At 65.4% G+C, this 56,979-nt stretch carries 54 protein-coding genes (1 of these 54 only partly in view); 17 read left to right on the top strand and 37 right to left on the bottom strand.

The genetic code is table 11. The features are described from left to right. Positions 1–461 precede the first annotated feature (461 nt). On the top strand, positions 462–1,298 hold the full coding sequence (locus C442_RS16150) for an endonuclease III domain-containing protein (RefSeq protein WP_008312323.1): 837 nt from the start codon (positions 462–464) through the stop codon (positions 1,296–1,298). A gap of 119 nt (positions 1,299–1,417) precedes the next feature. After that, entirely contained in the window at positions 1,418–2,731 is a 1,314-nt protein-coding gene (locus C442_RS16155) for an MFS transporter (RefSeq protein WP_049943058.1), read from the top strand. 112 nt (positions 2,732–2,843) lie between these two features. On the opposite strand, the gene C442_RS16160 is transcribed toward C442_RS16155, so the two are convergent. Further along, the gene (locus tag C442_RS16160) at positions 2,844–3,875 is read right to left on the bottom strand and encodes an aldo/keto reductase (protein WP_008312327.1); all 1,032 of its coding nucleotides are present in this window, start codon (positions 3,873–3,875) and stop codon (positions 2,844–2,846) included. A gap of 62 nt (positions 3,876–3,937) precedes the next feature. Continuing rightward, positions 3,938–4,357: a disulfide bond formation protein B gene (locus C442_RS16165; protein WP_008312328.1), complete on the bottom strand. Its 420-nt coding sequence runs from the start codon at positions 4,355–4,357 to the stop codon at positions 3,938–3,940. 117 nt (positions 4,358–4,474) lie between these two features. Between C442_RS16165 and C442_RS16170 the strand changes: the two genes are divergently transcribed. Next, positions 4,475–4,777: a hypothetical protein gene (locus tag C442_RS16170; protein ID WP_008312330.1), complete on the top strand. Its 303-nt coding sequence runs from the start codon at positions 4,475–4,477 to the stop codon at positions 4,775–4,777. Between the two features lie 99 nt (positions 4,778–4,876). Here C442_RS16170 and hpt read toward each other — a convergent pair whose 3' ends face one another. Both hpt and C442_RS16180 read right to left on the bottom strand, forming a co-directional pair. Beyond that, entirely contained in the window at positions 4,877–5,425 is a 549-nt protein-coding gene (gene hpt, locus C442_RS16175) for a hypoxanthine/guanine phosphoribosyltransferase (RefSeq protein ID WP_008312331.1), read from the bottom strand. A gap of 107 nt (positions 5,426–5,532) precedes the next feature. Further along, positions 5,533–7,056 carry a phytoene desaturase family protein gene (locus C442_RS16180; protein WP_008312332.1) on the bottom strand — a complete coding sequence of 508 codons (1,524 nt, stop codon included), beginning with the start codon at positions 7,054–7,056 and terminating at the stop codon, positions 5,533–5,535. A gap of 148 nt (positions 7,057–7,204) precedes the next feature. Here C442_RS16180 and C442_RS16185 point away from each other — a divergent pair, with 148 nt between their 5' ends. The 3 genes from C442_RS16185 (at position 7,205) to C442_RS16195 (ending at position 10,369) form a co-directional block, all read left to right on the top strand. After that, on the top strand, positions 7,205–8,269 hold the full coding sequence (locus tag C442_RS16185) for a Brp/Blh family beta-carotene 15,15'-dioxygenase (RefSeq protein WP_008312333.1): 1,065 nt from the start codon (positions 7,205–7,207) through the stop codon (positions 8,267–8,269). A 79-nt stretch (positions 8,270–8,348) separates the two neighbouring features. Beyond that, on the top strand, positions 8,349–9,545 hold the full coding sequence (locus C442_RS16190; protein WP_049943059.1) for a GNAT family N-acetyltransferase: 1,197 nt from the start codon (positions 8,349–8,351) through the stop codon (positions 9,543–9,545). 104 nt (positions 9,546–9,649) lie between these two features. Then, positions 9,650–10,369, top strand: coding sequence for an aspartate/glutamate racemase family protein (locus tag C442_RS16195; protein WP_049943060.1), 720 nt, complete (start codon positions 9,650–9,652; stop codon positions 10,367–10,369). 65 nt (positions 10,370–10,434) lie between these two features. Here C442_RS16195 and C442_RS16200 read toward each other — a convergent pair whose 3' ends face one another. The 5 genes from C442_RS16200 to C442_RS16220 all read right to left on the bottom strand — a co-directional run bounded on the left by C442_RS16200 (position 10,435) and on the right by C442_RS16220 (position 17,947). Beyond that, a complete protein-coding gene (locus C442_RS16200) occupies positions 10,435–11,811 on the bottom strand; it encodes a hemolysin family protein (protein WP_008312338.1) in 1,377 nt (458 codons plus the stop codon). A gap of 56 nt (positions 11,812–11,867) precedes the next feature. Next, positions 11,868–13,457, bottom strand: coding sequence for an oleate hydratase (locus tag C442_RS16205; protein ID WP_008312341.1), 1,590 nt, complete (start codon positions 13,455–13,457; stop codon positions 11,868–11,870). Positions 13,458–13,576: 119 nt separating this feature from the next. After that, positions 13,577–14,221: a helix-turn-helix domain-containing protein gene (locus tag C442_RS16210; protein ID WP_008312344.1), complete on the bottom strand. Its 645-nt coding sequence runs from the start codon at positions 14,219–14,221 to the stop codon at positions 13,577–13,579. Positions 14,222–14,488: 267 nt separating this feature from the next. Continuing rightward, positions 14,489–16,921, bottom strand: coding sequence for a methyl-accepting chemotaxis protein (locus tag C442_RS16215; protein ID WP_008312346.1), 2,433 nt, complete (start codon positions 16,919–16,921; stop codon positions 14,489–14,491). A gap of 6 nt (positions 16,922–16,927) precedes the next feature. Continuing rightward, complete coding sequence (locus C442_RS16220) at positions 16,928–17,947, bottom strand: glycine betaine ABC transporter substrate-binding protein (protein WP_239642325.1); 1,020 nt, start codon at positions 17,945–17,947, stop codon at positions 16,928–16,930. A gap of 408 nt (positions 17,948–18,355) precedes the next feature. Here C442_RS16220 and C442_RS16225 point away from each other — a divergent pair, with 408 nt between their 5' ends. The 3 genes from C442_RS16225 (at position 18,356) to C442_RS16235 (ending at position 20,253) form a co-directional block, all read left to right on the top strand. Then, a complete protein-coding gene (locus C442_RS16225) occupies positions 18,356–19,012 on the top strand; it encodes a DsbA family protein (protein ID WP_049943061.1) in 657 nt (218 codons plus the stop codon). Then, the gene (locus C442_RS16230; RefSeq protein ID WP_008312352.1) at positions 19,009–19,608 is read left to right on the top strand and encodes a hypothetical protein; all 600 of its coding nucleotides are present in this window, start codon (positions 19,009–19,011) and stop codon (positions 19,606–19,608) included. The genes C442_RS16225 and C442_RS16230 overlap by 4 nt, the downstream gene beginning before the upstream one ends. A gap of 105 nt (positions 19,609–19,713) precedes the next feature. After that, the gene (locus C442_RS16235; RefSeq protein WP_008312354.1) at positions 19,714–20,253 is read left to right on the top strand and encodes a hypothetical protein; all 540 of its coding nucleotides are present in this window, start codon (positions 19,714–19,716) and stop codon (positions 20,251–20,253) included. 55 nt (positions 20,254–20,308) lie between these two features. On the opposite strand, the gene C442_RS16240 is transcribed toward C442_RS16235, so the two are convergent. Beyond that, a complete protein-coding gene (locus tag C442_RS16240; protein ID WP_008312356.1) occupies positions 20,309–21,496 on the bottom strand; it encodes a redox-regulated ATPase YchF in 1,188 nt (395 codons plus the stop codon). A 100-nt stretch (positions 21,497–21,596) separates the two neighbouring features. Further along, a complete protein-coding gene (locus C442_RS16245) occupies positions 21,597–22,094 on the bottom strand; it encodes a GNAT family N-acetyltransferase (RefSeq protein ID WP_008312358.1) in 498 nt (165 codons plus the stop codon). 129 nt (positions 22,095–22,223) lie between these two features. Here C442_RS16245 and trpC point away from each other — a divergent pair, with 129 nt between their 5' ends. The 5 genes from trpC (at position 22,224) to C442_RS16270 (ending at position 27,404) form a co-directional block, all read left to right on the top strand. Then, complete coding sequence (trpC, locus tag C442_RS16250; RefSeq protein ID WP_008312360.1) at positions 22,224–23,036, top strand: indole-3-glycerol phosphate synthase; 813 nt, start codon at positions 22,224–22,226, stop codon at positions 23,034–23,036. Beyond that, positions 23,033–24,346: a tryptophan synthase subunit beta gene (trpB, locus tag C442_RS16255; RefSeq protein ID WP_008312362.1), complete on the top strand. Its 1,314-nt coding sequence runs from the start codon at positions 23,033–23,035 to the stop codon at positions 24,344–24,346. Before trpC ends, trpB begins: the two co-directional genes overlap by 4 nt. Further along, positions 24,346–25,221, top strand: coding sequence for a tryptophan synthase subunit alpha (gene trpA, locus C442_RS16260; RefSeq protein WP_008312365.1), 876 nt, complete (start codon positions 24,346–24,348; stop codon positions 25,219–25,221). Before trpB ends, trpA begins: the two co-directional genes overlap by 1 nt. Positions 25,222–25,247: 26 nt before the next feature. Then, on the top strand, positions 25,248–26,051 hold the full coding sequence (locus tag C442_RS16265; protein ID WP_008312367.1) for a 2-amino-3,7-dideoxy-D-threo-hept-6-ulosonate synthase: 804 nt from the start codon (positions 25,248–25,250) through the stop codon (positions 26,049–26,051). Between the two features lie 186 nt (positions 26,052–26,237). Continuing rightward, on the top strand, positions 26,238–27,404 hold the full coding sequence (locus C442_RS16270) for a 3-dehydroquinate synthase II (RefSeq protein WP_008312369.1): 1,167 nt from the start codon (positions 26,238–26,240) through the stop codon (positions 27,402–27,404). 36 nt (positions 27,405–27,440) lie between these two features. Here C442_RS16270 and C442_RS16275 read toward each other — a convergent pair whose 3' ends face one another. The 12 genes from C442_RS16275 to C442_RS16330 form a co-directional block, all read right to left on the bottom strand. Beyond that, complete coding sequence (locus tag C442_RS16275) at positions 27,441–27,857, bottom strand: zinc ribbon domain-containing protein (protein ID WP_049943062.1); 417 nt, start codon at positions 27,855–27,857, stop codon at positions 27,441–27,443. Positions 27,858–27,941: 84 nt separating this feature from the next. After that, entirely contained in the window at positions 27,942–28,631 is a 690-nt protein-coding gene (locus tag C442_RS16280; RefSeq protein ID WP_008312373.1) for a type I 3-dehydroquinate dehydratase, read from the bottom strand. 36 nt (positions 28,632–28,667) lie between these two features. Further along, positions 28,668–29,696: a DNA-methyltransferase gene (locus C442_RS16285; RefSeq protein ID WP_008312375.1), complete on the bottom strand. Its 1,029-nt coding sequence runs from the start codon at positions 29,694–29,696 to the stop codon at positions 28,668–28,670. Between the two features lie 417 nt (positions 29,697–30,113). Next, positions 30,114–31,079, bottom strand: a complete 966-nt coding sequence (locus C442_RS16290; protein WP_004517203.1) for a transcription initiation factor IIB — start codon at positions 31,077–31,079, stop codon at positions 30,114–30,116. Positions 31,080–31,335: 256 nt separating this feature from the next. After that, positions 31,336–32,178: a DUF726 domain-containing protein gene (locus C442_RS16295; RefSeq protein ID WP_008312379.1), complete on the bottom strand. Its 843-nt coding sequence runs from the start codon at positions 32,176–32,178 to the stop codon at positions 31,336–31,338. A 381-nt stretch (positions 32,179–32,559) separates the two neighbouring features. Continuing rightward, on the bottom strand, positions 32,560–34,377 hold the full coding sequence (locus tag C442_RS16300; RefSeq protein WP_008312382.1) for a flippase-like domain-containing protein: 1,818 nt from the start codon (positions 34,375–34,377) through the stop codon (positions 32,560–32,562). Between the two features lie 68 nt (positions 34,378–34,445). After that, on the bottom strand, positions 34,446–36,212 hold the full coding sequence (locus C442_RS16305; protein WP_008312383.1) for a radical SAM protein: 1,767 nt from the start codon (positions 36,210–36,212) through the stop codon (positions 34,446–34,448). Between the two features lie 243 nt (positions 36,213–36,455). Then, positions 36,456–37,760, bottom strand: a complete 1,305-nt coding sequence (locus tag C442_RS16310) for a hypothetical protein (RefSeq protein WP_049943063.1) — start codon at positions 37,758–37,760, stop codon at positions 36,456–36,458. 85 nt (positions 37,761–37,845) lie between these two features. After that, on the bottom strand, positions 37,846–38,184 hold the full coding sequence (locus tag C442_RS16315) for a DUF4112 domain-containing protein (RefSeq protein ID WP_008312385.1): 339 nt from the start codon (positions 38,182–38,184) through the stop codon (positions 37,846–37,848). A gap of 68 nt (positions 38,185–38,252) precedes the next feature. Beyond that, positions 38,253–39,707, bottom strand: coding sequence for an arginine/ornithine antiporter ArcD (gene arcD / locus C442_RS16320; protein WP_008312386.1), 1,455 nt, complete (start codon positions 39,705–39,707; stop codon positions 38,253–38,255). Between the two features lie 272 nt (positions 39,708–39,979). After that, positions 39,980–41,902: an ABC transporter ATP-binding protein gene (locus tag C442_RS16325; RefSeq protein ID WP_008312387.1), complete on the bottom strand. Its 1,923-nt coding sequence runs from the start codon at positions 41,900–41,902 to the stop codon at positions 39,980–39,982. A 69-nt stretch (positions 41,903–41,971) separates the two neighbouring features. After that, positions 41,972–42,769 (bottom strand): DUF429 domain-containing protein, encoded by a 798-nt coding sequence (locus C442_RS16330; protein WP_008312388.1) that lies wholly within the window; start codon positions 42,767–42,769, stop codon positions 41,972–41,974. 105 nt (positions 42,770–42,874) lie between these two features. On the opposite strand from C442_RS16330, the gene C442_RS22280 reads away from it, so the two are divergent. After that, positions 42,875–43,033: a DUF7559 family protein gene (locus C442_RS22280; RefSeq protein ID WP_004517194.1), complete on the top strand. Its 159-nt coding sequence runs from the start codon at positions 42,875–42,877 to the stop codon at positions 43,031–43,033. Further along, positions 43,030–43,554 (top strand): Hsp20/alpha crystallin family protein, encoded by a 525-nt coding sequence (locus tag C442_RS16335; RefSeq protein ID WP_008312389.1) that lies wholly within the window; start codon positions 43,030–43,032, stop codon positions 43,552–43,554. The genes C442_RS22280 and C442_RS16335 overlap by 4 nt, the downstream gene beginning before the upstream one ends. A gap of 30 nt (positions 43,555–43,584) precedes the next feature. Here the strand turns inward: C442_RS16335 and C442_RS16340 are convergent, their stop codons facing one another. From C442_RS16340 to C442_RS16360, 5 genes are all read right to left on the bottom strand, one after another. Then, a complete protein-coding gene (locus C442_RS16340; protein ID WP_008312391.1) occupies positions 43,585–44,688 on the bottom strand; it encodes an NAD(P)/FAD-dependent oxidoreductase in 1,104 nt (367 codons plus the stop codon). After that, complete coding sequence (locus C442_RS16345) at positions 44,689–45,474, bottom strand: DUF7388 family protein (protein WP_049943065.1); 786 nt, start codon at positions 45,472–45,474, stop codon at positions 44,689–44,691. Between the two features lie 70 nt (positions 45,475–45,544). Beyond that, the gene (locus C442_RS16350; RefSeq protein WP_008312395.1) at positions 45,545–46,165 is read right to left on the bottom strand and encodes an NUDIX hydrolase; all 621 of its coding nucleotides are present in this window, start codon (positions 46,163–46,165) and stop codon (positions 45,545–45,547) included. Positions 46,166–46,254: 89 nt separating this feature from the next. Then, positions 46,255–46,725 (bottom strand): DUF7109 family protein, encoded by a 471-nt coding sequence (locus C442_RS16355; RefSeq protein WP_008312398.1) that lies wholly within the window; start codon positions 46,723–46,725, stop codon positions 46,255–46,257. A gap of 32 nt (positions 46,726–46,757) precedes the next feature. Further along, the gene (locus C442_RS16360) at positions 46,758–47,894 is read right to left on the bottom strand and encodes an MFS transporter (RefSeq protein ID WP_008312400.1); all 1,137 of its coding nucleotides are present in this window, start codon (positions 47,892–47,894) and stop codon (positions 46,758–46,760) included. Between the two features lie 119 nt (positions 47,895–48,013). Here C442_RS16360 and C442_RS22285 point away from each other — a divergent pair, with 119 nt between their 5' ends. Beyond that, entirely contained in the window at positions 48,014–48,184 is a 171-nt protein-coding gene (locus C442_RS22285; protein ID WP_004517187.1) for an HVO_0758 family zinc finger protein, read from the top strand. Here C442_RS22285 and C442_RS16365 read toward each other — a convergent pair whose 3' ends face one another. From C442_RS16365 to C442_RS16405, 9 genes are all read right to left on the bottom strand, one after another. Then, a complete protein-coding gene (locus tag C442_RS16365; RefSeq protein ID WP_008312403.1) occupies positions 48,185–49,270 on the bottom strand; it encodes an aldo/keto reductase in 1,086 nt (361 codons plus the stop codon). A 72-nt stretch (positions 49,271–49,342) separates the two neighbouring features. Further along, a complete protein-coding gene (locus tag C442_RS16370; RefSeq protein ID WP_008312405.1) occupies positions 49,343–50,527 on the bottom strand; it encodes a DHH family phosphoesterase in 1,185 nt (394 codons plus the stop codon). Between the two features lie 49 nt (positions 50,528–50,576). After that, a complete protein-coding gene (locus C442_RS16375; RefSeq protein ID WP_008312407.1) occupies positions 50,577–51,467 on the bottom strand; it encodes an SDR family oxidoreductase in 891 nt (296 codons plus the stop codon). Beyond that, positions 51,464–51,892 carry a DUF5791 family protein gene (locus tag C442_RS16380; protein WP_008312409.1) on the bottom strand — a complete coding sequence of 143 codons (429 nt, stop codon included), beginning with the start codon at positions 51,890–51,892 and terminating at the stop codon, positions 51,464–51,466. The genes C442_RS16375 and C442_RS16380 overlap by 4 nt, the downstream gene beginning before the upstream one ends. A 50-nt stretch (positions 51,893–51,942) precedes the next feature. After that, a complete protein-coding gene (locus C442_RS16385) occupies positions 51,943–54,945 on the bottom strand; it encodes a DUF7286 family protein (RefSeq protein WP_008312411.1) in 3,003 nt (1,000 codons plus the stop codon). Next, entirely contained in the window at positions 54,933–55,805 is an 873-nt protein-coding gene (locus C442_RS16390) for a DUF7284 family protein (RefSeq protein WP_193363418.1), read from the bottom strand. The genes C442_RS16385 and C442_RS16390 overlap by 13 nt, the downstream gene beginning before the upstream one ends. Continuing rightward, entirely contained in the window at positions 55,802–56,197 is a 396-nt protein-coding gene (locus tag C442_RS16395) for a DUF7285 family protein (protein WP_008312415.1), read from the bottom strand. The genes C442_RS16390 and C442_RS16395 overlap by 4 nt, the downstream gene beginning before the upstream one ends. Continuing rightward, positions 56,178–56,639, bottom strand: coding sequence for a DUF7283 family protein (locus tag C442_RS16400; protein ID WP_008312417.1), 462 nt, complete (start codon positions 56,637–56,639; stop codon positions 56,178–56,180). The genes C442_RS16395 and C442_RS16400 overlap by 20 nt, the downstream gene beginning before the upstream one ends. A gap of 34 nt (positions 56,640–56,673) precedes the next feature. Beyond that, a protein-coding gene (locus tag C442_RS16405; protein ID WP_008312419.1) for a type II secretion system F family protein crosses the window boundary here: on the bottom strand, positions 56,674–56,979 show its 3' end. It continues 1,440 nt past the right edge of the window; only the last 306 of its 1,746 coding nucleotides appear in the window; its start codon lies beyond the right edge, outside the window — the gene reads right to left on this strand; it ends in the stop codon at positions 56,674–56,676.

Consider the following 56,979-nt stretch of genomic DNA (forward strand, 5'->3'; position numbering starts at 1 on the left):
GTCGTTCGAGGAGTTCATCAACATGCTGTGCCGAGCAGCGTGGACGGCCCTCGCTGTGCGTCGGGCCGTCCCCGCGAATAGGCCACCTGACGATCGGTTCCACCGATAATCACCGATCGAGCACGCCTCTTCGGGAGTGGCAACACTGTTGCGTCGGCGGCTGATCGCCGCCGACAGCGACAGCTCCATCCACCCTCAGCGAAGATCGACCGCTACAGACGGCTCATCGAGACAGAAGAAGTGACTCAGATCGGATTAGTGGGTGACGCTTTGTGAGGTACTGANCAGCGAAGATCGACCGCTACAGACGGCTCATCGAGACAGAAGAAGTGACTCAGATCGGATTAGTGGGTGACGCTTTGTGAGGTACTGATTCTTCCTAGCCACCGGCGTCCGACGAACCTGCACTGGTGCGGAATTTCGGGGCAGGCGTTTTGGGTTCGCCAGCCCTGACATCGACTATGAACGACGAGGAACCAGCGGAGAACATCAGCGGCGGGACCGCTGGCGGGGGCCAGTCAGCCACGTTCGACCCGGAAACGGCTGGGACGCGGGCCGAAGCTATCGTGGACCGCCTCGGCGAAATGTACTGGACGAAGACCTACGGCGGCCGGGACGCCTTCGAGTGTCTTGTTCGGACGATTCTCAGCCAGAACACCTCCGACAAGGCGAGCCAGCCGGCCCACGACGAACTGATGGCGCGGTACGGGAGCGACGGCGGGGACGCGGACGGCGAGGGAGACGCCGACACCGACCTCGCCCGCGCGCTGGCCGACGCCGACCAGCCCGAACTCGCCGAGACCATCTCCTCGGCCGGGCTCTACAACCAGAAATCTGAGCGCATCATCGCCCTCGCTCAGCGTATCTGCGAGGAGTACGGCGGCGAGGCCGGGTTCGACGAGTTCGTCCGCGACAGCGACCCCGAGGCGGTGCGGTCGACGCTGCTCGACATGAACGGCGTCGGCCCGAAGACCGCCGACTGCGTCCTGCTGTTCGCGGGCGGTCGCGGCGGCGTGTTCCCCGTCGACACGCACGTCCACCGCATCGCCCGCCGGATGGGACTGGCCCCGCCCGACGCCGACCACGAGACTGTCCGCGAATATCTGGAGCGCGACGTCCCTGCGGCGAAATGCGGCTTCGGCCATACGGCGATGATTCAGTTCGGCCGGGAATACTGTAGCGCCCGGAAGCCCGCCTGTCTGGACGACCCCGACGCCTGCCCGCTGGCGGGTCACTGCGACCAGGTCGGCGTGTATCCGGCCGCTGATGAGATCACCGACCCATCGGAAACGGTCTGACGATTCACAGTACCCTGCAGTACTATCGTTGGGTGCTGATATCTGCGCTCTCCTATCAAAAATTGTACTGAATCGCGTTTCAGGAAGTGCTTTAGTCCCCCGAAAGTGACAACGTCCGTATGTTCGGACCGGTATCCGACCGTGGGTTAGTGCGCCGGTACTACCTGTACCGTGCCACGATTTCGGTCGGATTCATAACTCCCATTTTCACCTTGTTTCTCCTGCGAACACTGACGTTCACACAGGTCGGCGTCCTCTCTGCGGTCTGTTCGGCGCTGTCAGTCGTCGGCGAGATACCAACAGGCTACGTCGGTGACAGGCTCGGGCGGCGTGCGAGCCTCCTCCTCAGCGTGCTGTTCACCGTTACCTCACTCGCAGGCTTCGTTCTCGCTTCGGGGTTCCTCTGGTACGGCTTCCTCTATGCACTGTGGGCGCTGGCGCTGACGTTACGCTCGGGGAGTATGGATGCGTGGCTGTACGATACACTCTCTGAACGACTCGACAGCGGGCAGTTCAGCCATATCCGCGGCCGGGGTGACGCGATGCAGAACTGGACTGCGGCAGTCTCAATGGTTGTCGGTGGCCTGCTATACGGGCTGGACCCGATCTATCCGTTCGTTGCTGCGGTCGGCTTCAACAGCCTCGGGTCCATTGCACTGCTTTCGTTGCCGAAGAACCGGCAGTACGCAGACCAGGGTGGTGACGCTGACTCCGGCGACCGTCTCGATCCGCTGGAAACCGTCGCCGTCATCCGCACGCATCTGGCTCGACCGCCGCTCCGGGCACTGATACTGTACATCGGACTGTTCTATGCCGTGTTGAGCGTTTCTCACACCTACATCCAGCCGATGGCGGTCGAGACGCTGGGGCCGTACGTCGCCGCTCTCGGCGTGCAGGTCCCCGCTGGTGGTCCGATCGCGGCGGCGCGAGCGGGCGAGGCCGGCGCGGCGCTCGCGCTCGGACTGGGTGTGCTGTACGCCGCCCTGACAGCAGTCTCGTCCGCTGGCGGCTACTACGCCGGCGCAATTGAGGCCCGTCTCGGCGTCCGCAAAGCCGTGATCGTCGTGCCAGCCCTGACGGCTGTCGCGCTCGTGGTACCGCTGTGGATTGCGCTCGTGGCACTACCGACGTTCGCGACGATACGAACCGCAAAGCCGCTGGTCCAGCCCATCGCCAACGGGTATATTAACGACCATGTCGAGGCGGTCGGGCGGGCGACGTTGCTCTCCGCGGTCTCGATGTCGTATATGGCTCTCCGGACGCCGCTGGCACTTGCTGCTGGGGTGGCGGCGGATGCAACTACGGCGACCACAGCAGTTGCGGCGCTTGGCGGCCTGTTTCTCGTCGCTGGCGGCGCAGTCTGGCTGTTCGGGACGATTGCACCTGAGGCAGTGACTGCGTCCGGTGACAGGGCCAGCAAATCGGCATCATAGAGCCGTCAGCAGTCGGTCAGGGTTCCGACCCGGCCACGATTAGATCGAACGCTCCTGCGAACGACAGCGGACCGTCCCGACTACAACGCGGTTCGATCAGTTTGTATCCCGATTACGCCCGGTGGCCCCAGCGCTCGCCGTCCTCGGCGTAGCGTGCGCTCACAATCCGGTTAAACTGGTCGTCGGACAGCGAGATGTCGGCCGCGCCGACGTTCTCGTCGAGCTGGTCGACGGTGCGCGCGCCGACGATAGGAACGCAGGTGACGTCCGGCTGTTCGATGAGCCAGCGGAGCGCGACCTGCGCGGGCGTGGCGTCGAGTTCGTCCGCGACGGCGCGGAGCTCGTCGAGGACGTGCCAGCCGCGCTCGGAGAGGTAGAAGTCCTCGAAGCGGTCGGACAGCGAGCCCCGCGAGCCTTCCGGCCCTTCGAAGGCCGTCGGGTCGTCGTCGTCCGTGCGCTCGTACTTACCCGTGAGGAAGCCGCCGGCCAGCGGCGAGTACGGACAGACGGCCATGTCCTGGTCGGCACAGACGTCGAGGTAGTCCTTCACGTCGTCGCGGTAGCCGGCGTGGAACAGCGGCTGTGTCACCTCGAAGCGCTCGTAGTCCTCGACGTCGCTCTTCCAGAGCGCCTTCGTCAGCTGCCAGGCGGCCATCGTCGACGCGCCGAGGTGGTGGACCTTGCCCGCGCGGACGAGGTCGTCGAGCGTCGACAGCGTCTCCTCGATGTCGCTGTGCTCGTCCCAGCGGTGGATATAGTAGAGGTCGAGGTAGTCCGTGTCGAGACGGTCGAGCGTGCCTTCGATTTGCGCGCGGATGTGCTTGCGGCCGAGACCAGAGTCGTTGGGGCCGGGCTCGCCGCGGCCGTCGAAGGGGAAGTACACCTTCGAGGCGATGACGAAGTCCTCGCGGTCGTAGTCGTCGAGCCAGTCGCCGATGTACGCCTCGCTGGTGCCGTTGGGGTTGCCGTAGACGTTGGCGGTGTCGATGAAGTTGATGCCCCGCTCCCACGCCGCGTCCAGCAGTTCGTGGGCTTCATCACGGTCAGTCTCGACGACGCCGCCGGTCTCCCGGCCGAAGCGCCAGGTGCCGAAACACAGCTGTGAAACCGTCGTTCCGGTCGAACCGAGTCTGGTGTATTCCATACCGGAGCCACGCGGGGCTACCCGAAAAAGGGGTTTGGTCCCGGCGAAGGCTGTCCGGTACTCTACGACCGCTTCACGGACGCCGCGACGACCAGCCCAGTCACCAGCACGAACGCCACCAGCGAGAGGTTCGGCACGGTCAGACCGAGCACCCGGTACTGGATCTGCGCGCAACTGACCGCCCCGATGCCGCAAGTCGTCTGGCTCACCTGCAGCCAGGAGTGGTAGGCCGCGATGGCGGCCCCCGGCACCGCCAGCGGCAGCGCCGTCCGGACGACACCGGGACGGTTTTCGACGGCGGCGATGCCGAGAACGACCACCAGCGGATACATGAGGATGCGCTGATACCAGCAGAGCCGACAGGGCGTGAGTCCGAGGCCCAGCGAGAGATAGAGGCTGCCGGCCGTCGCAACGCTGGCGACGACAGTCGCGGCGGCCAACAGGAGCCGAGGCCGGTCGGAGACGAAGCGGAAGTCGACCACAGGAAAACCGGAGTCTGCCGGCGGAAAAAGCGTTCCGAGAGCCAACCTCTTACCCGGCACCCGCCTGACCGGCTCGTCAGCGCTCGCTTTTTCAGTCTCCCCGCCGACAGCCAGCGTATGCCCGACGATTCGGACCCCGAGGCGAACCTCGAACAGTGGAAGTCCGCGATGCAGGAAGAGCACGCCGACGCCATCGCGAACCCGGACCCCGACGAGTCCCACCAGATCGAGGGCGTGGCACAGGTCACGTATCGGGTGACGTTCGACTACGACGCCGCGGACGACGCGCTCGAACGGGCCAGCGCCGAGGAGGTCGACGACCTGACTGACCCCGAACTGCTCTCCTGTGCGTGTGGCGTTCGCGGGATGACGCCCGAGGAAGCCCGAGAGCACATGGCCGCCGCTGTCGAACGAGAATAAGCCGGCCTGAACTGCCGGCTCATACTGTTGGCTGTAACTATTTTAAGATATTCGCCACCCCGGGTGGCGAAATTCTTTACAGACTTACAGCCGACAGTATCAGTCGTGGATAGTGACGCCGTTCTGGTCGACCGAGATGTCGAGCAGGCTGGTCACTTCGTAGTCGGTGTCGTCGAGCGCCGACTCGCCCTGTTTCCGGAAGACGACGACGATGTCCGAGATGTTCGCCCCGATGTCGTCGAGCGCCTCACAGATGGAGGCCATCGTCCCGCCGGTCGAGAGCAGGTCGTCGACGATGAGCAGGTCGTCGCCCGCCTCGATGTCGTTGATGAACATCTCCGATTCGGAGTAGCCGGTGGTCTTGTGCAGCGGGACCTCGTCGTCGAGGCCGTAGGAGCGCTTGCGGATGACGACGAGCGGGATATCCGTCTGCAGTGAGAGCGCGGTCGCGATGTGGATGCCCATCGCCTCCGGCGCGACGATCTTGTCCACGTCGAGGTCGGCCGCCCGCGTCACGCCGACGACGACCTCGCGGAGGAGTTCCGGCTCCAGCATCGGGACGCCGTTGCTGAGCGGGTGGACCAGGTAGGAGTATCCATCCTTGTCGATGATCGGGGCCTCGTGCAGCGACTCGCGGAGCTTCTCCATGCCCCCGTTACCTGAAGCGGGACAATAAACCGTTCGAGGCTCCGCCGCGGTGTGTGCCGCGATAGCGCACTGTGAGCCGTCCCACGAACTGCCACTCGGTCGCGGCGTCAGTCCGCCGTCGAGGCCGAGCGGTCCCGTTTCGTCTCGAACGGGCTATCCTCGATGATATCGCGGGCGGTGTGTTCGCCGCTGATGAGGCACATCGGCATCCCGATACCGGGCGTGGTGTAGGCTCCGGTGTAGTAGAGGCCGTCCAGGCCGGCGCGGTGGCCGGGGCGGAGCGGCCCGGTCTGGAACAGCGTGTGGGCCAGCCCGAGCGCCGTCCCCTGCGGGTCGCCGAAGCGCTCGGCGAACTCGCTGACACACGCCGATTCCTCGACGACGATGCGGTCGCGGAGGTCCACCCCAGTCTGTTCGGCGAGGTCGTCCAGAACGAACTCCCTGTATTCCTCGCGAATCACGGGCCCGTCGTCGAGTCCCGGCGCGATGGGGACGAGGACGACGACGGCGTGGTGGCCGTCGGGGGCGACCGTCTCGTCGGTCTTCGACGTGACCGAGAGATAGTAGGCTGGGTCGTCGGGCCACGCCGGCCGGTCGAATATCTGCTCGAAGTGGTCGTCCCAGTCCGTCGGCAGCACCAGCGAGTGATGCGCCAGCGGACCCACGTCGCCTTCGACGCCGAGATACAGCATGAACGCCGACGGTGCGTAGGTCTGGTCGTCCCAGTAGTCCGGGTCGTGGTCGCGGTCTGCAGGGTCCAGCAGATTTCGTTCGGTGTGGGCCGGGTTGGCGTTGCTGACCACGATGTCGGAGGCCACGACACCGTCGTCGGTAGTCAGTTCGAATGCGCCCGCTTCGCCGGCGATGTGCTGGACCTCCGTCCCGGTCTGGATGTCGACGCCGAGTTCTTGCGCCAGCGACCCGAGACCGTCGACGACGCCGGCAATGCCACCTTCGGGGTAGAACACGTTCATGTTCAGGTCGACGTGGCTCATGATGCTGTACAGCGCCGGGGTGTTGTGTGGTGCGCCGCCGAGAAACACCAGCGTGTATTCGAGCAACTGCCGGAGCTTCGGGTGGTCGACGTAGCGGCTGACGTAGTCGTCCATCGACCCGAACAGCCGCGCCCGCGGCGCGAGCGGGAGGAGGTCGGTGTCGACGTAGTCACGCAGTCGTTCGCGGCCCTCGTAGACGACCCGGTCCATCGCCAGTTCGTAGTTCCGCTCGGCCCGTTCGAGATACTCGGCCAGCGCGTCGCCGGCCCCGTCCTCGTATGACTCGAACACCTCGCGGGCGTTCTCGCGGTTGGGCCGCATCGTCACGCGGTCGCCGTCCTTCCAGAACACCCGGTACTGGGGGTCCAGCCGCTCCAGTTCGTAGTAGTCCGCGGGCTCGCGGTCGAAGTGCCCGAAGAAGCGCTCGAACACGTCGGGCATCAGGTACCACGACGGGCCGGTGTCGAACCGGAAGCCGTCGCGTTCGAGGACGCCCGCGTGGCCGCCGAGGCGGTCGTGGCGTTCGAGCAGTCGCACGTCGGCTCCGGCGTCGGCCAGGTAACACGCGGTAGAGAGGCCGCCGAAGCCGCCGCCGACGACGGTCACCGTCCGGTCGCGAGGGAGGCCATCACGCATAACAGCCGCTAGCGACTATGACTGAAAAAGGGTTGCCTGGATTCTCAGGACCTCATAACAGACATTTCTTAATTAACCCACTAGCCAGTTCCCAGTTCGCTGGAATCGCTTCTTTCGTTTATTATGAGCTTTTCCCTAGCCTCGCCATATGCGAACGATCAGCTTGGGGTCCGTCTGGCAGCGGCATCGGGACACCGACCGCCATCCGTCGCTCTGGCTCTCACGGGCGAGCCTGCTGGTACTCGCCGTCTCCTTCGGTCTCCTCGGCGCTGTCGGCGTCAGAGTCCCGCTCCGGGCCCAGATGGTGGTGTACCTCGTCGGGATGGTCGCGCTCAATCTCCCCCACGGCGGGTACGAGCACTTCGAGAACCTCCGGCGCCGCCGCCCCGCCTTTCGCTGGCGCTACGTTGCGGTGTATCTGGCGGCCATCGGCGGGTTCGTCGGCCTGTTCCTCGTTGCGCCAGTCGCCGGCCTCGCGCTGGCGCTGACCGTCGCGATGGCGAAAGGCGGGCTCGGCGGCCTGCAGGTGCTGGAAGCCACGAGCGGCACCGAGCACCTCCGGACACGGTTCCAGCGCGGGCTCGCAGCGGCCGTCCGCGGCGGCGCGGTGATGCTCGTCCCCATCGTGTTCTGGCCGGAGACGTTCCACGCGTTCAGCGCGCTGATGGTCGGGCTCGTCGAACCCGGGGCACTCTCGTCGTACGCGGGCTCGTTCGACACGACCCGGGTCGTCATCGGGTCGGGCTACGGTCTCGCGCTGGTGACACATATCCTGCTGGGCTACGTGCGCGGCGGCGGCCGCTCCTGGCTCGTCGACGCGAGCGAGTCGCTGCTGCTGGCAGCGTACTTCGCGTTCGTTCCGGTCCTCGTCGCCGTCGGCCTGTACTTCCCGTTCTGGTACTCCGCCCGACAGGTGGCGCGGACGGCGTCCGTCGAAAAAGAGCCGGTCGGCGACGAGCGCTGGGACCTGCTCGGCGGCGCGGACCCCTCGACCGTCGCACTGCGCGCCTGGGTCGTCCTCGTCGGCGGGGCGCTGGCCACCTTCGGCGTCCTCGTCGCCGTCTACTGGGCGTTCCCGAACCCACTGGGGACGAGCGACCTGCTCCCCGGCGCGGTGGCGTTCTGGAGCGTGTTCATCAGTATCGTCGCGCTCCCGCACATCGTCGTCGGGTCGGTCCTCGACCGTGACCGGGGTATCTGGTACGTTCCGTGACGGCTCAGTACTCGGGGACGGCCACGGCGTCGGTCCACAGATGACTAGGTTTCTGTAGCTGGCGAACACCTGGGACGGTATGTCCGAGTTGCGCCCCGTCCCGGCGACTGACCGCGAAGCCTGCCAGCGGATGCTCCAGTACGCGTTCGCGCCCGAAACGGGTCCGGTGACGCCGGAGCCCGATAGTGACTGGCCGCCGTCGCTGTTCGACCAGCGAGGCCTCTACGACGACGACAGCCTTCGTGCGGTCTGCAAGCTCTACTATCTCGACACGACCGTTCGCGACGAAGCGGCGACGGTCGGCGGCCTCGGCGCGGTCGCGACGCCACCAGAATACCGCGGGCAGGGATACGCCGCCGACCTCTGTCGGCACGCCTTACACGAGTACCGCGAGGCCGATGTCGGGTTCGTCACCCTCTGGCCGTTCTCGACGCCGTTCTACCGACGCCTGGGCTGGGGAACGGCGAACACCTACCACCGCTACGACCTGCCGCCGTCGGCGCTCCCGGACCACTCCACCGCCGGACAGCTGGTCCGCCTCGACGCCGACGACTGGGAGCGGCTCCGTCGGGTCGAGACCGCTTCAGCCGCCGGGGCGGCGCTCTCGCTCCGCCGCTCGGAAGCGTGGTGGCGCGAGCGGACGCTCGCCGACTGGGACGACGACGGCGTCCCGTACTGCTACGGCTACGAACGCGACGGGGACCTCCGTGGGTACGTCGTGTACACCGTCGCGGATGACGCGGACCACACGCTCTCGGCCACACAGTTCGCGGCCGCCGACGAGGAGGGTCGCCGCGCGCTGTTCGCGTTCCTCGGGACCCACGGCGCACAGATAGAGCGCGTTACACTCCAGTTGCCACCCGACGCCGACCTCCTCTATCGCGTCGACGACCCCGGCGCGGTCGACTGTACCGTCGAGGCCGGACCGATGGTGCGGCTCACCGACATATCTCATCTCGAACGTCTCGACTGGCCCGACGCCGACCTCGCCTGTACCCTCTCGGTCAGCGACCCGCTGCTCGACCGCAATGACGGCTTGTTTCGGCTGACCGTGGAGAACGGCTCGGCGAGCGTCGACTCGGTCGCGAACCGGAACGAGCCGCCGTCGGCCGACGCGTCGGTGGATATTGCGACCCTCTCCCAGCTGGCCGTCGGGACCCATGGCGTCGACGCCGCCGCGCGAGTGGCCGGCCTGGAGATACGCGACGACTCGGTTCGGGACCCGCTCGCTACCGTGTTCCAGTCCGAGCCGGTGTATCTGGCCGAGTTCTTCTGAGGGCGTACCCCAGGCCAACTCCTCCTAGTCGACGCTCACTGGCGAGCTTGGGGGCGGAACCGCTAAGCGATCTCGCTGGGAAGGGCCTCCTGAGTGTCACCACGATGCCACTAGGCGAGATGCAGACAATCGGCGTCCTCGGCGGGATGAGTAGCGAGTCGACGCGGACCTACTACCGGCGTATCGACCGCGGAATCAACGACGCACTCGGCGGGCACAGTGCAGGCGATATCGTCATCCGGAGCGTCAACTTCGCCGCCATCGAGCAGTGTATCCGTGACCAGGCCTGGGACAGCGCCGCGTCAATTCTCGTTGATGCGGCGCTGGACCTGGAGGCCGCCGGAGCCGACTTCGTGGTGATGGCGACGAACACGATGCACCGGGTCGCGCCCCAACTGGTCGAGGCACTCTCGGTGCCGTTCCTCCACATCGTCGACGTGGCGGCGGAGGCGATCCGTGCTGCGGGCATCGAGACCGTCGGCGTCCTGGGGACGGACACTGTGATGTCGGGGGCGTTCTACCACGACCGGTTCGCGTCACACGGCATCGAGACGGTCGTCCCCGACCCGAGCGCCCGCGAGGATGTCGACCGGATTATTTTCGATGAGTTGACCGCCGGCGAGGTGCGCCCCGACTCACGAGCGCGGTATCTCGACGTCATCAACGGGCTGGTGGAGGCGGGGGCACAAGGGATTGTCCTCGGCTGTACCGAAATCGAACTCCTCGTCGAACAGTCGGACTGCCCCGACACGCCACTGTTCGACACGACGGCGCTGCACGTCGAGCGAGCCGTTGACCGAAGCCTGGCGGCCGTCGTGGACTGATTCCCTTGTAGACGGGCGGCACTCCGTGACTGGCCCTGTTCTCGTCACCCGGGTCTGGGACCGGCTCAGTCGGTGGTCGGGGTGTCGCCGTCGTTCGCTCGAATCCGAACCGTCGAGATACGGGTGCCGTCGACGCTTGTCACCTCGAACGCGTGTCCGGCCGCTTCGGCGGTATCGCCGACTTCCGGCGCGCGGTCGAGATGGCTCAGTACCAGCCCGCCGACGGTTTCGACTGCGTCGCTGTCGAGGTCGACACCGAGGGCCTCACTGACTGTCGACAGCGGGACGCCGCCGTCGGCGTCGTAGCTCCCGTCGCTTCGCTTGCGGATGGCGTGTTCGCGGCCGTCGACGTCGAACTCGTCGCGCAGGTCGCCGACGACGGCCTCGACCACGTCCTCGATTGTCGCGATGCCTTCGAGCGACCCCCATTCGTCGATGACCGCGGCCATCTGCCGGCGGTCTTGCCGGAACTGCAACAGGAGGTCGTTGATAGCGGTCGTCTCCGGGACGACCGGTATCTCGTGAGCGATATCGCCGGCAGTCGTGTTTTCGTTGCCTTCCTCGCCGGCCCGTAGCACGTCCTTGACGTCGATGAATCCGACGATCTGGTCGCTGTCGTCGGCGTCGACCACCGGATAGCGAGTGTGTCCCTCGTCGAAAACGACTGCCCGGATATCCGACAGCGTGGCGTCGGCCGGCACGCTCACGACGTCGGGGCGCGGGACCATGACCTCTCGGACGACCGTATCATCGAGGTCGAACACGCTCTCTATCATGGCGACCTCCGCCGCGTCGATGTTCCCCTCTTCGCCGGACCGGGCCAGCACCCGGCGTATCTCACGCTCGCCGAGCGTCTCGTCCGTCTCCGAGGCCGGCGGGACACCAAGCAACTGCGTAAAGGCGTTCGCCGAGCCGTTGAACACGACGATACCGGGATAGAACACGTAGTAAAACAGCTTCATCGGCGGCGCGAGCAACAGTGAGAGCCGCTCGGTCTGTGCAATCGCGAACGTCTTCGGCGCGAGTTCGCCGAAGACGACGTGGAGGAAGGTGATGATGGTGAACCCGATCGCGAACGCCACGAGGTGGAGGAGGCTCTCCGGCAGTACCGGGGCCAGAACAGGTTCCAGCAGCGCCGCCACGGCGGGCTCACCGACCCACCCCAGCCCCAGCGAGGCGAGCGTAATCCCGAGCTGGGTCACCGCGAGGTAGTTGTCCAGGTCCGCCATCACTGCCTGAAGCGAGCCTGCGCCGGCCTTCCCCTCGTCGGCGAGCTGTTCGACAGAGGTGCCGCGAACGCGAACGAAGGCGAACTCCGCGGCGACGAAAAAGCCGTTCAGTCCCACGAGTACCAGCGCCAAGACAAGCTGTGCCGCCGAGAGCGCGAGGTTTACCATCGCAGCCTCCGGACGGCGAGCGGCGGTGTGTTCATACACACCCATCTCCGTCACCATACTAAAGTGCTGGAATGTCCGCGCCCGTACCGCCGTCGACTCCCTCAGCGGTACGCGGCGCGGACAGTGTCCGCGATGACACCGGGCTTCCGGTAGTGTTTGGTCACCGGGGGGACTTCCCGGTCGAGGTCGAGCATCTCGTAGACGGCGGTCATCGCCGACCGGACCGAGTACTCGACGGTGAACACCACGTCCCGCGGCTGTTCGGCGTACTGTCCGAGGAACGCCAGATTGTTCGACCCGTCCGGAACGACCTCGGGCCGGTCACCGGGTTCCCGGGGCTGGAAGTGCGCCGTGATGAACGGCATCATCGCCGGGATGCAGGTCACGTCGTCGAGTATCTCCGGGAGCCGTTCCTCGCACTGCAGGTGGTAACACAGCTCCTGGAGGATCTCCCGGCCGGTGCATTCGGACATCGGTTTCTCCACGTAGTTCCCTTCCCGGTCCGGGAACAGCGCGTAGCCCCAGAAGACCTTCACGTCGTCCGGCTGGTTCGCGAAGTGCGGCTGGCCGGCGACGACCGTCGACAACAGCCAGTTCGACCCGAGGTAAGTGACGAGCCCGTTGCCCGGTTCCTCGTTCGTGAAATCCACGATGTGGTCGAACAGCTCGGTGTTGTGCAGGGTGACGGTGAACGACTCCCACTTCGTCTCCGTGACGTTGTCCGCGAACACCGACGGATCGCCGAACTGTGGGTTGTCCTCAGCGATAGACTTCCACAGCTCCCATGACGCGCCGGTTTCGTTCAGGTCGGGTACCTCGTCCATCCCGCCGACTGACGAGCCGTCGGTCATCGACCCGTTCGTCACGAACACGAGGTCGGACGACTCGACCGGGACCGATTCCGTTCCGCTGTCGGTTTCACAGTAGAGCCGCTCGACAGTGCGTCCCGTCCGCGACGGGACGATGTCCATATCCGTCACTTCGTGTCCGTGCTCGAAGGTGACGCCCCTGTCTTCGAGCCAGCGCCGGAGCGGGAGAATCATCGAGTCGTACTGGTTGTACTTCGTCCGGTCGATACCCTCCATGGTGTGCAGGCGCGGGAACTCATGCAGGAACCGGTACATGTACCGCCGGACTTCGGCGACGCTGTGCCACGGCTGGAACGCGAAGATCGTCGCCCAGACGTACCAGAAGTTCGTCTCCAGGAACGACTCGTCGAACCACTCCTCGATGCGCGTGTCACCGAGTCGCGGTTCGGGCGTGAGGAGCAACCGAGCTATCGACTGCCGGTGCTGGCTCGTCAGTCCGTACTCGCCCGCGTCGATTCGCTCGCCCTCGTGCATCAGCCGCGTTTTCGCGTACGAGGGGTGCGCTTCGTTGAACTCGTCCATCACGTCTTTGACCGAACGCGAATCGTCTTCGAGCGACGGAATCGTCTCGAAGAGGTCCCACGTACATTCGTACGTCGGGTAGTTGAACATCCTGCCGCCCCGGATCAGGTAGCCCTCGTCCGGGTCGCCAGCGCCGTCCATCGCGCCACCGACGACGTCCAGCTTTTCGTAGACATGGATGTTTTCGCCGGGCATATTGCCGTCCCGGACGAGGAACGCCGCGCCAGCGAGAGAGGCAATACCGCCGCCGACGAAGTGTGCGTCGCGATCAGTGACGTGTGGGTGCTGGTGGATGGTCATATTGGGTCACCGTCATGTAGTGCTACGCAACCTCCAGCCCTAACCGTTGCCAACATATGTCCAGCAATTTATAAGAGGGGGCGTCTCGCCGGAACCGCTCCGCTCCGGCCGGCCTGCTGTCACTGCTCGGAGCTGGCGATCGTGTGGTCGATCAGCTGGTCCGTTCCACGTCGGAGGCGCTCCGAGATCGCGGACGTGGTCGCGTCGAGTTCCGCCGAGAGTTCCGTCAGGTCTGCCCCGCGAGGGACGGCGAAATAGCCCAGTCGATGGGCTGCCAGCAGCGCCTCTCGCTGCGGGGCGGTGAGTCCGTAGTCGTCGCCGCCGTGTTCCGTCTCGCAGAGCCGATGCGGGCGGAACGTGACACTGCTGGCCTGACAGGTGTCCCGGAACGCTTCGAGGTCTGCTCGGTCGGCGAACTGCGTGCTCACCTTCCACCCGTGTTCGGTCACGAGCGCACCCATCGGATACGTCTGCCGGTCGACGAGCTGGGTGTACATCTCGACGTAGTCCGTATCGAGGACGACCCGATAGCGGGACTCGACGATAGCCGAGTCCATGGCGACAAACTCCACGACGGACTCGTCGCCGAGCAACGCCGATTCGAGGGCATCCGGTTCGACGCCCGTCGCGGAGAACACGAGTGCCGGCTCCGCGGTCGTTCCCGAGACGACGGTGTCGACGATCAGCCGGGTGTCCAGTTCGGCAGCGACCGCACATAGCGGCATATCCGCGGACTGCAACTCGAACTCACAGATGACGCTCATATGTGTTGCTCGCCCGACCAAAATAAAGGCGTACTGGGGATTCCCACGCGCCGAAACCGACCGGCGAGGTCGGAGCCGCTCGACGACCATCCACAGGCGGAGCAGGCCGAGGCGGTTCACGCTGTCCCTGCAACGCGGATTGCGACTCCATCACTGCTCGTACTGGGACGCGTTGCGTGTTGTTGTGGATACACGCGGCGAAACGGTACAGGAAAACGCGTGTGCCGAACCGCTCCGAGCGTCAGTCTGTGTTCACGCTGTTGTCGATCAGCGGTGTCGGGATTGCTCGCTTTCGTCGGCAGCGACGTCAAACTCCGACAGGAGCGCCTTGAGCTGCTCGGCCTGCCCGCTCAGCGATTTGATGCTGTCGTTGATCTCCGACATCGAGGCCGCCTGCTCCTCTGCGGCGGCGGACACGCTCTGTACCTCATCGGCAGTGGATTCACTGAGGTCGGCGACTTCCTCGGTCATCGAGACCGCTTCTTCAGTACTGGCGGCCTGATCGTCAGTGGTGTCGCTGATCCCCTGGACGCCGGCGTCCGTTTTGTCGGCGTACTCCGACACTTCTGTGAACGCTTCCATGACCTCTTCGACCGCACTGATGCCTGCTTCCATCGACTCCTCAGCGACTCTGGCCTCGTCGACAGTCGTCTCCGTCTGGGACTGGACGTCGGTAATGAGTTGCTCTATTTCGGTCGCCGATGCCTGCGTTTCCCCGGCGAGTTCCTTGACTTCGTCGGCCACGACGGCGAACCCTTCGCCGTCTTTGTCGGCACGGGCAGCTTCGATGTTCGCGTTCAGCGCGAGCATATTCGTCTGCTCGGCGATGTCGGCGATCAGCTCGACGATGGTGCTGATTTCCGCCATCTGCTCGTCTAACTGTTCGACGTTCTCGACAGTCGTGTCGATTGCCTCCTGTACTCTGCGTGAACTTTCGAGCGCGTCTCTGGCCGTGTCTTCCCCCTTTCGGGCGACGTCAGCGGTCTGATTCGAGTGCTCCGCAACCGAGTCAGCGGACGCAGCCACCTCTTCGATAGCTGCCGAAAGGTCAGTCATCTCTCCCGAGACCGTGTCCAGCATATCGCGTTGCTCGTCGGCGGCAGCCGCGATCTCCTGAACCGATTCGCTGACCTCGCCGCTCGCACGCTCGGCGTCAGTCGCTCCGACTTCGGCCTCCTCGCTGGCGGCTGTGACGGTCTCCGCGAACTCCTGAATGTCGACGATAGTGCGCTCCCACTGTGCGAGCATATCGTTGAACGACGACGCGATAGCCGCCATCGCCTCGTTGTCGGTCTCGGTTTCGGGGAGACGCCGGGTCAGGTCACCGTCCGCGCACGCTTCCATCACGTCGCTGTACACCTCCGCTTGCTGTTCGAGTTCCGCCGCGAGCGTCTCAGCCTCTTCCTTTGCCTGCTCGGCGCGGGCTCGCTCTTCTTCGGCCTCCTCCTGGGCGTCTGTTGCTTGCTCACGGGCAGCCTCGGCTTCGTCGATTTTCGAGACGAGTGCGTCGCGCATACTCCCGATAGACGTGAACAACTGACCGATTTCGTCCCGGCGAGAGCTCGAAACGTCGACATTGTACTCTCCCTGCTCGATGGCAGTAGCGGCCGCAGAGAGCTGTTGCACGGATGTCGCCGTGTTCCGTCCAATCGTTCCACCAACGACGACCACACCACCGAGCGCGAGCAGGATGAACGCCAGGATATCAGTCCGAATCTGCTCGCTCAGCGCGAACGCGTTCGCCGCAGGCGTGTGCTTGATAACGACCCAGTTTGTGCCGGGGATGGTCGCGTACGCGGCGACGTGGTCGGTGTCAAGCACTGTGTCCTTCGCTGGCGTGTCGGTAAAGGTTCCCTGTTCGGTAGCCGTGCTGATCTCCGGAATCTCGGACTGTGACTGGTTCGGGATGTACGGCTGTCCGACGGCATCGGTGCCGGCGTCGGAGAACAACACCTCAGTCGAACTCGATGTCGGGCGGACCACCTGTGTGAACGTCCCGTCGATACCAGTGCTGAACTGCTTGCTCAGGTCGCTGGCGTCGTACTCGACCACGAGTACGTGTGTGAAGTCGGCGGCGACACTCATCGAACTGACCACTCGCTTGCCGTTCGCGTTCGTGTACGGGTTCGATGAAACCACTGTGTCGCGGCCGATAGACCGAGTCCGGTCGACCCACGGATGTGCGTCCGATGTGACACGCGTTCCGCGGAGCGTTTCGTCAGTACTCGCCACGATCCTTGCCTCCCCCGCTGTGCCGACAGTGGGATCTGCGAGGTGGACGGCAGCGACGCGGTCGGACTGGAGCTCATCCGCGGCGAGTCGTTCCGTGTAGGCCTGCTGGTCTTCGCGCGTCGCGTTGAAACCGAGCAGCGGATTGTTTGACGCGACGAGCACCGGCCGTTCGTTGCGCTCAATCCACTCGTTCAACAGGCCGGACTCGGCGTTGACCTCCTGTACGAGCTGTTGTGCCGTGTCGTCTTCGAGCGTGGCAGTTGCGTTCCCCTGCACCCAGAACCCGCCGGCCGCGATGAGTACCACGATCACGAGCAACGCAACAGCGAACTTGACGAGGTACGACCGGACTGGCAGCAGCGCAACGGCTTTCGCTCGCTCCAGCGCTGTCGTGTCCGAGGCCGCTGGCTCTGTCGCGTCTGCTGATTCGTCGTCACCGTCACCTGCATGTGCTGTAGATTCTTCCATACTGAGTCAGATGAAGCCGTTGGCCGTGAGGTGGTCAACAACCGCCTGCTGGCTGCCGACCTCGGTTGCGTGACTGTTCAGCTCTTGCATCGTTTTCGCGTCCGGAATGGCGTCCGGCATCTTGTTCAGCGCCGACACCACGGCGTCCGTCGCGACGTCCTCGTGAACGACGCCGACCGGGTGGAAGAACGGCCAGAAGTTCCGGTCGTCATCGAGGTACACGATGTCTTCAACGGTTGTGAGCCACGCGCTGGTGCTGTACCCGAAGCTGAGATCGGCGTAGCCTTCGTCGACAGCCGTGCCAGCCGCCTGCGCCGACGCCGCCTCGATGAACTCCTGTTCTGCCTCCCAGCGCGCCACATGCTCGCCCTCAAACCCGTAGTATTCAAGCAAAGCATCGAAGCCGTCGCTACGAGTCCTGAATCCGTCGCCAAACGCCGGTCTGATGTCGTAGTTCCCGTCGTTGACGTAGCCGGCGAGGTCACTGATTGTCTCGATACTGGTCCCTTCGATAGCGTCCTCGCGGATGAACACGGCCCATGTGTTCTGCCAGTCCGCGCGGTCGAGAATCCGAATCGGGTGTTCCGACTCCATCTCGGACTTCAACGCCTCGTACTGCTCGTCAGGTGTCGCGAAGTCGGCTTCGTCGTGCTTGGGCGGGTGCGCAGCCCACAGTGACCCCATGTAATCGTAGTACGCGTGGATGTCGCCGGCCTGATACGCTTCGGCGTGTGCAGCGTTCCCGCCGAAGCCGGTTTCGTCCACAAGACTCACACCCGTGTTGTTGGCGAGCAATTCGTAGGCGATGTACCCGAGGTTCAACTGCTCTGTGTAGCCTTTCGAACTGACGACGACTGACAGCGAGCCGTCGGTCGACCCGGCGGCTTCGCCCCCGCTTTCGGCTGTACTTGCTTCCGTCTCTCCGCCAGTCGAACAGCCGACCAGCGTCGCGGTTCCGCCAGTTGCGAGCATCCCGAGTAACCGTCGCCGGCTCCCGGTCCATGGCTCCCCTCTCTCATCTATCATTGCTCAACCTGTAGCTAATGATAGTCAAAAAACCGTTGCCGAGAATATCAACATTGATAGCAAAACAATAAAACCGTGTACAATTTAGTCCCTAACTGTTGGGGATCTCCACAGAGGGGCTCTCTACAGGAGAGTCATCGCAGTCGCTGTCGTCCCAGATCCAGATCATGTCAGTTGCAACCGAACCGCAGAGATACCCGTGGCAAACGGTCGTCAGCTACAGCTACCAGTTGGGGTAAGAGCCTCGGCACTCATAGGGCTCGTCACCACCGGGGAGTCACCCCGGTTCGGCCCCGTGAGTCGTCGTCATCGGCCGGCAGATGCTACCGCCGCTGGCGACAAGACGGTTACTCATCGTGGCCACATAGTGGAACAAACGCTAAACCAACGCGGGCCAACCAGTCGTATATGAACAGACGACGCTTTCTAGCACTTTCCGGGGTGGGTGTCGTCGGCGCAGTCGCGGGGTGCAGTGGTGAGGCGGACAGCGCCGAATCCGTCGACAGCCACCCGGCGGCCGCCGACCTCGACGCCCAGCCCCGCCGCGGCGAACTGGGCGGCCACGTCATCCTGGCGTTCGAAGACCCTTCCTGCCCCACATGCCGCCGCTTCCACGAGGAAACACTGCCGGATATCCGAGAGAACATCGTGGACGCGGGCAAAGGCGCGTACGTCGTCCGGACCTACCCCGTGATCTATCCCTGGGGTGAGCCGGCGACGCAGGCGCTGGAGTCGACGTTCGCCCGCGACAGCGAGGCGTATTGGGCGCTGTTCGGTCACTACTTCGCCGAGCAGTCGTCGTTCGACCCTGACAACGTTCTGGCGCGGACGGCGACGTTTCTCACCGAGGAGACCGACATCGACGGCGAGGCGGTCGCAAGCGACGCGCGGGATCGGGCACACGATGACGCCGTTCAGGCCGATATTCAGGCGGCCGAGGACGCCGGATTGGGTGAGACGACGCCGATTATCCTGCTGTTCGAGGACGGCGAGTTCGTGACGAAGGTCAACGGGAGCGTCAGCTACGAACTCATCGCGGAGGCGCTGGGAGAGCACGACGGATGAGCACCGCAGAGGGGCTCCGCCTGCCGACGACGCGAGGGGACTGGCGGCTCATGGGCCGGACGGTCAGGCTCGTGCTCACGCTGCCAGTCTACGCGGCGGTCGCCGTGATCGCCGCAATCGTCTCGCTGACCCTGTTCGTCGTCTCGCTGAACGTCCCGCTGGTGCTTGACCTCGTAGTCGGTGGGTCGCTCCCGCTCGCCAGTCGGCTGCGCGTGCTCGGGGAGCTGTATCCCTTCATCGGCACGTCGTTCAACCCTGCACAGGGAATTCTGCTGGTCGTCGTCGCCGCCCTCACCGGCGTCGACGTCGGGCTGGTGACCTACCACTTCCGCGAACACGGCCTCGACCTCCAGCAGGGCGGCGCGGGCGTCGCGGGTGTCGTCCTCGGAACGCTCGGCGCGGGCTGTGCGGCCTGCGGGTCGGCGGTCCTGCTGGGCCTGCTGTCGCTGCTCGGCGTCTCGACCTCGCTGTTGTTTCTGCCGCTGGATGGGCTTGAGTTCGCACTGCTTGCGCTCGCGGTGTTGATCCTCTCTATCTACTGGCTCGCCGAGGGGATGCGCGGCGGCGAGGTCAACGGGTGTCCGGTGGATATCTGACTGTATCGTTGGCCGGTCCTCGTTTCGCCCCGGTCGCGGAGTCCAAACCGTTCCAGCGGGAGAAAACGTATAGTGTCGTCAGCCGAACACTCGTGTCGAGAAGGTATGCCCGAGACGGAGTCCCAGGTGACGGCTTCGACGGAGTCCCCCGCCGAGTACGAGCACCTCCAGAAAAAGCGGAAAGAGACGGCCGGAACGGTCGAACTGGCCGAAATCGTCGACGTGTGGGTCGGCGAGAGCGAACTCGTCTGTCGGTTCCAGTTCGACTGGGCGACCGACCCGATACAGCGGCGTTACGACCTTGACAGCGACCGCGACATCGCCAAGGTCGAGCGGCTCTGTGAAGCGAACGGCCTGCAGTTCGAGCAGGCCAGTCATTTAGAGGGGTCGCTGGTCGAACTCGAATACACCGGCTCACGGTGGCTGCCGCGGCCGGAAGCCGCCTACACCGACGGCGAGGGGTCGGCCGTCGAGACGTTCCGCGCGGAGTGGCGGTTACTGGTGGCTGAACTCGCCCAGTCGCCCGCGTTCCTCCGGCGGGGCATCGAGCGCGTCCGGGGGCTGTCGACGACGCAACTGATTATCGGCATCATCCTCGTGAAGAAAGTCGCCATCATCGTGTTGCTGGCGCACCTCCTGCTGTAGCCCGGCTGTCGCTGGGACGAAATCAGTGTCGACAGAGCGTCCGATAGCGACCCGCTCAGTTCGTTGTCGTAATTTCGACCACGTCGCGGTGGTCGAGTTCGGTGTCAGCACCGATCTGTCGTTCGGTACGCACGTCGTGCGCGTGGAGGAATCCTTCACCGATGTCGGTGTGCAGGAAGTACGCGAAGTCCTCGGCGGTCGACCCGTCGGGGAGGACGAAACAGTCCTGCAGGAAGGTGCCGTCCTCCTGGGGCTTGCGAGCGCCGGGGAACACCGCGATTGCGCCCAGTTCCTCGAACAATGCGGTTTCCAGCGCCTGCTGGACGCCCGTGCCACCGAACTCCGTAACGAAGTCCCGGATCTGTTCCAGCCCTGCGGCCTTCTCCTCTGGCAGGTCCGCCGTCACGGTGAACTCCTCGTCGCCCGGTCGGTAGTCGAGCACGCCCTGCTCGTTGCCGTTTTTCAGTGCCTTCTCCGCGTGGGCCGAGACGGGGACGAACGTGAGGTGCTTGTACTCCGGGTCCTCGGTGATTGGCTCCCAGTTTTCCTGGGCCTCCGGAGTATCCATCTTGTTCGCCGCGATGAGCATCGGCTTGGTCCGGATGCGGATCTCCCGAGCGAGTGCCTCTCTGTCCTCGTCGTCCCAGGTGTCGGGGTCGAGTTCCAGGTCCAGTGCGAGTACGACCTGTTTAATCTCGTCGGCGTTGATCTTGAACGCCGACATCTGCTCGGCGAGGTCGTCTTCGATGGCCTTGTCCTCGCCGTGGTAGCCCGAGCGGTAGCGCTCGATGCCTTTCTCCAGAATGTCGAGATACCACATATCCAGTTCGTCTTCGAGGAAGTCGATGTCCTCGCGCGGGTCGTGGTTCTCGGTGGGTTCTCCTTCCAGGTCCGTTTCGCCGGTGAAGTCGACGACGTGGACGAGCACGTCGGCCTCGTTGAGGTCCGTGAGGAACTGGTTCCCCAGCCCCTTCCCCTCGTGTGCGCCGGGGACGAGGCCGGCCACGTCGACGAGTTTCGTCGGGACGAACCGGACACCCTCCGTGCAGTAGCCGTGGTTGGGCGTGCAGGTGTGGTCGAACTCCGGGGCGGCACAGTCGACGCGGACGTACGCCTCGCCCATCGAAGGGTCGATTGTCGTGAACGGGTACGCGCCCTCGGGCACGTCGTTCATCGTCGCCGCATTGAAAAACGTGGACTTGCCGACAGAGGGCTTGCCGACGAGTCCGATCTTGTAGCTCATTGCACCGATGAAGCGGTTTCAGCGGCTTAAACGCTGTTACACGAGCTACGAGAGCGTGTGAGTCACACACGTACTGCGGGCTGCGAATGCGAGCCGGCGTTCACAACCGCCGCTCGTACACGTTGACTGGGTGTTCCTGTCCGCCGACCTCGGTCGTCCGCTCGCCGACCTTCTCGAAGTGGCTCCGGTAGAACGCGTTCCCGACCTCGTTCTCGGCCAGCACCTCGTCGCGGATTTTCCGCACGGAAAGCTCGTGCAAGTGCTGTTCGCCGCGATGCAGCAGCTCCGTCCCGATACCTTCCCCCCAGTAGTCCGGGTGGACGTACAGGTCGAGGTCGCCGAAGCCGGTCGCGTCCGTCATCCCACAGCTCATGTACGCCACCACGTCGTCGTCGGCCGTCGAGACGAACAGGCCGACCTCTTCGAGTTCGATCATCTGCTCCAGTAGCGGCGGTGCATACCCCTCTTTGAGGTGCTCTTCCACTGTCTCTGCTCCGAGGATGTCGTCGTACACGGTATGCCATGTGGTTCTGGCGACCCGGCGGATATCCGCGATGTCCATTGGTTCGGCCGGCCGGATGGATGTCTGGAACGACATGTGTGAACATTTAACGTGTAGGTGTATAGAACTGTGGCTTGTTTGACAACGCGAGGAACTATCCCGTTCTGCGTCCCCTGAGATAATAGGGCAACTCTTATGTACACTTCTGTACGTTAGTGTTCAGTAATGGACGACAGTGAGGAGATAGCACCAGCGGTCCAGTCGATTCTCGACGCGGCGCGGGAGCGCGGTGGCGGCGGAGACCGGGTATCGGTGACACCCCGGTCGCTGGCCGATGCCTTCGAAGCGGCCGAAAACGACGGGCGGACGCCGGTCATCGCCGAAATCAAGCCCACCAGCCCGACCGCCGAGGGCGAGCGCACTGACGACCCGGTCGACCTCGCACAACAGATGGTCGCGGGCGGCGCGACGGCGCTGTCTGTGCTGACGGAGCCGGAGCATTTCGGCGGGTCGGCGGCGACGCTCGAACGGGTCCGCGACGCCGTCGACGTGCCCGTCCTGCGGAAAGACTTCGTCCTCTACGAGAGCCAGCTGGACGTCGTGGAAGCCGACGTTGTCCTGCTCATCGTCCGCTTTCTCGAAGCCGAGGGCACCGACGACCTCGCGGACCTCCTCACGGCCGCGCGCGAGCGCGGTTTCCAGGTCCTCGTTGAGACCCACACGGCGGCAGAGGTCGAGAAAGCACTCGACGCGGGCGCGGATATCATCGGCGTCAACAACCGCGACCTCGGCGAGCTAGCGGTCGACCTCGGAACGTTCGAAGCCGTCGCGCCCGACGTGCCAGAGGGCGTCACACTCATTGCTGAAAGCGGCATACAGACAGCAGACGACGTCTTGCGGATGCGCGACGCCGGTGCGGACGCGCTGCTGATTGGTTCGGCTATCATGGACCACGGCGAGACGACGGACGTGGAAGCGAACACGCGGCGACTAACAGATGCGGACACTGACGCGATTGAGACGACTACAGACACATGAGTACTGACGACGCACACGACCCCAAGTTCGGCGAGTACGGTGGACAGTACGTGCCCGAGGCACTGATGCCAGCTATCGAGGAGCTGACCGACGCCTACCAGCGGTACGTGCTCGAAAACGAGGACGGCTTCATGGACGAGTTTCGGGAGCGGCTGGCCGACTTCGGCGGCCGACCGACGCCACTGCAGTACGCGGACCAGCTCTCGGCCCGATACGACACGGACGTGTACCTCAAGCGCGAGGACTTGCTGCATGGCGGCGCGCACAAACTCAACAACGCGCTTGGCCAGGTTCTGCTGGCGAAGTACATGGGCAAGGAGCGCATCATCGCCGAGACCGGGGCCGGCCAGCACGGCACGGCGACGGCGATGGCGGCGGCCCACCTCGACATGCCCTGTGAGATCTACATGGGCGAGACCGACATCGCGCGCCAGCGCCCCAACGTGTTCCGGATGCGCATCAACGGGTCCGAGGTCAATCCCGTCACAGTCGGCCGCGGGACGCTGAAGGAAGCCATCTCCGAGACGATGCGGGACTGGGCGACCACCGTCGAGAACACCCACTACGTCATCGGGAGTATCGTCGGCCCGCACCCGTTCCCGAAGATGGTGCGTGACTTTCAGGCGGTCATTTCCGAGGAGGCCCGTGAGCAGGCCATCGAGAAAACCGGTGGGCTACCAGATTCAGTCCTCGCGTGTGCCGGCGGTGGCTCGAACACTATGGGCACCTTCGCGCACTTCGTCGACGATACCGACGTCGACCTCTACGCCGTCGAGGCCGGCGGCTCTTCGCTGCAGGTCGACGAGGAAGAGGGCGTCGCGCCCAACTCCGCCACGCTCTCGACCGGCGACGAGGGCGTGCTTCACGGCGCGCGAACGAAGCTCCTGCAGGACTCGGACGGCCAGATCATGGAATCGCACTCCGTGTCCGCGGGGCTTGACTACGCCGGCGTCGGTCCGGAACTCGCCCACCTCGTCGACGAGGACCGCGTCATCCCGGTCAACGTCGACGATGACATCGCGCTGGAAGCGTTCCACCGACTCTCCCAGGACGAGGGTATCATCCCGGCTCTAGAGACGGCCCACGCCTTCGGGTATCTGGAAGAACACCACGACGAGGTCGGCGACACCGTCGTCGTCAACGTCTCCGGCCGCGGCGACAAGGACCTCGAAACGGTCATCGAGGAGACCAGCAAGCGCGACCTCGATATCGCGCCGGACATGTCTATCTTCGATAGCGTGGGGCGAAGCCCCACGTCACAGTCGAGCGGCGATGAGCCGCGAGACAGCGTCGGCGGGGGTGGCCTCTGATGGGCCTCGAACGAGCCTTCGCTGACGAGCCAGCCTTCGTCCCGTACCTCGCGGCCGGCGACCCGAACTACGAGGCATCGATTGAGTACGTCGAGGCGCTGGCCCGCGGCGGGGCCGACGTCATCGAACTCGGTCTGCCGTTTTCTGAACCCATCGCGGAGGGCAAGACCATCCAGAACGCTATCGTCCGCTCGCTGGAAGCCGGGATGACGCCCGACCGCTTCTTCGAGTTCGTCGAGGAGCTCGACGTGGACGTGCCGCTGGTGTGTATGACCTACTACAATCTGATTTACCAGTACGGGGATAGCGAGTCGCGAAGCGACTCGGAAAACGCGAGCGGTGAAACCGCGAGCGAAGGCCCCCGCCCCTTCGTCGAGAAGGCCGCCGCGGTCGGCATCGAGGGCCTCGTCGTCCCGGACCTCCCCGCTGAGGAGGCCGGCCCGCTCCGGACGGCCTGTGACGAGTTCGGCCTCGATCTGGTGTTCATCGTCGCGCCGACGACGAAGGGCGACCGACTGGAGCGGATGCTCGAACAGGTGTCGGGCTACGTCTACGTCCAGGCGCGCCTGGGCGTCACCGGCGCACGCGAGGACGTGGACGACGCGACCGAGGAGTCGCTGGCCCGGCTTTCCGACTGGGACGTGCCCAAGGCCGTCGGGTTCGGCATCAAGACGGGCGACCACGCTGAACGAATCGTTTCTGCCGGTGCTGACGGGGTTATCGTCGGCTCCGCACTGGTCGATATCGTGGCCGAGGGCCACGAGAACGGCGATCCCGTCGACGAGGTAGCCGACCGACTCGAAGCGAAGGCTCGTGAACTCAAAGACGGTGCGCTCCGGGGCGCGGCAGAACGACCGCAACCGGAACGCACATAATCGTACTTGCCACACTGTCTCATAACATGACTGCAGGAAAACGCGCACGACTCGAACGCATCGGGACAGACGACACATACGTAATCGTCCCGATGGACCACGGCATCACAATGGGGGCCGTAAAGGGCCTCAAAGACATCGAATCGACTATCGACGCGGTCACCAGCGGCGGCGCGGACGCCGTCCTCACCCAGCGGGGCATCGCCGGGCGCGTCCATCCGAACAAGAACGACGCGGGCTATATCACGCATCTCAACGGCTCTACTACCATCGGTCCTGACGAGCAGGACAAGCGGGTGACCGGCACGGTCGAAGACGCCATCCGCGCCGGGGCCGACGCCGTCTCGTTCCACATCAACGTCGGCAGCCAGTACGAACCCGAACAGATCGAGGAGCTCTCCGAGCTGACGACCGAGGCCAGCCAGTACGGCCTGCCGGTGCTGGCGATGGCCTACGCCCGCGGCCCCGACATCGACTCCGAGAACGAGGACTACAACCAGTCCGTCGGCCACGCTGTCCGGCTAGCCGAGGAACTGGGTGCGGATATCGTCAAGACCGGCTACACCGGCTCCGCCGAGACCTTCCAGCACGTCGTCGAGTCCACGTCGCTACCGGTGGTCATCGCCGGCGGCTCGAAGGGCACTGACGAAGACACCGTTCGCATGGTCCGGGGAACGATGGACGCCGGGGCGTCCGGCGTTTCGATGGGCCGCTCTATTTTCCAGCACGACGAACCGGAGAAGATTGCCCGTGCCGTCTCCGCCGTCGTCCACGACGACGCCACCACCGAGGAAGCGCTTCGCGAGGCCGGACTGGCCGTCGAGGCCTAGCGGCCAAATCAGGACAAGTGGACACAGATACGGACCAATAACCGTATTACGCAGTCTCGAACCACAGAACAGAATGGGTCTCTCCCTCACCGGAGCCAGACCACGTTTCTCCCTTGCTTGTCTGGCATCCGACAGACCGACCCGGGTTCCGCCACGTTCAAGCCCCGCCGTTGCGGACGTGGGCGTATGACTCGAAGCGTCTGGCTCAAAGCCGACAGCGAGGTCGGCGATTGGGAGACACGGAAACGCCGGATAACCGCCGGTATCGAGGCCGGCGTCGACTGGGTACTGGTCGACGAGGAAGACGTCGACCGCGTCTCGGAACTCGGAGAAATAAACATCGCCGCGTTCACCAACGGCGACGTCCACGTCATGGAGGCCGAGGCGGAGGACTCAGAGGCTGATGCGACCATCGTCGGCAAAGACGGTGAGGGCGACGGCACGGTCGACCTCCCGTCCGATTTCTCCGGCTCCGCGGACCTCTCGACGCTCCGGCAGAACGGGGCCGCCCCCGACGGCGGCTACGTCCGTATCTTCGACGAGGACTACGAGGCGTTCGCCGAAGCGGTCGCCGCCGAAGCCGACTTCACCATCGTCATCGGCGAGAACTGGCAGATCATTCCGCTCGAAAACCTCATCGCCCGCGTCGGCGAGGAGACGGACCTCATCGCCGGTGTCCGGACCGCTGAGGACGCACGAACGGCCTACGAGACGCTGGAAATCGGCGCTGACGGCGTCCTGCTGGACACCGACGACCTCGACGAAATCCGCAAGACGGTCGAGGTCCGCGACGAGATGGGGCGGGAATCGCTCGACCTGGAGTACGCCGAGGTCACCGCCATCGAGCAGACCGGCTCGGCCGACCGCGTCTGCATCGACACGGGCAGCCTGATGGAACACGACGAGGGGATGCTCGTCGGCTCGATGGCTCGCGGCCTCTTTTTCGTCCACGCCGAGACGGCTGAATCCCCCTACGTCGCCAGCAGACCGTTCCGGGTCAACGCCGGCGCGGTCCACGCCTACGTCCGGACCCCCGACGGCGGCACGAAGTACCTCTCGGAACTCCAGTCCGGCGACGAGGTCCAGATCGTCGACGCAGACGGGCACACTCGTGAGGCCATCGTCGGCCGCGCGAAGATCGAGAAGCGTCCGATGTTCCGCGTGCAGGCCGAAACCGAGGACGGCGACCGCATCGAGACGCTGCTCCAGAACGCCGAGACCATCAAAGTCCACACTCGGGACGGGCGAACCGCCGTCACGAACCTCGAACCCGGTGACGAAATCCTCATCTACCACGAGGACACGGCGACGCACTTCGGCGAGCGGATCGAAGAAAGTATCATCGAGAAGTAAGCCGGCTTCGGCCCGGAACTGACCGCAAGTCGGAGGTTACTGCTGGTCCGCCTCGACCGGTTCCAGTTGCGTCGTACACCAGTGACAGAAGTCGATGTCCTCGTCGAGTTCCTTGCCGCAGTTCGGACACGTCATACCGGCTTCGACCTCCTGTGTCTGGTTCTCGTTGACCGCGACCCAGTAGGCGTCGACGACGTTGAGCGTCGTGATCACGACCGAACCGATTGTCACCTCGGTGGGTCTGGACTGATACGACGACGAGATAGCCTCCAGGCTCAGCTGGGTGACGGGGTCGATAGCGCCAGTCACGACAAACACTACCGACAGCATGAACAATCCCCCGAGCCACAGCAATCCCCGTCCCCACTTGCGGAGGTAGAAGTGTCCCAACCCAGGGAAGATGAACGCAAGCACCACGGCCAGTAACGGCCGCTTGCGTCCTGTGTCAGTCATACTCCGCGAATCCGTCTCGCATACCCCTATATCTTCCGAAGGATCACCGTCCGGAGGAAAACCCCGTGACCGGCGGCCACCGGTTCAGGCGTCGCTCTGTAGCTGTCCGACCAGCGTCCGGAGCGTCGCGAGGTCGTACTGCCCCGGCGCGGTCGCGTCAGCGGGGTCGACCGGTGCATAGCCGATGCGGGAGCCGTACAGCGGGGCGACGGCTCTGGAGTGGCGACCGGCCCTACCCATGCACATCGTGGCGACTTGCTCGCCTCCGGCGGCCATCTCGCGGGTCGCCCCGAGCATCGACAGTACGTCGTCCGGCGACTGGGCCGTACTCGCCATCTTCCCCACGTCACCGCGAGCACAGGCTCGTTCGAGTCGACTCACGATGGCGTCGCGGTCGGGCGTCGACTCGAAGTTGTGCGTCGAGACGACCACGGACGCGCCGCGGTCGCGGGCCACGTCGGCGACCCGGCCGGCGTCGTGGTCGCCGGCCCCCTCAAGCGCCGCGAGTTCGAGGTCGACGGCCGTCACGGCGTCGTGTTCGAGCGCGGTTTCGAGCGCGTCGAGGCGGCCCGCGGTATCGGCTGCCTCGCCGCCCTCCCACGTCGCCCGGTTGGTGACGAGTATCGGCAGGTCGCCGTCGTAGGCGTCCAATTGTGCCAGCGGCTCGTCGGCGAAGTCCATCCGCAGTTCCAGCCCGTCGGCATCGGCGCGGGCGGCCGGCTCCACCCCGAGGTCGTCGGTGGCGGCGAGTAGGGTGAACGACTCGAAGTCCATACGTCGGCTTCGTCGGAGCCGCACAAAAACCCGCGCTTACTCGACCGGCTCGTGGACGGCCCGGAAGCCGTCATCGGTCGCCGTGACGGAGTCGACCGCGTAGAACTGAATCCGTTGCTCCTGTTTCGTGTTGACGGCGAAGTCGTACTGTTCGGCCTCGTAGCCCGGCTCTTTCCCGTCGGCACGCCGTTGTTCCACCCACGAGCGGTGGTCGGCGAGGCGCTCCTGAGCGATGGTCCGAGAGCGTTCCGGGGCGGCCGCGACTCGGTCTTCGAGCGCCGACAGCAGGTCCGGGTCGCGGTCCACTCCGACCGAGTTCCGGCCGGCGACCATCGCCGCCAGCGTCGTCGTCCCGGTTCCAAGAAACGGGTCGAGTACGGTGTCGCCGTACACCGAGAACATCGAGATGAGCCGATAGGGCACCGTCAGCGGGAAGGCACCCGAACGGTCCCGGAGCCCGTCGTCGATGCCCTGTGTCTCGCCGGGGAGTTCCCAGAGGTCGGAGAACCACTCGTTGCGCTCCTCCCAGAAGTAGGCGCTCTCGTAGCGACGGTCCGCGCCCGGTTCGAGGCGGCGGCGCTCCCCGTTGCGGAACACGAGGATGTGCTCGTGTTCCAGGGTCGGATAGGCGTTCGGCGGCACCATCCCCGAACCCATGAACTTCGCGCCGCTGTTGGTCGGTTTGCGCCACAGGATATCGGGCAGCGCGCGCAGCCCGTGGTCCGTCAGCCGGTCGGTTATTTCGGCGTGGTTGGGGTAGGAGCGGAAGCCGTCTTCCAGGGACCGCGTCGCGTCCCCGACGTTGATGCAGGCGATGCCGCCGGGAACCAGCACGCGTTTCAGCTCTGCCCAGACCGCATCGAGCACGTCGTGCATCAGTGTGAACGCTCGGTCACCGTCGCCGTGGTCCAGCGCCGCCCCGATGTCGGGGTCCAGGTCCGCGAAGATGTCGTCCCACATCTCGATCATCGGGTACGGCGGCGACGTGACCACCAGTTCGACGCTGTCGTCGGGACAGTCGAGCGTTCGGGCGTCACCGGTTCGAACCCGGTGTGTCGTCTCCATACCGGTCCCAGCAGATGAGACGACTCTAGTCTTGCGGTTATCGGTCGGGTGATTCGTTTTTGTGTGTCGCTCTGTGGCTGTCGTGTCTCGTCCCGCAGTGACAACTGTAGAGAACCAGAAAGCCCCGGCTGGCTGAACTCGGGGGCCTCGCTGCGCCCTTCACTCACTGCGTTCGTTCCAGTGCTTGCTTCGTCCACCGTCGTTCAGCCAGCCACCGGGAGACCGAAGGTCTCCCGAGCAGTCGGCGCACAGCGCCGACGACGCCCCTTTCAGTCCTACCCGTAGCCGGTTGGTCAATCTGGGTTGGGTGGGGCTTTCTGGTTGTTCGGACTTCGTTAGATGGCAATACACTCTCTCTGTACGACCACTGACAACAGAAGAACCGTTCCTCACAGCAACGCAGCGCGCGCCCAAACGTTACGCAACAGGCAGGTCCTGCTCGGCTTCCAGCAGTTCGTGGTAGCGGTTGCGGATGGTGACCTCGGAGATATCGGCGACCTCAGACACGGCGGCCTGGGTGGTCTTCTCGTTGGTCAGCAGGGCGGCCGCGTACACTGCGGCGGCGGCGAGGCCGACCGGGGACTTGCCGGAGTGGACGCCCTGCTCCTTGGCGTTCTGAAGGAGCTGGCGGGCGCGGTGCTCGGCCTCGTCGGACAGTTCCAGCGAGGAGGCAAACCGCGGGACGTAGCTTTCGGGGTCTGCGGGGCGAACCTCAAGCGAGAGTTCGCGGACGACATAGCGGTAGGTTCGGGCGATTTCGCTCTTTTCGACGCGGGAGACTTCCGTAATCTCGTCGAGCGAGCGTGGGACGCCAGCCTGCCGAGCGGCGGCGTAGACGGAAGCCGTGGAGACACCTTCGATGGAGCGGCCGGGGAGCAGATCCTCGTCCAGCGCGCGGCGGTAGATGACGCTGGCCGTCTCGCGGACGTTTTCTGGCAGTCCGAGCGCGGAGGCCATACGGTCGATTTCACCGAGGGCCTGCTTGAGGTTGCGTTCCTTGGAGTCGCGAGTGCGGAACCGCTCGTTCCACTTGCGGAGACGCTGCATCTTCTGGCGCTGTTTGCCAGAGAGGGAGTTGCCGTAGGCGTCCTTGTCGCGCCAGTCGATGTTCGTCGAGAGGCCCTTGTCGTGCATCATGTTCGTCGTCGGTGCGCCGACGCGGGACTTCTCGTCTTTCTCGCTGGAGTCGAATGCGCGCCACTCGGGGCCGCGGTCGATTTCGTCGGACTCGACGACGAGGCCACAGTCCTCACAGACCGTTTCGCCGTGTTCGTCGTCGATGACGAGCGAGCCACTGCACTCCGGGCACGCAGTGCTCTCCGATTCCGTCGACTCAGTCGTCTGTTCCTCGTGCTGCTGTCGCGTCCGTGTGTGTTCACTCATTGGTTGCGAAGGCGGGTGCTCACCGGGTGGGAGACATCACAGAACCCGGAGGCAGTCGGTAACACTGTATTCGAACGAAAGTCATTAAAACATTCCGGTATTGTCATGGAGACCACCGATACACGTCACGAAACCCACGTTTGTGCATCAGTCGCATGACCATTCATATAATCGCTGCCGGGTATTTTTGACTGATTTCCCACAACCCGGTTATAATCGTATACAATCGGTAGAGTCGCCCCCTCGCTGTCACTGCCTACTGAAACGTCTCGACGACGCCGGGCATACACCCTTCACCAGGCTCGTAGTATGAATTGTGGTCCGCAACGGTTTCTGTTACATCGTGCTCGGTGTAGTTCTCGGGGGCGTCATCGGGACTCTGCACACCCGTTTCACCGACCGCTTCCGCCCACTCGGCAGCACTGAATGCAGTCCCCAGCACCGCGTCGTCGTCCTTGTGGAAGTTGTCGAAGGACGTGGTGGCGTACTCGATGGACTCGCCGTATGCCTCGTCGACCTCAACGACGGATTCACCGATAGCGCCACCCAGTAACGTCACCGACTCGACTGCGTCTTCGTGTCCACGCTCGTGAAGCGACGCTACCGTTTCCACAGCCACCTTTGCGCCGAGCGAATGTCCGATTACCCGGACTGGAAGCCCACCGCTGTCGTTGTGGTCGGCAACCCACTGTGCGAGCTTCGGACCGTTCTGTTTGGCGATGGCGACACCCTCGTTCCAGCCGATGCCGTCGCCCTTATCGGCATCCCAGGTGAACCCCACGGTGAACTGGTCGTACTCGTTCTCTTCAAGCCCGATCTGACAGGTGTAGGCGGCGTTTCTGGCATCCGTCTCTCCGAGACTCCAGCCGTGGACGAAGATGACGAGTTCCGCATCGTCGCTGGCCCGGGTCGACTCCCAATCCCCCACTGTTTCGTACTCTGTCTCTGTATACTCGGACTTCAGTTCAGCGTCGTCAGTGAACTGATCACGCGTCGAAACGAGTGGGAACTCCGCTGGAGCTGTGTACTCTCCGTCATCACCGCCGAACTTGCCGCCCCGTACTGCGCCACTCGTACCGAGTGCTGCTACCGATGCCACAGCACCGGTCGAGGCCTTGAGGAAACTGCGTCGCGTTTGCCTGCCCAGTTCGCTCGATTGTATGCTACGTTGAAACATAGCAGAACTGCGTAGTTTTCCGTATTATATAATATTAACTATTATAATTAACATTGTTAGTAAAAAGGCCCTTATTTATAATATTAGTAAACAAATACGCCGCTCTGGAGACTGGTAGCTATAGTAGCCATTGAAAATCAATGTACACCTGATCGAACGACGGCAGTGCGATCAGTGTGGAAATCGTTTCAATTGGTACTCTAGAAGCGCAGTCTCAGTAGAGTGCTGTTGTACTGTCCCGAGTATTACCAGCGCAATCCCAGTAGCGACGGAGTGCTATTGCGGGGCGCGTCAGAACTGCGCTCAGTCGTTCGTTTCCGGTTCGATAGCGTCCGTCGACTGGGACTCCTCGACGGCCGTCGTCAGTGAGACGTTGAGCCAGGCCATCGACGCGACGCCGCCGATGATGGTGACGACGTTCTTGACCGCGTGGTCGACGATAGCGACGCCGATAGCCGCGGCGACGCCGACCGGCGTCAGGGACGCGACGATGACGGTGAACGCACCCTCGTAGAGGCCGACGCCGCCGGGCGTCAGCGGCAGGACCTTTGCGAGGTTCCCGACGCTGACCGCGAAGAAGCCAACGGCCACCAGCGACGGCGTCAGGCTGTAGCCGAAGGCCGCGAAGACGATCAGGGCCGTTATCACGTCGAACGTCCAGATGAGGAGGCTTCCTATGCCGACACGGGTGAAGGCCGACCCGTCGGCGGCCACCGTCTGTACGTCGCCGACGAACCCTTCGATGACGCCGGCGACGTAGTCGGCGTAGGAGTCGCTGCTCAGCCGCCCGATGACCGCCCGGACGAAGTTCCGGTCGGTGCGGGCGCTCGCGACAATCGCCACCACCGCTCCGATCGCCGCGAGGCCGACGCCGCTGGCCACGGCCACGGCAGTTCGCCCGCTGCTGGCCGCGTCGCCGCCGACGGTATCACCAGTCAGCGCGGTCAGCAACTGCTCGGCCGACCCGGTCACGGCTAACCCCATCATGACGACGCCGGCAAGCAGCGTGATCGTCAGCAGGTCGAACACGCGCTCGACGGCCAGCGACGCGAACCCGGAGGGGTACGGAATCGAACGCCGGGCCTTGATGACGTACGCCCGAACCGCATCACCGGCCCGCGCCGGAAACACGAGGTTCCCGGTCTGGCTGATGAATACCGCGCCCGTCAAAAAGCCCCACCGCTCCCGGTACCCCATCGAGACGAGGATGTCCCGATAGCGGATACCGCGAAGCGGCCACGAGACGGCGTAGACGACGGCACTCAGCGCGACGACTTCCGGCGCTGCGCCCGCCATCTCTGCGAGCACGCGGTCGGGGTCGAGATACTGCGTCATCAACAGAAGTGCGACGACGACCAGCATCGTCCCCGCGCCGAGCGATACCTCGCGGGTAATCCGGGGACTAACCGACAGCTCCCAGAAGGTCCGGAGTATCTGGCTGCCCATCCCGAACACGTCCCGGACGATATCGACCTTCGAATCGCCCTTGGGTGTCCAGTCGACGGGGAACTCCTTCACTCGATAGCCGTTGCGCTGGGCCTTCACGAGCAGTTCCGTGTCCCAGAACCAGTGCTCGTCTTGGACAAGGGGCAACAGCGTCTCCAGTGCCTGCCGGTCGAAAGCCTTGAACCCGCACTGGTGGTCCTTGAGGTCCGAGCGGAGGACCGTCCGAACGAGCGTGTTGTAGCCGAAGCTCGGAATCCCGCGCTTCGCGGGCCGGTCGGCTCGGTTTTCGGGCATCCAACGTGACCCCGTCGCCACGTCGTAGCCGTCGACGCGGACGGCGTTGACGAGCTCTTCGAGATGTGACATATCCGTCGCCAGGTCCGTATCGAAATACACCATCGTCTCGCCGTCGGCCCGCTCGAAGGCGTACGCTAACGCGCCGCCGCGGCCCAGACGTTCGTCGCTGTGGACGTGTCGGACCCGGCTGTCCTCGTTCGCGAGTCGCGTCGCGATTTCGGGCGTGCGGTCCGAGCAGCCGTCCTCCGCGACGATGACTTCGTACGCGTCTTCGGGGAGAAACGAGGCGAGCGTCTCGAGCGTTATCGATACCGTCTGCTCGATGGTGTCCGCCTCGTTGTAGGCAGGGAGAACGACGCTCACCTCGACCGCAGTCATACGCTCTTGGTCATCTCCGGAGTGAAAAGTACTTTCCGCTCGATAGGCTGACGGAACCGAACCGGCCGTTAGTCAGCGCCTTCCTGCGACTTGGTGGTCGCGAACCGCTCGATGGACGCAACGTCGATGTCGCCGACCGACTCGTAGGGTCTGTTTACCACCACGTCGCCGGCGGTGCTCCGGCCGATACCGGGAATCGCGGTGAGTTCGTTCATCGACGCGCTGTTGAGGTCCAGCGGATACGGGACGCCAGTGACCGACCGATAGCCGTGGTCGGTGACTGCGATGTCGACGACGCTGCCGAGTTCGCGCTCGCCGGGGATGCCCACGAGGAGCGGATAGGTCCCCAGCTGGCGGCCGAAGGTCTTGCCGTCCTGATGGTACTCCAGATGCACGTCGGGCAGTATCGTCCCCGGCGGCGCGACCCGTTGGAGCATCGGGTTGTCGATGGTCTCGCGGACCTCCTGTTTGTACTGCTTGAACAGTTGCTTGTGGTCCTTGGCGATCTCCGCGCCGGTGTCGGCCATGTCGGTCCCCTCGAAGGCCATCACCTGCCGGATGTTTACTCGCCGGAGCATCAGCCCTTCGTCGTACACCCGCTGGAGGAACCGCTTGTTGTGCTCGAAAGTCTCTCGCGTCTCGCCTTTCAGCCCATGAACGAGATTGATACCGGGCAGTAGCTTGGGAAGCCGACGGGCGGCGTCGTCGCCGAAGTTGGGAGCAGTGTCCCGCGCTCGCGGCGATGCCGCTCGCGTATCCGACCCGCTGCGCGGGTCGCCGTCTCCCCCAGGCCGCCAGCCAGCGACTTCGTTGACGATTTTGACCGCCTCGAAACACTGGTCGGCAGTGACGTTGAGGTTGTTGTCGCTCATCACGTTCGGGTCGGCCGATTCGAGGCCGAACGCGGCGGTGTCGCCGGGCGTGTTGTGCTCGGCGATGATGCGAATCCCCTCGCGGGCCTTCTCGGGCCACTTCACGACCGTGATGGGGTTCATGTTGTCGAGATGCAGCGTCTCCAGGTCCGGGGCGACCTCACGGATACCGCCGTAGAGCCGCTGCAGGGCATCCGGATTGGGTGCTTCGCCGTCGCCGCCGTAGGCCAGGATGTCGGCCTGCCGGCCCAGCCGGAAGTGCTTCACGCCGCGGTCCGAGAGGGCGTCGACCTCGTCGACGACACTCTCTGGTGGCCGGAAGTCAGGGTTGCCGTACATCGGTTCCGTGCAGAAGGAACACCGGTACGGACAGCCCCGGGAGGTCTCCATCTCGCAGATGAGGTAGTCGGGATGGTTCGGGTGCTGTTCGACGACGAACGCGCCGGCGCGGGCCCACCGCGTCTCCTCCTCGATGTCCCGGTAGCGGTCGTTGAACCCCTCCAGGCCGGACTCGACGAGGTCGAACACCGCGGCCTCGACGTCCGCCATCGCCAGGAAGTCGAAATCGAGGTCGTCGCGGGCCGTCTCGCTCGCGCCCTCGTTGGCCTCGCCGACGCCGAAGCGGACCGGGCCGCCCATGATGGACGTCCCGTCGGCCGTCCAGGCGAGTTCCCGCACCTCGTCGGGTTCTGCCGGCGTCCCGCCGACGTACTTGCCGGGGACAGTCATGCCACCGACGTACACCATGAGGTCGGCGGCCTCGATGTCACGCCAGACGGCGTTGTCCTCCCGGAGTTCGTCGATGGTGTGATACGTTATCTGCTCGCGGGGGACGCCGGCGTCGACGAGCGCGCCGGCGGCGTACCGCGGATACGTCGAGATGTACGGCGGCACCCCGAAGTGTGCGGGCTCGTCGACGTAGCCGTCGACGATGGTGACGTCGAGCGTCTCGGGGGCAGTCATACCCGTCGCTTGACGTTCGATACCTAAAACCGTGTCTGGTCCGGCTTGTCTTACGTTCCGGTGAGCGATTATGTGAACGTCAGAACGCTCCGGACAGCCTTGGTTTCCTCTTAGTGTCCACCGACAGCCGGGTGGACTGCTCAAGCTGGATGGCGGTTTCTGCCTCTCTCCAGTTTCCGGACGAACAGGAACCATAGAACAGCACGCACACGTTCGCTGTAGCTCTTCGTAGCGGTGTCAATACTACAGTTCGAAGAGGTAGGCGGGACTCGGCCCATCAAAGGCGGGAGAGCCAACGAGCGCGGTCGTGCCATGGAGCGCGACTGCAAAGCCGAACTCGGCGTCCTGTTTGGGGTTTTTCGGGACCAGCCGTCGCGTCTCGGTCCAGTCGTCGGCCGCCCTGAACACGTAGGCGTGGCCGGACGCACCTGCCTTGGGTGCCCCGAGGACCGCCACCCCGCCAGTGTACGCCACCGACCAACCGACGTCGTCTCCCGAACCGGCATCCGTGGCGGTGAGCCGGGCGCGGCGCGTCCACTCGGTTTCGGTTTGCTCGAACACGTACGCACTGCCGCCCCCGTCGCCAGGAGCGCCGACAACTGCCGTACCGCCGTCGAGCGCGACCGACTGTCCGAACAGGCTATCAGCCACCGAGTCGTCGGGTGTGAGCAGCGTCTGTTGTGTCCACTCACCGTCCGCCCGCTCGTAGACGAACACCGCGCCTGTCTCCTGGCCGTCCTGCTCGGCGTAGGGCGCACCGACCAGCACAGTGTCGCCAGCAACCGTGACGGCGGTCCCGAAGAGGTTCTCGGCGTCGCTTCCGAGCGCGGCCTCCTGTGTCCAGTCCGTTCCGTCGCGCCCGAACACGTACGCGCTGCCGCTCCACGACCGCATCGTCGTCGGATCGTTGTTGTCGCCGACGACAACCCGTTCGCCGTCGAACGCGACTGACCGGCCGAACTCATCTCTGTCTTCGTTAGGGACAAACTGATGCCGCTGTCGCCACTGGCCGTCGTCCCGCGCAAAGAGGTAGACTGCGCCCCCTTCGGAGCCAGCACCGGGGCCACCGAGAATCGCTTCCTCACCGACCATCGCGGCCGAGATGTTGTAGCCGCCGAAGTGCTCCTCCTCGACAGGAGTCAATACAGTCGTCGGGCGCCAGCCGCCGTCGGCCTCGAACACGTAGGCCCCGTCGCTTTCGGCGAGAACGACTGCGGCGTCCGCCGACAGTGCCACGGCCCGGCCGAACTCGTCGACGGTCCCGTTCGGAGTGGGGGTGAACACAGGCGTTCCAGCCTCCTCCGCCACCGCTGGTGAGGCTGTCTCGGTCGGACTCGAAATGGCTGTCGCGGTCTCCGTGCGCGTCTCAGAGGGTGTGGACGTCGCCGGCTCACTATCCGTCGGTGGGGGCAACGTCGCCGTGGGTGTTGCCGTCCGTGTCGGGGTGGCTGCCTCATCAGCGCCGCTGTCGGTGAGTACATTACAACCGGCCAGTCCAGCGGGGAGTGAGACGCCAACCGCTCGAAGGAGGGTACGTCTGGAGACCATTTCGTAGGGCGTCAAAACCTACGTATAAACGTTTTATGGGGTCCCAGAGCCGGTATCAGGTCCGAATCCACGACGCCGTTGCGTCTCACTCCGAAACCGCGGCGGCGACCAGTTCGGCGTTCTTGACGTTGGTCTTCCAGTAGGCGTCGAAGAGGTCACCGACGACGGGGACGCTTCCGAACAGCATCTCCACCGCGATGTTTGCGAGCAGTCGGAGCAGCGTCCGTTTCGGGACGCCGAGTCGAATCGCCTCTGCGACGATGTACAGCGAGCACACCGCAGTGGCGACGTCGCCCGCGACCGGGAGCAGGCCGATTATCGGGTCGAGACCGACACGGAGCGTTGTGCCGGGTACGCGGACGCTCTCGTCAAGGATGTGAGCGACGGTTCGAATACGGCCCAGTGCTGCCGGCTCCGTGTCCATATCTGACACACGAGTGGGTGCCTAATGGGCGTGATGCCTGAGCGACAAGTCGGCACCGGTCCACACACTCAGTCGTCGGCGACAGCAGACGACGGAGCCGAATCAGCTTGTTGGGACCCGTCATACCGTCCGCCGAACAGCGTTGTCGCAAACAGGATCAGCGGCGAGAGGAACGCGAAGAAGTAGTACGGGGCGTAGGCAAGCGTTCCGACCCCAAAGACCGCAGACATATAGACGGCACCGGCGTGCCACGGGAAGAGCGCGCCGGTCGGGGTTCCGGCGGATTCGATAGCCTGTGAGAGGTCGTCGCTGGCCAGACCGTACTCGTCGTAGAGATTCCGGAGCGTGAGCCCGGGGACGACGATGCTCATGTACTGCTGGGCCGAAAAGGCGTTGACGAAGATGGCCGAAACGCCGGTCCCGACGACAAGGCTGCGCGGGCCGCGGACAGCGGTCGCAAGGTGGTGTGCGAGCACGGCGAGGACGCCGGTCCGTTCGAGGAGTCCACCGAGACTAAGGGCCGCAACGACGACAGCAATCGTCCAGGCCGACCCCGAGATACCACCGCTTGCCAGCAGGTCGTTCACGAGGTCCATCCCCGTTTCAGGGGCCGTCCCGTCGAGAAAGACGGTCCAGGCGGCAGTGAACGACCGACCCTGAACGAAGATGGTCGTGAAGGTTCCGGCGAAGACACCGGCGACTAGCGTCGGGAGCGCTGGGATTCCGTACAGCGCCAGTCCGAAGGTGACAACGAGCGGGATAAGTACCAGCATCGAGAGGTCGTAGCTGCCAGCGAGTGCGCCCTGTATCTCGGCGACGCGCCCGGTCGGGATTTCACCGACGGTACGCAGTCCCAGCGCAGCGTAGAGCAGGACCGAGAGGCCAAACGCCAGCACGGTCCCGTTGCGCATCGCCCGGATGTGGTCGTAGAGGTCAGTGTTCGTCACGGCGGCCGCGAGGTTCGTCGTATCCGAGAGGGGTGACTGCTTGTCGCCCGCGTAGGCACCCGAGAGGATGGCACCAGCGGTCATCGGCGTGGGTACACCGAGGCCGGAGCCGATGCCGATGAAGGCCACGCCGAGGGTGCCGGCTGTCGTCCATGACGACCCGATGGAGAAGGCGACGACCATCGCGAGCAGCGCTGTCACCGGCAGGAACACGTCCGGTGTCAGTATCGAGAGCCCGTAGTACATCAGCCCGGGAATGGTGCCCGCGCTAACCCACGTCGCGATGAGCCCGTAGATAACGAACAGAATGAGAATGGCCTGCAGCCCCATCAGCAGACTGTCCGCGAGCCCCTCGTAGAGGTCGTCCCACGAGTAGCCGAGCCAGTATTTCCCGACTGCGCCAGTCAGCACGATACTCCAGAGCAGCGGCCCGTGTGGGGCCAGCTTCAGATACCCGGACCCGATGCCGAGGAACAGGACGACACCGAGTACGGGGACCAACGCCTGAAGGACCCCCGGACGGCGCTCTGACGGGATGTCCTCGTACGTCAGCGGTTCGAGAGTGAGTGATGTCACGCTTACACCGACCTAATAACTCATATGTATTAAAAAGAGCGATAATATCTCTGCAGCGCATATGGCAAAGTATCTCTTTCAGGGGTATTGTTGTCAAGCACCAATGGCACAGACGCAAAGCGGGACTAATGTGCACTTAGTATGCGTCCCTCCAGCGGGTCACGCTGGTTGGTGTGGACCGGGCTGAACGGGCTACTCAACGGGATCTCGACGGTACTAGGTCATTTCGACGCTGCTGACCCAGTACCGGCGGCGGTCGGACAGACGCAGTCTCAGTCGTCGGCGCTGACCGTTCGGTCGTCGGCCTGGGCGTGCCAGAGATCGGCGTAATCGCCGTCGGCCGCGAGCAGGTCATTGTGAGTACCCCGTTCGACGATTTCCCCGTCGTCCATCACGACGATGCGGTCCGCGTCCTGAATCGTTGAGAGGCGGTGGGCGATGACGAAGGCGGTGCGGTCCGCGACCAGTTGCTCGATGCTTTCCTGAATCCGGTCTTCCGTCTCCGTGTCCACGTCGCTGGTCGCCTCGTCGAAGATGATGATTTCGGGGTCGTTCAGCAGAGCGCGGGCGATGGCGACCCGCTGGCGCTGGCCGCCCGAGAGTTTGATGCCCCGCTCGCCGATCTGCGTGTCGTACCCATCCGGCAAGTCTTGAATGAATTCGTGGGCCTGTGCGGCCTTCGCCGCGTCGCGGACGCGGTCGCGTGCGGTCTCCCAGCCGACCCCTTCGGTCTCCTCGTCCGACTGTTCGGCGTCGAGTACCTCGCGGTCGCCGTAGGCGATGTTCTCGGCGACCGTCCCCGAGAACAGGTACGGCTGTTGTTCGACGATGGCGATTTCGCCCCTGAGGCTCTGGAGGCCGTACTCGCGTACGTCGACGCCGTCGACGCTCACCGCGCCAGCATCCACGTCGTGGAACCGCGGCACTAATTTCAGCAGCGTGGATTTGCCGGCGCCGGTCGCACCGGCCAGCCCGATGGTCGCGCCGTCGGGCACGTCCAGCGACACGTCGCGGACGACCGGCGGTTCGTCGCCGTAGCCGAAGGTCACGTCGTCGAACGCGACCGACCCGTCGATGCTGTCGGGTTCGTACGGGTCCGCGGGGTCGGTGACTTCGGGGTCCTGACCCAGCAGCCCGAACACGCGCTCGGCGCTGGACTTGGCGAGCTGGTACTTGTTCGCTGACCGCCCGATTCGGCGCATCGGCGAGTACAGCCGGCGGATATACAGGAAGAACAGGGCAAACGCCCCGGTCGACAGCGCCGCTTCGCTCTCGGGAGCCGTGATGAAGTCCATCCCGGCGACGTACAGAATCAGGACGAACGCGATACCAGTAAGCAGTCGCAGGCCGGCGAAAAAGGCCCGGCGGATGCGCAGGGCGGCCACCTTCTGGTCGTGATACTCCTGGCTCTGGTCGGTCACCCGCTTGCGCTCGAAGTCGTAGCGGTCGAACGCCTTGATGACTGGCGCGCCGCTGAGGTTGTTCTCTAACCGGGTGTTGAGCCGGGACACTGTCTGGCGGATGGAGCGGTATTTCGGCTCGATCCAGGTGAGGAAGAAGCCGCTGGCGATGCCGATGAGTGGCACCGGGCCGAGCGCGATGAGCGCCAGTTTCGGAGAGTACCGGTAGAGGATGACCGCGATACCACCGACGGTGGCCACCACCCGAATCATCTGGCGGAACTCCGTGTTGAGAAACGACTCCAGCCGGTTGATGTCGCTGTTGAGTATCGACATCATCCCGCCGGTCTGGTGGTTCGCAAAGAAGGACAGCGAGAGGTGTTGCAGGTGGTCGTAGGTGTCGTTCCGGAGGTCCCGCTGTATCTTCTGGGCGCTCGACTGGAGGAGATATCTGGAGGCGAATCGGGTTGCCGACCGAAGGAGATAGGCGATAGCCGCGATGGCGACCAGCCGCTGGAGGAACGCGATACGGGCGGCTTCGCCCGTGATTTGGCCGGGCGGCAACAGGCCGGCATCCGTCAGCAGCCCCGGTTCGCCGCTGCTGAGGACGACGCGGTCGATGGCCGCGGCGACGATTATCGGCGGCACAAGGCGGGCGAACCGGGTACAGAACGCCGCCAGAATGCCGACAAGCAGACGGAGCCAGTAGGGCGTAGCGTAGCCGACGAGATTGACCATCGGGTGGCCGTCGACGTTCTCGCGGACGCCCTCGAAGCCGCCCTGGTCGTCAGGCATAGACGCTAGTTGGTCCGGAAACTGATATATGCCGGGCTTCGACCCGGAGACGGTGACTTCACTGCGTCGTCAGACGAAGATACAGCCTTCACTTTCGGGACCCGAGGCGGGCGGTCTGGCACCGTCGGCCAGCCGGCCCGCCGAAACCACGGCGGCCAACGAGTCCAGCGCGTCGTGGTTCCCGAGGTAGGTGTCGCGATGTTCGCCGACAGTGACGCTACAGGCTTCGACCGCCGCGACGTTTGCCTCTCGACGCTGTCGTGGGTTGTCGACGTTCTTGTACCCCTCGCGGTAGCAGCCCAGCCAGCCGAACGTCGCGGCGGGGTACACCTCCGCGACCAGCGTGTCGGCGTCCCAGCCCTGCATCGGCACGACGGCTGTCGCGTCGTCGTCTCGCAGTTTACCGAGCACGTCCCGGACCCCGTAGAAGGTCATGCTTCGGGTCCGATTCGTGTAGGGACACAGTGCGCCGCGGCGGAAATCCGTCTCCCGGCGCAGGTCCCGGTTGCCGGTCGCCATCTCCCCGGTGTGCCGGCACGCCTCTGAGAGCGACCCCGGGTCGGTCGGCCCGCTGCCGCTTGCGAGCCAGTCGACGAAGCCCGACCAGGTCCCGCCACACTGCGCGTCAAGGAGCGCCTGGGGCAGGCTGAACGGGAAATCTAGCCCAACAGTGCCCACATCTTCGTCGGTGATGCGGTCGACGAGGCCAGCGTGGGCCGTCTCACGGTCCCGACCCCACTCGTCTGTCCCGCGGTAGCACCGCTGAATCTGCAGTCCGTCTCCCGTCGGTATCGCCTCGGTGACCCAGAGCGCGTCGCCAGCGGTCGCTGCGCCGCTGAAATCCGCCCCGAGGACGCGTTCACTCATACACCCGAGTACGCCGGTGACGGTATCAATGTTGGGACTGGCACGAACGGGGTGGCCCCTTCCCCGTCCGTAAGGGGTTTGTCCCCGACGGACCAACGGAATAGTATGCCAGCCACTATGGAGGTCGTCTGCACGGACGACAGCTGCGAACTCGACATGTTCGAGATGCACTACACGTACGATATGCCGGACGATGTCGAACTCGCGGCGTTCTCCTGTCCGTACTGTGGCGGGACGGACTGCCTCGACGAAGTGGAACTATGATGCGGGACATCGGCTCCTCGATCAGCGACGCGATCTTCGAGAACATCGGTCGAGCCGCCGGCCGGGTCCAGGAGAACAAGCCGCTGGCCTCGGACCTGCTGGAGTCGGACGACGCCTACCTCGTCGTCTTCGACGCGCCCGGCACGACGGCGTCGGACATCCAGGTCCGGTACGTCGACGACCGCGTGGAGGTCCGCATCGACCGCTTCCGTGACTTCTACGAGGGCTTCGAGATGCGCTACCCCGGCCGCGGGCTCGCGCTCGACGGGAGCGTCACTCTTCCGAGCGACGCCGCTGTCGACCCGGAGACGGCGCAGGCGACGCTCAAGAGCAACGGCACGCTCCACGTTCGCGTCCCGAAGGCCGAGACCGACCACGACGAGGACGAGGCAACGGATGTCGGCGTCGAAAGCGACGACAGCGAGACGGCCGAGGACAACGAAGCGGATGCAGACGGCGAACCAGCCGACGGTCAAGACGTGACCGAAGCAGCCGACGAGGGCGAAGACGACGACGCCTGATCGGAGCGTATACACTTTCTCACAGCGCATTCACTCGTCCCAGTCACGCGTCGGGTCGTCCAGCGCGGCGAACTCTTCGGAGCCGTCGAAACGCGTCGGGTCGACCCGCTTGGGCAGGTGTTCCGAGAGGGGATTCGGGCGATTGAGAACGTCTGCGGCGAGATAGTCGCCCATCGCCGGCGCGCGCATGAGCCCGTGGCCCTGCCAGCCGGTCGCCACCCAGAGCCCGTCGACGACCCGCCCGGCAAGCGGCGCGCCGTCCGGCGTCGCCGTACACAGGCCGGCCCAGGCCCGGTCGCACGTCGGATTGAGCGCCGCCGCCTGCTCGACGCGGTCGAGGCTCCGGCTGACGAACTCGGCGTCAGCCTCCGGGTCCCAGTCCGTCGGGTCGACCTCGTGTGCGCCGTCGCCGACCAGCAGCGCGTCGGCTTTCGGCCGCCAGTAGAACTCCTGCGTCGCGTCGTAGAACGACGGCAGGGCGGCGTCGACCGGCTCGGTTACGAGCGCCTGTGCCCGGTAGGCCTTCAACGCGAGCGAGACGCCGACAGCAGCGACGAGTGGCTTCGTCTGCGGGCCGGCCGCAACGATCACTGCGTCGAACGTCCGCGTCTCGTCCGGCGTTTCGACGGTCGTCGGCGACGCGAGGGAGACTGGGGTTCCCGTCTCGATATTTGCCCCGTCCGCCCGGGCCTGCTCCGCGAGCGTCGCCACCACCGCGTCCGGGTCGAGTACGCCAGCATCTCGGGCGAGGCCGGCCACTTCGATACCACTGATGTCCAGCGCGGGGTAGCGGTCGCCGAGTTCCGCTGGCGTGAGCGCCTCGACTGCCACACCGTTTCGCCGCATCCCCGCGATCTGCTCGCGGACGGCCGTGGCGTCGCTCTCGTCGCGCGCGACCCAGACGTAGGGCTGTGGCTCGAACAGGTTTAGGTCGCGGTAGCGAGCGAGCGCGTCCGCGGCCACGGCCGCGTTTACGTCGTCAGCGAACGCGTCGTAACAGAGGCCGGCCGCGCGACCGCTTGCACCGCTTCCCAATCCGTCGCGTTCGAACACCGTCACTGACGCGCCGTGGCGAACCAGTGCCGCTGCGGTCGACAGGCCGACGGCCCCGCCGCCGACGACGGCGACGTTCATTTACGAGAGGAAGGGGTCGAGTCCACGCGCCGGATAGCCGACAATCGTGTCGACACCGATGTCGTGGAGTCGCTCGGTTCGCTCGGCGACTGTCTCGACGGAGCCGACGAGCGCGTAGTCGCGGATGGCCTGTTTGAGTACGTCTCTGGCCCGCCCCGTCGCTCGGCTGTCCGTCGGTGCGCCATCGGGCAGTGCGTTCCGAACCGGGCCGCGCCGGGCCGCGTAGTCGCCGACGGCGTCCAGCATCGCGTCCTCGCTGTTCGAGAGCACGAGCGGGGCGTAGACGGCAATCGATCCCTCGAAGCCGGCCGTCCGGAGCGTCCGCACGTCGCGGGCCGTCGTCCGGGAGAGGAGTTCGTACTGCGTGCCCCCGACCGCCAGCGCGAGGCGTTCGATGCCCTCGGTGCCGACCCAGGGGTCGCTGGCGTCGTCGACGGCCGCCCGCAACCGTGGTGCGACGGCCCGTTCGGCCTCGTCCTCCGAGAGATATGCGCTGTGGCCGGCGACCAGTACGTGTCCCGCACCTGCCGGCAGCGCGTCGAACCCGCTGTCGTCGCCCAGCGGATCGAAGCCGTCGGCCCGGACTGGCGCGGTGACGCGTACGTCGGCGGTCGACGCCAGTCGTTCGATAGTGTCCGTCTCCGGGACGTGAGCCGCCCCCTCGTAATCGATTGCGAGCGTCTCGATGTCGAGGCCCGTCGCTCGGGACACGTCCACTTCTGTCGGCTTGAGCGCCACCGCGTCGATGCCGGCGACCGCCAGTGTCGCACCGGTAAGCGTGGTCATCCAGTACGCGATCAACGTCTCGGGGTCGCAAAATCCTGTCGCTCTCGGCCCTACCACAACCCACTCTGTGTCACTCTGCTTCGTCGCGCACGCTCGGCGGGAGGTCGTCGTCCGGCTCCATGTAGCGGTCCGGCTCGGGCGGCATCCGCCAGTCGGTTGCGAGTTCGAGCAACTGGACGAGCATCCGCGCCGTCGCGCCCCAGACGGTGTAGCCGTCGACGTAGAAGAAGTGGAGCCGTATCTCGCCGTAGTGAGGGTGGTCGCGGTGCTCTGACTCGTAGTTGTCTAAGTCGGTCAGCTCCGATACCGGCAGGGTGACGATCTCCGCGACTTCCTCGTCCGAGGGCAGATAGTCGCGGTCCGGGATCCGGCCGACGAACGGGCGCACGGAGTAGCGCGTGATGGTCCTGATGTCGTCCAGCCGGCCGACGACGTTGACCGCCAGCGGGTCGAGGCCGATCTCCTCGTTGGCCTCCCGGAGCGCGGTCCGCAGCAGGTCCTCGTCTTCGGGTTCGCGGCCGCCGCCGGGGAACGACATCTGACCGGGGTGGTCAGACAGGTGGTCAGCGCGTTTCGTGAACAGTATCGCCTCGCCCTCGGGTCGCGTGACGACCGGGGCGATGACGGCGGCCTCCTGTGGCTCGTCGTCCACGACGACTGGCTCGTGGGCCGCGACCCGGTCGAACTGCATAGCATACCGTAGGTGACCGAGCGTCTTAATTCGGGTGGCTCACTCCTGCGAACTAACCGATTTAATCGTGCAGAACACGGGTACCGAAATCACACGTCGTCCAGACGGTCGCGGAGGCCGTCCATCTCCACGCTCTCCCAGGCTTCGATATCGTAGCTCACGTCGAGCAGTGTCTCGACGCGGTCCTCGTCGCTGTTCTTGACGGCCATCACCGCGTCCTCTCGAAAGCGGGCCTTGACGGCCTCGACGACGGCGTCGCGTGCGGGATCGCGGGCCGGCACATCCATGATGTGTGGGAGATCGGCAGCGCCGTCGGGCAGCGCCGGGAACGCGACGGGGCCGACCACAAGCAGCGTCTCGTCGGTGTCGGCGGCGTGGTCGTCGACGGCGACGAGGTGATACGAGTCGATAGCGTCGTCGATGGCCGCCGCGACCGCGTCCGGGTCGGCGTCGACGCCCTGCTTGAAGGCGAGTTCGCCGCAGGCGTCGACGAGTTCCGCTCTGGTGAGCGAGCCGAAGAGGTCGACGACGCCAGCCAGCTCGTCCGGTGGCAGGTCCATACAGGTGACGCGGCACCGAGCGGCTTCAGCCTTTAGGCTCGGGCCGCGCTCGGCAGCCGACCGTCGAGGTGCAGCGACACCATCGCAACGAGGACGACGAGCAACGCGATTCCCATGCCGCGAAGCAGCGTCGGAAACGTGACGCCGGCGTCCAGCAGTCGGCCGACGAGCGCGCTCCCGGGGGCCTGCATCACCATCATTCCCGCGCCGTAGGTGGCGTAGGCGCTCGCGCGGTGGCGGTCCGGGAGCGAGCCGAGCAGGTACGCGTCCACCGCCGGGAAGATGCTGTGGATGACGTAGCCGACGACGACGCTGAACGCGGCCAGCGACCAGAATCCGGTCAGTGACGGGAGCACCAGCACACAGCCGGTAAAGGCGGCCAGAATCGTCAGGAGATACGGAATCGACGGGAGGCGGTCGGCCAGCCGACCGCTGACGTAGAAGGCCGGTACGCCGGCGCCGAACGCGAGCAACAGCAGCGTCCGGCCCGAGCCCGCGGACAGCCCGACGCTCGTGGCGTAGGTGACGTAGAAGTTGAACAGCCCGTTCCAGACCATCCCCGCGACGCCGATGGTGGCGACGCTGGTGACGATGATATGCCACTGGGCACGCGCCGCGCCGAGGAGGTCGCGGTCTTCGCTCCCAGCGTCGGGGAGTTGCGAGCGTCTCGCGATGAGCGTGAACGCGATGGTCACCAGTCCCGCGGCGACCGCTATCCCCTGCAACGCGGTTCGCCACGTCCCGACGATGAGCACGAACGAGATCAGCGCCGGCGCGCCGACGGCGGCGAGTTGGGAAGCGACGCCGTGTTGTCCGAGCGCGCGGCCGGGCCGCTCCGGGTACAGCTCGCTGACCAGCGTGTTCGCCGCGGTCAGATAGACGCCACTGGCAAGCCCCATGGTGAACGCGCCGACGAGCAACAGCGTCGGGTCGAACGCGAGCGCGGTGAACGTCGTCCCGAGCGTCAACACGACACCGGAGCCGAAGATGACCTTCGCCCGCGATATCCGGGTCAGCAGAACGCCGGTGGGCAGCCGAGGGAGGGCGCTCCCGGCCCAGGCCATCGTTGCGAGCAGTCCGAGCGTCGCGTCGGACGCCCCCGTCGTCGCCCGAATCGGCTCGATAAGTGGTGCAAAGACGACTCTGGCGAGGTTGATGCAGAACACCATCCCCAACAGCGAGCCGAAGACGCGGCGACGAGACACGACCGGTTATAGATCGGAAGCCATGAACAACGTTCCGGAACGCCGCCACGGGGTTTTTACACGCGGGTAGCACACTGGCAGGTATGGACTCAGTGAGGAAGGCCCTCCGGGCCGGCGACGTCGAGAAGGACAACTACGGACGGCTCTCGTGTACCAGTTGTGACGAGCCGCTCGCGACGGAGAACGACCCGGACGAGGTCGGGAAAGTGCGCGTCTGCCCCGAGTGCGACGGCAAGTGGAAGGAACTCAGCTAGCTACTCGAAGACGGCGTCGAACGCGTCCGCACCGAGCGGTTCGTACCGACCGGCATCGACGTTCTCTTCGGCGTGCTCGACCGAGCCCGTGCCGACCAGCGAGCAGGTCACGCCCGGCGCGCTGCGTGCGAAGTTGATGGCGCGCTGTGCGCTCGTCTCGCCAGAGAGCTTCGCCGCTACCTCGTCCGGGACCGCTGTGGCTAGCTGTCCCTGCATGATTGATGCGCTGGTGAACACGTCCAGCCCGGCCTCGTGAGCGAACCACAGCGCCGACTGCGGCCCCTCCGCGCCGTCGTGGGATTCGACGGTGAACGCGTCGGCCATCGCGACGTTGAACGGCAGTTGAATCGCACGGAGATGCGTCGCCGCGTTGCCGACCGTCTCGGCCGCGGCGCGTGCGCGCTCGACGATCTCGGGAAGCGAGAGGTAGCTGTCGTGGTCGGCGGCCACGCGGAACGCCTCCCACGTCGCGACACCGTAGTGCTCGATGTCGCCGGCTGCAGCGCGCTCCTCCAGTTGCTCGAAGGTCGCCTCTAGCTGGTCGTACACCGCTTCACGGGACTTGGACTTCAGTTGCGTCTCCGGATTGTGGACGTAGTAGAGGTCGATGGTGTCCAGCCCCAGATTCGTGAGCGAGCGGTCGACCTGGTCGTCGATGTAGTCCGGCGCGATGCAGTGCTGGCCGGCAACGAGGTCGTCGCGGTCGACGATGCCGGTGTCGAGGTACTCCGACTGGACGAACGCGCCGGGGTCCGCCGGGCGCTCTCCGTCGAACGGGACGAAGCCGCCCTTCGTCGCAACGGCGATAGCCTCGCGGTCCACCTCGGCGTCCGCGACGGCGTCGCCGACGACCCGCTCGGAACGCTGGTGACGGTAGTTTATCGCCGTGTCGACGACGTTGATGCCGGATTCGAGCGCCGTGACGATGGCGTCATGGTAGCTCGCGTCCCGCTCGTCGGTCGGGTCGCCGAGGTACGTTCCGATACCGATGCTGGAGACGACGCCGTCGCCGAACCGCCGGTAGAACGTGCGTGCGAACTCGTCGTGGTCGTCCCGGTACGCCCAGGTCGCCTCCCGTGTGGCCATACCGCGTGTTGGTCGGGCAGTGACAAAAGGACAGAGATTCACTGGAGTCGGCGACAGCGCAGGAGTCGCCTGTTACAGTTCGCCGCTCATGGCATCGAACACCCGTTCGCGGAAGTCTTCCCGGGAGACGCCGTCGCTCGGGCCGAGGCCGGCCATGTGCTCGACCGGGACCTTGCCGCCGCCCATCCGAGCGTGGCCGCCGCCCTCGGCCATTGGGATATCGTCGACGACGGCCTCTATCGCCCGGCCGATGTGGACGCGGTCGTCCCGCGAGCGCCCGGCGATGCGCATGGTCCCCTCCTTCTCGCCGACGACGACGACCGCCGAGACGCCCTCTAACGTCTCCAGTTCGTCCGCCGCCTGCGGAATCGCGTCCGTGTTCGATACCTCGCCCACATCGCTGAACGCGTAGGGCGCTCGCACCTCTCGTTTCCCGATAGCCCGGGATTTCACGTCGAGCACTTCCGCGTCGACCTGGGGGTTCGCGATGCGGTTGAGCAGGTCGCTATCCATCCCATCGTAGAGGTACGCGGCAGCCGCGAAGTCCTCGGACTTACACCCGTTGGTCAGCGACCGGGTGTCCGACTGGATACCGTACATCAGCCCCGTTGCCAGCGCACAGGGGACAGTTTCTGCCGGTGCCGCGTCGATATCGATACCCCCGTTCCCCTGTGTGTCGCTGAACTCGAACTCCAACTGATTGAAGTAGCTCGCGAAGATGGTCGCACAGGCCCCGTAATCGGACCGGATGTCCGTGAACTCGTCCCCGCTGCCGTTTCCGGGATGGTGGTCGATGACGGCGACCGGTTCTATCTCTTCGGCACCGGGGAAGCCGCGTGCCGTGTTGTGGTCGACGAGGACGACCGCCTCGCCGTCGATGTCGTCGGCAGTCTCGATGTGGTCGAAATCCAGATCCAGCACCGTCTGGAAGGCCCGGTTCTCCGGGCGGCGTATCTCCCCGGGGTACAGCAACGACGCTGACGTATCAGTGCCGGCGACGAGCTGGTTGACGGCCAGGGCAGAGGCCATCGCGTCCGGGTCCGGGTTCGGGTGCATCAACACCGCGATCCGGTCGTAGCCGGTCAGCGTCCGACGCAGTCGCTCGCCGGGCGTTCGGCTGAGATACCGACGCAACCAGATGCCGGCACCGAGGAGGGCGAGAAGGACCACAGCGACACCAGCGACCAGCAGGGGATTCTCGCTAGCGAACGCCGCGGCGGCGTCGATCTGGAGTCCGCCGGCGGCAACGCGTGTCATACCACGCTGTTCGCCAGCCTATCAGTAATAAAGTTCGCCCCCGATACCGTCAATTTTGCCGGTAGTTTCGGACGGCGTCGCGGTACCCTTCCCGGAACGTCGGGTACTCGAATTCGTAGCCCAGTTCCCGGAGACGGTCGTTCGAACACCGCTTGCTCGTCTGGATGCGGCGCTTCGCCGTCTCTGAGAGGCTGTCGTCGGCCAGCCGTTCCGCTGTCGTCTGTTTCGGCGGGAACGGGACGTCGCACTGTTCGGCCAGCCAGTCGGCGAACGCCCACTTCTCGACGGGTTCGTCGTCGACGACCAGGACGACCTCCTCACGGTGGTCTTCCGTCAGCAGGTGGCGCACGGCCCCGGTCGCGTCGGCCCGGTGGACCATATTCAGGTAGCCGGCCGTCACCGGTCCCTCCAGGTACCGCTCCAGTCGGTAGCGCTCCGGGCCGTACAGGCCAGCGAAGCGAGCGACTGCGCCGTGGCCGCCGTGTTCCACGGGGCGCTCGCGCGCCACGCGCTCTGCTTCGGCCAGTACCTCGGTCTTCTCGGTCTGTGGGTCCAGTGCCGTCTCCTCGTCGACCCACGCGCCGTCGTGGTCGCCGTAGACGCCTGTGCTTGAGGTGTACACCAGCCGCTCGGGCGGGTCGGCCCGAGACCAGAAGTGGTCGATAGCCGTCCGGAGTCCTTCGACGTACACCTCGCGGGCGGCCTCGGCTCCGCGGCCGCCGGAACTCGCGGCGAAGACGAGCCAGTCGGCGTCCGGCACCGCGGCCAGCGACTCGGGGTCGGTCACGTCGGCCCGGACGGCCTCGAAACCGGCGTCCTCGATAGCTTCGATACCGCCGGCGGACCGGCGAACGCCGACGACTTCATGATCGTCCTGTAACTGCCGTCCGAGTTCGAGGCCGACGTAGCCACAGCCCAGAATGGCGACGCGCTCCGTCACCGCTTCTCCCCCTCGATGTGGCTGTGCAGGAGGGCGTACTCGGCCAGTGTTATCGGGTAGCGACCCTCGATTTTCTGCTGGATCTCTTTCGGCTCCAGTTCGTCGTCGATGCCGGAGGCCAGCGATTCGACGTCCATTACAGCCGTCGTCATCCCCATCAGAAGGATGTCCTGGGCTTCGGCCTGTAGCGCGTCGGCGTCCGGCCGGTTCGGTCCGGTCGCCAGCACAGCGACCGCCTCATCGAGCGTTCGGTCGCCGATATCGCCGTCCGCAAACGCTGTCACCGTCGTCCGGTCGAGACCGGTCTCGGCGGCGATTTCCTCGACGCCGACTGTCTCGACTGTCTCGGCCAGCACGGTGCCGTAGGCCGCCAGTAACTCATCGGGTGACTGCTCGCCCGCATCAGGAAACTCGCCTCGGAGCATGGCCGTCGGTATGGCCCCGGGGTATTTCACTTCGGTTATGCGGCCCGGGGTCAGGCACCTGCGTCCGGCCACCCGCTCGATTTCTCCACGGCGGTCCCGCCCTTGTCACCGACCCCGCGCGGCTTGGGCGGCACCACGACGACGACGCCCGTCTCGGCTCTGAACGAGACGCGGTCGGCGGTACCCAGTCGCTCGACCGCTCCATCGCCGTCCACGTCGAGCGTGACGTTGTGCCCGTCACGCGCATAGGTGGTCCGTGCGCCTGGCTCGCTCGGCGGGCCGTGACTCGCAGAGACGGCGAGCCTGGCGTACTCGCCCTCGACGGTCACCCACCAGATGTTCGCCGTCGCGTACCAGGGGGTGACTGGCGGGGCCAGCGGGAGACCAGCCGGCAGTTTGTCCGTCCCGAGCCGCTTCGTCGCGATTTGTTGAGCCTTCTTTTTGCCGGCATCAGCCAGCGCTCTGCGCAGTTCGTCTTTCGCAACGGACCGCACCGCCGAGGCCGTCCCGTTCGTCGACCCCAGCGTCGGTCTGGTCGCTGGCGTGTCGACCGAGAGCAGCGTCAGGCGAAGGCGGTCGCGTTCGACCCGCGTGAGGTTCAGCCGGGCACCGGCGACGTGGGCGACCCGTTCCTGCGCGGAGCCGTTGGTCAGCGCCAGCGCTCGGGCCGCCGATGTGTCCCATGGCGACAGCGCTTCAGTGACGATGGCCTTGCTCTCGTCCTGTTCAGCTTCGGTGTGCTGGGAGACTGCCAGCCAGAGCGTCGTCGTCATCTCCTCGTTGGCCGCTTCCACCTCCCGCTGGAGCGCATCACGTTCCGAAGCGAGCGTGGCGCTCGACTCGTCTTCGAGGGTTTCGTTCGCGGCTGCGAGTGCGTTCGCTGCCGTTGCGAGGCGTACCCTATCGCCACCCTCGAACGCACCGCCAACGACGGCGTCGGCGGCGTCGCCGTAGGGGACTGTGAACACGTTCGCGTTCCGCGCCACCAGCGGATGCTCGCTCCCGTTCAGCGCACGATACCGACTCTCGTTTAGCTCGGCCAGCGTCAGATACGGCGTCTGCGTATCGACCCGTGTCCTGACGGGGCCGGCCGGACCGACCGGGGCCGGGCGTGACCGTGGAATGCGCGTTTCACGGGCGGTTAGTCCTTTTCGGAGGGCACGCAGCGACCCCTCGGTGCGTTCCGTTAGCTGTGCGTCGACTCGCTTCCGGTTACTGTCCCGAACCGAGGCCTGCCTATCTAGCTCCACCAACACTGCATTCAGATAGGTCAGCCGGGCCGCGACGCGGGCCTTCTGGACCGTACTGTCGTAGGAGTCCGGCACGGCCGCGAGGCGGGCGCGGCGTTGCGCGACCCGCTCCCGAAGTTCCCGCGGGGGATTCGTCTCGAAGGTCCCCACACGTCCGCGCTCGACGGTGACGGTCGTGTTGCGGACTGAGTCCCGTCGGTCCATCAGGTCCCGATACACCCACTCGTGCAGTTCCGGTGGTCGGTCGGCCGTCACCGTCGCCTCCGTCCGGCCCAGGCTGTCGTCGACGACTCGCTCGGCAGTTTCGTCTCGACCCCCGGCGTGGCCGACGAGCGTGTCCATCGCCTTCGGCTCCACGTCGGCGAGGTTCGACCCGTTCAACGGGCTTGCGCTGGCGTCGTGTGCGGTCCGAATCGAGCGGTTCGGTGCCACTGAACGGCCGTGATGGCGGCCGACGACGGCGACGGTCACGCGATAGCGTGCGGTGCTCGACGCAGTCGTGCGCCGACGTACTGATCCGTTCTGCCAGACGGCGGTCCGCGTGTACTGTCGCTCGACGGTCCGGCTGAACGTCTCCAATCTGTGCCAGCCGTCCGGCGTCGCAACACCCCCGCTGGCGTTCCCGACTGCCTCTGTAGCGGTAGTCGTCCGGTCGGCGACTAGTGTCCACTCGCTGCCCGGCGAGGCCGGCTTCCCCGGCGGCCCCCCGCCCAGTCGGTGCTCGTCGACTTCCAGCGCTACCTCGACGGTGTACGCGTCTTCGAGCGTTTCGTTGAGCGCCGACGGCTCGGTGACGGACCGGAACGCGGTGTCGGCCGTCTCGTTGACGCCGATGGTCATCGAATCCTCCGGGCTCGGACTGGCCGTGGATTTCGGGCGCGGCGGCGTCTCGCTGACTGGTTTGTACTCGGTCTGGTCGAGTACGTCGCTGGAGACAGCGGTTCCCTTGCTTCCCCGAATTATATCTTCGAGTCCCGTCATCGCTGTCGCCTCCGTCAAGGCACGACGACCGGCGGGGTCGCTCCGGCCGAAGGTCGACCGCTGGACGCCGAGCAGTGCGCCGTTCGTCGCCAGCGAGACGTGCCGGTTCGCGACGACGTTCTCGATGCCTGCGCCGCCGTACTGGGCGTAGCCTCTCGCCCACGCCATCGGGTACAGACGCGCTGTCATCCGCTGGCTCAGGCCCGGCTTGTCCAGACCGTTGTTCAGCCGCGTCTGGTAGGTCGATACCTGCTCATGGAGCATGAGCGCCTGGTTCGGGACGACGACGGTCGGCGAAACCCGCCGCGTCGAGACCACCGCGCCGTTGCGCCGAACCGTCAGGACGACATTCTCGACCGTCGCCCGCATCGCGGTCTCGTTTGGCCCGGCGCGTTCGACCGAGACGCGACGTTTCGCAGCCCGGAGGTCGCTGGCGTTAGAAACCGTCGGCAAACTGGCGGTCACGGTCACGTCACCGCTTCGGCCGGTGACGCGCTCCAGTCGGTCCGCGACCCGGAGATAGGCGCGTATTCTGAGCGAGTCCCGGAACGCCGTCGAGCCGTTCAGCACCCGGCCAGTGGGCGTATCGGCCGGCGTGACGACCGGGTTCGCGGCCGCCTGCCGGCCAGCCGTCGAGACGCCGTCCCGCACGGCGACCTGCGTCTCTGCCGTGGCCTGATTCAGCGCCCGCTCGACGGCTGTTTCGCTCGGGGCCGGCTCGGTGACGAACGTCGGGGCCAGCGTGAGGCTGCTCACCAGGAGGAGGACGCCGAGCAACGCGAACGGGATCCGGCCGCGGGTGTCGTCTCTCACGGGGACCACGTCCTGACAGTTACGCGGACACGGCTCACTCGAACGGCGCGGGCGGCGTCCGCTGGCGCGTCGTACCGCGACCGCATATCGGTCCGAAGCCGGGCGGCGAGCGCCGCGGTCAGGTCGCGGTTCATTTCTGTCGTCGATTGCTTCTCAACGGCAACGCTCGCCCCCGTCAGGTCGGCCATACGCTCGTACCGCGCGGCCAGCAGCACGTCCGAGGGGTAGTCGCCACGGAGAGCATACCGCGACTGTGTCGGCGGGAACAGCCCGTCGACGACGCTCCGAGCCACGACCGTCGCCACGCCATCGTAGCCGTTTGTCTTCGCCGCTTCGCGGGCCGGCTCCGAGACGTTCTCCATCCCGCTCGGGACTGTTACCGTCGCCGCTCGAACGTCCACGCTGTCAGGGGGCCGGTCGCCGACGCGGTACTCGCCGCTGACTGGCGCACTGGGATACGGTGCCCAGGTGACGCGGACGGACGTTCGATGCCCACGGCTGTGGAGTCTGTCACGCGTCGCCACAGCGACTCGGGACTCGAAGTCCGCGCCGGCGCTCGATACCCGCTCGCCGTCCACGGTGACACCGCTCATCGCCGCCTCACCGAGCAGTTCCGCGACGGTCCCGTGACTCGTCCGCTCCCGCCGCGTAGCGTTGTCGGGTGGCGTACGACGATCTGACGGAGGGACGACCAGATCATACTCGACGCTCGCGGTGCTCGTCGCCAGTGTCGACGCTTGCTCGGCCGCGGGGTTCGTGGTCGCCGCCGGCTTCTCGACTCCCACGCCGCTCACGAGAGTCCCCGCGGCCGCACCGACGAGCAGGAGAAACACCGTCACGTCGGCGACGGCGCTCATGGCTCGGGTCATCGCCACACCCGAACGGTGAGCGTTCCCCGGCGGACTGCTCCCGGCCCGACCCGCACGCTCACCGTTCTGGTTTCGGTGTCAGCGTTGCTCGGTGACTTCCGGCCACTGCTCCATCGCTCGCCGGTCGTCGCCGTGATGGTCGCGTTCCCGTGGTAGTTCGCCGGAACCGTATCGAGCGCGCTGTTGAGTCTTCCGGGCCGGACGACGCCGGCCGACGAGAGCCGCTGTTCCACAGCATCGGCGGTCGGGGTGGCGATATTGCGGTCGTCGTCGAGCGTTCCGAACGCTTCGTCTACCACGCCAGCGTACAGCGCCACGCCGAGCGTGACGGCGAAGACAGCGACGAGCGCGGCCAGCGGCTCCGTCGTCGCTCTATCCGACGATGGCGACATCGGTCCCTCCCCAGGCGACGTGCCTGACCGTCAGTCGCTCGGGGGCCGGTCGCCACGTCGTGTCCGTGTTCCGCGCCTTGCGGACCTCCTGACTGAACGCTTCTGGTGAATCGTACACCGCCTTCGGCCGCTCCCCGTTCACCACTGCCTGTAGCCGGTCGGTCCGCGCCGGGACAGCCGCTCGGATCAGTCGTGCCGTGGCTGTCCCGCCGTCGTTGCGGAGGTTGATTTCGCGACCGTCGAACGCCCACTCTGCAGCGGCGAGGCGTCGATGTGCGACGGATCCGGGCGGACTTGTTGTGACCTCATCGATAGTCGCAGCCGTCGCCGTCGCGTCCGGCGGTGCGGTCGTCGGGAGACCGACAACAACTCCGAGGACGGCCACGCTCACCGTCCCCAGGCCGACCCAGAGGTACAGCGTATCGACGTGCGTCTCGAACATGGAACGGCCTGGCCGCGTTCTCCGATTTAAAACCTCAGACCAGCAGCCCGGTGGCAACGACGGCAACGAAGAAGGTGGCCGTGGCCGACAGGAGCGCCAGACCGGTTCGGTAGCCGACGAGCGCGCGGTCGAGTCCGCGGTGCAGGCCCGTCGACAGCGCCGTCAACAGGACAGCCAGAACGAGGACGTACCAGCCGACGACCGGCCCCAGCACCGCGCTCGGAACGGTGGCGAACTGCTCGCCGCCGACCATCGAGCCAGCCAGCGCGACGGTCGCACCGCCGATCAGCGGCCCGAACAGCCCGGCGGTGTTCGACAGCGTTTCGGTTATCTGCGAGAG

This window comes from Haloarcula amylolytica JCM 13557 (assembly GCF_000336615.1).
Taxonomy (GTDB): Archaea; Halobacteriota; Halobacteria; order Halobacteriales; family Haloarculaceae; genus Haloarcula; species Haloarcula amylolytica.

What these genes read in the sequence shown, in the direction of transcription:
- C442_RS16365 (WP_008312403.1), bottom strand. Translation starts at nt 49,270, where the DNA reads ATGGCCACACGGGAGGCGACCTGGGCGTACCGGGACGACCACGACGAG.
- C442_RS16290 (WP_004517203.1), bottom strand. Translation starts at nt 31,079, where the DNA reads ATGAGTGAACACACACGGACGCGACAGCAGCACGAGGAACAGACGACT.
- C442_RS16305 (WP_008312383.1), bottom strand. Translation starts at nt 36,212, where the DNA reads ATGACTGCCCCCGAGACGCTCGACGTCACCATCGTCGACGGCTACGTC.
- C442_RS16265 (WP_008312367.1), top strand. Translation starts at nt 25,248, where the DNA reads ATGACTGCAGGAAAACGCGCACGACTCGAACGCATCGGGACAGACGAC.
- C442_RS16330 (WP_008312388.1), bottom strand. Translation starts at nt 42,769, where the DNA reads ATGAGTGAACGCGTCCTCGGGGCGGATTTCAGCGGCGCAGCGACCGCT.
- C442_RS16400 (WP_008312417.1), bottom strand. Translation starts at nt 56,639, where the DNA reads ATGTTCGAGACGCACGTCGATACGCTGTACCTCTGGGTCGGCCTGGGG.
- C442_RS16380 (WP_008312409.1), bottom strand. Translation starts at nt 51,892, where the DNA reads ATGCTCCGAGGCGAGTTTCCTGATGCGGGCGAGCAGTCACCCGATGAG.
- C442_RS16315 (WP_008312385.1), bottom strand. Translation starts at nt 38,184, where the DNA reads ATGGACACGGAGCCGGCAGCACTGGGCCGTATTCGAACCGTCGCTCAC.
- C442_RS16225 (WP_049943061.1), top strand. Translation starts at nt 18,356, where the DNA reads ATGAACAGACGACGCTTTCTAGCACTTTCCGGGGTGGGTGTCGTCGGC.
- trpC (WP_008312360.1), top strand. Translation starts at nt 22,224, where the DNA reads ATGGACGACAGTGAGGAGATAGCACCAGCGGTCCAGTCGATTCTCGAC.
- C442_RS16160 (WP_008312327.1), bottom strand. Translation starts at nt 3,875, where the DNA reads ATGGAATACACCAGACTCGGTTCGACCGGAACGACGGTTTCACAGCTG.
- C442_RS16240 (WP_008312356.1), bottom strand. Translation starts at nt 21,496, where the DNA reads ATGAGCTACAAGATCGGACTCGTCGGCAAGCCCTCTGTCGGCAAGTCC.
- C442_RS16300 (WP_008312382.1), bottom strand. Translation starts at nt 34,377, where the DNA reads ATGACTGCGGTCGAGGTGAGCGTCGTTCTCCCTGCCTACAACGAGGCG.
- hpt (WP_008312331.1), bottom strand. Translation starts at nt 5,425, where the DNA reads ATGGAGAAGCTCCGCGAGTCGCTGCACGAGGCCCCGATCATCGACAAG.
- C442_RS16185 (WP_008312333.1), top strand. Translation starts at nt 7,205, where the DNA reads ATGCGAACGATCAGCTTGGGGTCCGTCTGGCAGCGGCATCGGGACACC.
- C442_RS22280 (WP_004517194.1), top strand. Translation starts at nt 42,875, where the DNA reads ATGCCAGCCACTATGGAGGTCGTCTGCACGGACGACAGCTGCGAACTC.
- C442_RS16350 (WP_008312395.1), bottom strand. Translation starts at nt 46,165, where the DNA reads ATGCAGTTCGACCGGGTCGCGGCCCACGAGCCAGTCGTCGTGGACGAC.
- C442_RS16395 (WP_008312415.1), bottom strand. Translation starts at nt 56,197, where the DNA reads ATGTCGCCATCGTCGGATAGAGCGACGACGGAGCCGCTGGCCGCGCTC.
- C442_RS22285 (WP_004517187.1), top strand. Translation starts at nt 48,014, where the DNA reads ATGGACTCAGTGAGGAAGGCCCTCCGGGCCGGCGACGTCGAGAAGGAC.
- C442_RS16235 (WP_008312354.1), top strand. Translation starts at nt 19,714, where the DNA reads ATGCCCGAGACGGAGTCCCAGGTGACGGCTTCGACGGAGTCCCCCGCC.
- C442_RS16215 (WP_008312346.1), bottom strand. Translation starts at nt 16,921, where the DNA reads ATGGAAGAATCTACAGCACATGCAGGTGACGGTGACGACGAATCAGCA.
- C442_RS16275 (WP_049943062.1), bottom strand. Translation starts at nt 27,857, where the DNA reads ATGACTGACACAGGACGCAAGCGGCCGTTACTGGCCGTGGTGCTTGCG.
- C442_RS16195 (WP_049943060.1), top strand. Translation starts at nt 9,650, where the DNA reads ATGCCACTAGGCGAGATGCAGACAATCGGCGTCCTCGGCGGGATGAGT.
- C442_RS16245 (WP_008312358.1), bottom strand. Translation starts at nt 22,094, where the DNA reads ATGTCGTTCCAGACATCCATCCGGCCGGCCGAACCAATGGACATCGCG.
- C442_RS16230 (WP_008312352.1), top strand. Translation starts at nt 19,009, where the DNA reads ATGAGCACCGCAGAGGGGCTCCGCCTGCCGACGACGCGAGGGGACTGG.
- C442_RS16155 (WP_049943058.1), top strand. Translation starts at nt 1,418, where the DNA reads ATGTTCGGACCGGTATCCGACCGTGGGTTAGTGCGCCGGTACTACCTG.
- C442_RS16150 (WP_008312323.1), top strand. Translation starts at nt 462, where the DNA reads ATGAACGACGAGGAACCAGCGGAGAACATCAGCGGCGGGACCGCTGGC.
- C442_RS16345 (WP_049943065.1), bottom strand. Translation starts at nt 45,474, where the DNA reads ATGACCACGCTTACCGGTGCGACACTGGCGGTCGCCGGCATCGACGCG.
- C442_RS16280 (WP_008312373.1), bottom strand. Translation starts at nt 28,631, where the DNA reads ATGGACTTCGAGTCGTTCACCCTACTCGCCGCCACCGACGACCTCGGG.
- C442_RS16390 (WP_193363418.1), bottom strand. Translation starts at nt 55,805, where the DNA reads ATGACCCGAGCCATGAGCGCCGTCGCCGACGTGACGGTGTTTCTCCTG.
- C442_RS16360 (WP_008312400.1), bottom strand. Translation starts at nt 47,894, where the DNA reads ATGGTGTTCTGCATCAACCTCGCCAGAGTCGTCTTTGCACCACTTATC.
- trpB (WP_008312362.1), top strand. Translation starts at nt 23,033, where the DNA reads ATGAGTACTGACGACGCACACGACCCCAAGTTCGGCGAGTACGGTGGA.
- C442_RS16190 (WP_049943059.1), top strand. Translation starts at nt 8,349, where the DNA reads ATGTCCGAGTTGCGCCCCGTCCCGGCGACTGACCGCGAAGCCTGCCAG.
- C442_RS16285 (WP_008312375.1), bottom strand. Translation starts at nt 29,696, where the DNA reads ATGGAGACGACACACCGGGTTCGAACCGGTGACGCCCGAACGCTCGAC.
- C442_RS16325 (WP_008312387.1), bottom strand. Translation starts at nt 41,902, where the DNA reads ATGCCTGACGACCAGGGCGGCTTCGAGGGCGTCCGCGAGAACGTCGAC.
- trpA (WP_008312365.1), top strand. Translation starts at nt 24,346, where the DNA reads ATGGGCCTCGAACGAGCCTTCGCTGACGAGCCAGCCTTCGTCCCGTAC.
- C442_RS16200 (WP_008312338.1), bottom strand. Translation starts at nt 11,811, where the DNA reads ATGGGTGTGTATGAACACACCGCCGCTCGCCGTCCGGAGGCTGCGATG.
- C442_RS16205 (WP_008312341.1), bottom strand. Translation starts at nt 13,457, where the DNA reads ATGACCATCCACCAGCACCCACACGTCACTGATCGCGACGCACACTTC.
- C442_RS16335 (WP_008312389.1), top strand. Translation starts at nt 43,030, where the DNA reads ATGATGCGGGACATCGGCTCCTCGATCAGCGACGCGATCTTCGAGAAC.
- C442_RS16340 (WP_008312391.1), bottom strand. Translation starts at nt 44,688, where the DNA reads ATGAACGTCGCCGTCGTCGGCGGCGGGGCCGTCGGCCTGTCGACCGCA.
- C442_RS16210 (WP_008312344.1), bottom strand. Translation starts at nt 14,221, where the DNA reads ATGAGCGTCATCTGTGAGTTCGAGTTGCAGTCCGCGGATATGCCGCTA.
- C442_RS16270 (WP_008312369.1), top strand. Translation starts at nt 26,238, where the DNA reads ATGACTCGAAGCGTCTGGCTCAAAGCCGACAGCGAGGTCGGCGATTGG.
- C442_RS16310 (WP_049943063.1), bottom strand. Translation starts at nt 37,760, where the DNA reads ATGGTCTCCAGACGTACCCTCCTTCGAGCGGTTGGCGTCTCACTCCCC.
- C442_RS16355 (WP_008312398.1), bottom strand. Translation starts at nt 46,725, where the DNA reads ATGGACCTGCCACCGGACGAGCTGGCTGGCGTCGTCGACCTCTTCGGC.
- C442_RS16180 (WP_008312332.1), bottom strand. Translation starts at nt 7,056, where the DNA reads ATGCGTGATGGCCTCCCTCGCGACCGGACGGTGACCGTCGTCGGCGGC.
- C442_RS16220 (WP_239642325.1), bottom strand. Translation starts at nt 17,947, where the DNA reads ATGATAGATGAGAGAGGGGAGCCATGGACCGGGAGCCGGCGACGGTTA.
- C442_RS16370 (WP_008312405.1), bottom strand. Translation starts at nt 50,527, where the DNA reads ATGACACGCGTTGCCGCCGGCGGACTCCAGATCGACGCCGCCGCGGCG.
- C442_RS16170 (WP_008312330.1), top strand. Translation starts at nt 4,475, where the DNA reads ATGCCCGACGATTCGGACCCCGAGGCGAACCTCGAACAGTGGAAGTCC.